At 46.5% G+C, this 57,671-nt stretch carries 47 protein-coding genes and 1 pseudogene; 15 read left to right on the top strand and 33 right to left on the bottom strand.

The genetic code is table 11. The features are described 5' to 3' along the window. The first annotated feature begins 2 nt into the window (after positions 1–2). Positions 3–1,046 carry an alpha/beta hydrolase gene (locus RJ32_RS08635; RefSeq protein WP_034821286.1) on the top strand — a complete coding sequence of 348 codons (1,044 nt, stop codon included), beginning with the start codon at positions 3–5 and terminating at the stop codon, positions 1,044–1,046. Positions 1,047–1,149: 103 nt separating this feature from the next. Here RJ32_RS08635 and RJ32_RS08640 read toward each other — a convergent pair. The 9 genes and pseudogenes from RJ32_RS08640 to sdhC form a co-directional block, all read right to left on the bottom strand. Beyond that, positions 1,150–1,584, bottom strand: a pseudogene (locus RJ32_RS08640) (Dps family protein); the annotation flags it as partial. Between the two features lie 201 nt (positions 1,585–1,785). Further along, positions 1,786–2,658 carry a succinate--CoA ligase subunit alpha gene (sucD, locus tag RJ32_RS08645; protein WP_011234743.1) on the bottom strand — a complete coding sequence of 291 codons (873 nt, stop codon included), beginning with the start codon at positions 2,656–2,658 and terminating at the stop codon, positions 1,786–1,788. After that, positions 2,658–3,824 carry an ADP-forming succinate--CoA ligase subunit beta gene (gene sucC, locus RJ32_RS08650; RefSeq protein ID WP_011234744.1) on the bottom strand — a complete coding sequence of 389 codons (1,167 nt, stop codon included), beginning with the start codon at positions 3,822–3,824 and terminating at the stop codon, positions 2,658–2,660. The genes sucD and sucC overlap by 1 nt, the downstream gene beginning before the upstream one ends. A 136-nt stretch (positions 3,825–3,960) precedes the next feature. Then, the gene (gene odhB, locus RJ32_RS08655; protein WP_011234745.1) at positions 3,961–5,523 is read right to left on the bottom strand and encodes a 2-oxoglutarate dehydrogenase complex dihydrolipoyllysine-residue succinyltransferase; all 1,563 of its coding nucleotides are present in this window, start codon (positions 5,521–5,523) and stop codon (positions 3,961–3,963) included. A gap of 13 nt (positions 5,524–5,536) precedes the next feature. Then, on the bottom strand, positions 5,537–8,344 hold the full coding sequence (locus tag RJ32_RS08660) for a 2-oxoglutarate dehydrogenase E1 component (protein WP_034821290.1): 2,808 nt from the start codon (positions 8,342–8,344) through the stop codon (positions 5,537–5,539). Between the two features lie 111 nt (positions 8,345–8,455). Then, positions 8,456–9,169 (bottom strand): succinate dehydrogenase iron-sulfur subunit, encoded by a 714-nt coding sequence (locus RJ32_RS08665; RefSeq protein WP_034821292.1) that lies wholly within the window; start codon positions 9,167–9,169, stop codon positions 8,456–8,458. Positions 9,170–9,181: 12 nt separating this feature from the next. Then, complete coding sequence (sdhA, locus tag RJ32_RS08670) at positions 9,182–10,948, bottom strand: succinate dehydrogenase flavoprotein subunit (RefSeq protein ID WP_011234748.1); 1,767 nt, start codon at positions 10,946–10,948, stop codon at positions 9,182–9,184. Next, positions 10,949–11,296 carry a succinate dehydrogenase, hydrophobic membrane anchor protein gene (sdhD, locus tag RJ32_RS08675; RefSeq protein ID WP_011234749.1) on the bottom strand — a complete coding sequence of 116 codons (348 nt, stop codon included), beginning with the start codon at positions 11,294–11,296 and terminating at the stop codon, positions 10,949–10,951. Continuing rightward, the gene (gene sdhC / locus RJ32_RS08680) at positions 11,290–11,664 is read right to left on the bottom strand and encodes a succinate dehydrogenase, cytochrome b556 subunit (protein ID WP_011234750.1); all 375 of its coding nucleotides are present in this window, start codon (positions 11,662–11,664) and stop codon (positions 11,290–11,292) included. The genes sdhD and sdhC overlap by 7 nt, the downstream gene beginning before the upstream one ends. Before the next feature lie 326 nt (positions 11,665–11,990). Here sdhC and gltA point away from each other — a divergent pair, with 326 nt between their 5' ends. Both gltA and RJ32_RS08690 read left to right on the top strand, forming a co-directional pair. Continuing rightward, entirely contained in the window at positions 11,991–13,271 is a 1,281-nt protein-coding gene (gene gltA / locus RJ32_RS08685; protein WP_011234751.1) for a citrate synthase, read from the top strand. Positions 13,272–13,487: 216 nt separating this feature from the next. After that, the gene (locus RJ32_RS08690) at positions 13,488–14,834 is read left to right on the top strand and encodes a KamA family radical SAM protein (protein ID WP_011234752.1); all 1,347 of its coding nucleotides are present in this window, start codon (positions 13,488–13,490) and stop codon (positions 14,832–14,834) included. Here RJ32_RS08690 and kdsB read toward each other — a convergent pair. Genes kdsB through RJ32_RS08715 form a run of 5 tightly spaced genes read right to left on the bottom strand, consistent with a single transcriptional unit; the run spans position 14,831 to position 20,843 of the window. Continuing rightward, positions 14,831–15,592, bottom strand: coding sequence for a 3-deoxy-manno-octulosonate cytidylyltransferase (gene kdsB, locus RJ32_RS08695; RefSeq protein WP_034821294.1), 762 nt, complete (start codon positions 15,590–15,592; stop codon positions 14,831–14,833). The two genes, RJ32_RS08690 and kdsB, sit on opposite strands and share 4 nt — an antisense overlap. Next, complete coding sequence (locus RJ32_RS08700) at positions 15,589–15,786, bottom strand: Trm112 family protein (RefSeq protein WP_011234754.1); 198 nt, start codon at positions 15,784–15,786, stop codon at positions 15,589–15,591. The genes kdsB and RJ32_RS08700 overlap by 4 nt, the downstream gene beginning before the upstream one ends. Beyond that, entirely contained in the window at positions 15,773–16,762 is a 990-nt protein-coding gene (lpxK, locus tag RJ32_RS08705) for a tetraacyldisaccharide 4'-kinase (RefSeq protein ID WP_011234755.1), read from the bottom strand. Before lpxK ends, RJ32_RS08700 begins: the two co-directional genes overlap by 14 nt. Continuing rightward, the gene (gene msbA, locus RJ32_RS08710; protein WP_034821296.1) at positions 16,762–18,510 is read right to left on the bottom strand and encodes a lipid A export permease/ATP-binding protein MsbA; all 1,749 of its coding nucleotides are present in this window, start codon (positions 18,508–18,510) and stop codon (positions 16,762–16,764) included. The genes lpxK and msbA overlap by 1 nt, the downstream gene beginning before the upstream one ends. Before the next feature lie 35 nt (positions 18,511–18,545). Further along, on the bottom strand, positions 18,546–20,843 hold the full coding sequence (locus tag RJ32_RS08715) for a DNA internalization-related competence protein ComEC/Rec2 (protein WP_034821298.1): 2,298 nt from the start codon (positions 20,841–20,843) through the stop codon (positions 18,546–18,548). A gap of 50 nt (positions 20,844–20,893) precedes the next feature. Here RJ32_RS08715 and RJ32_RS08720 point away from each other — a divergent pair, with 50 nt between their 5' ends. Beyond that, positions 20,894–21,409: a DUF2062 domain-containing protein gene (locus RJ32_RS08720; protein WP_011234758.1), complete on the top strand. Its 516-nt coding sequence runs from the start codon at positions 20,894–20,896 to the stop codon at positions 21,407–21,409. Here RJ32_RS08720 and RJ32_RS08725 read toward each other — a convergent pair. The 3 genes from RJ32_RS08725 to RJ32_RS08735 are packed head-to-tail and all read right to left on the bottom strand — an operon-like array spanning position 21,406 to position 24,549. Then, positions 21,406–22,641 (bottom strand): lipoprotein-releasing ABC transporter permease subunit, encoded by a 1,236-nt coding sequence (locus tag RJ32_RS08725; RefSeq protein ID WP_034821300.1) that lies wholly within the window; start codon positions 22,639–22,641, stop codon positions 21,406–21,408. The genes RJ32_RS08720 and RJ32_RS08725 overlap by 4 nt on opposite strands. Continuing rightward, the gene (gene lolD, locus RJ32_RS08730) at positions 22,641–23,327 is read right to left on the bottom strand and encodes a lipoprotein-releasing ABC transporter ATP-binding protein LolD (protein ID WP_034821302.1); all 687 of its coding nucleotides are present in this window, start codon (positions 23,325–23,327) and stop codon (positions 22,641–22,643) included. The genes RJ32_RS08725 and lolD overlap by 1 nt, the downstream gene beginning before the upstream one ends. Then, entirely contained in the window at positions 23,320–24,549 is a 1,230-nt protein-coding gene (locus RJ32_RS08735; protein WP_034821305.1) for a lipoprotein-releasing ABC transporter permease subunit, read from the bottom strand. Before RJ32_RS08735 ends, lolD begins: the two co-directional genes overlap by 8 nt. A gap of 106 nt (positions 24,550–24,655) precedes the next feature. Here RJ32_RS08735 and RJ32_RS08740 point away from each other — a divergent pair, with 106 nt between their 5' ends. The 5 genes from RJ32_RS08740 to RJ32_RS08760 are packed head-to-tail and all read left to right on the top strand — an operon-like array spanning position 24,656 to position 32,175. Next, positions 24,656–25,264, top strand: coding sequence for a PilZ domain-containing protein (locus RJ32_RS08740; RefSeq protein ID WP_016341348.1), 609 nt, complete (start codon positions 24,656–24,658; stop codon positions 25,262–25,264). Between the two features lie 47 nt (positions 25,265–25,311). Next, positions 25,312–28,794: a transcription-repair coupling factor gene (mfd, locus tag RJ32_RS08745; RefSeq protein WP_034821309.1), complete on the top strand. Its 3,483-nt coding sequence runs from the start codon at positions 25,312–25,314 to the stop codon at positions 28,792–28,794. A gap of 15 nt (positions 28,795–28,809) precedes the next feature. Continuing rightward, a complete protein-coding gene (locus tag RJ32_RS08750; RefSeq protein WP_034821312.1) occupies positions 28,810–29,907 on the top strand; it encodes a peptidoglycan binding protein CsiV in 1,098 nt (365 codons plus the stop codon). Between the two features lie 17 nt (positions 29,908–29,924). Further along, the gene (locus RJ32_RS08755; RefSeq protein ID WP_011234765.1) at positions 29,925–30,404 is read left to right on the top strand and encodes a MarR family winged helix-turn-helix transcriptional regulator; all 480 of its coding nucleotides are present in this window, start codon (positions 29,925–29,927) and stop codon (positions 30,402–30,404) included. A gap of 1 nt (position 30,405) precedes the next feature. Beyond that, complete coding sequence (locus RJ32_RS08760; RefSeq protein WP_034821314.1) at positions 30,406–32,175, top strand: ExeM/NucH family extracellular endonuclease; 1,770 nt, start codon at positions 30,406–30,408, stop codon at positions 32,173–32,175. On the opposite strand, the gene RJ32_RS14525 is transcribed toward RJ32_RS08760, so the two are convergent. Beyond that, a complete protein-coding gene (locus tag RJ32_RS14525; protein WP_082815452.1) occupies positions 32,079–33,128 on the bottom strand; it encodes a hypothetical protein in 1,050 nt (349 codons plus the stop codon). The two genes, RJ32_RS08760 and RJ32_RS14525, sit on opposite strands and share 97 nt — an antisense overlap. A 99-nt stretch (positions 33,129–33,227) precedes the next feature. On the opposite strand from RJ32_RS14525, the gene msrB reads away from it, so the two are divergent. Next, positions 33,228–34,286 (top strand): peptide-methionine (R)-S-oxide reductase MsrB, encoded by a 1,059-nt coding sequence (msrB, locus tag RJ32_RS08765; protein ID WP_370543301.1) that lies wholly within the window; start codon positions 33,228–33,230, stop codon positions 34,284–34,286. A gap of 14 nt (positions 34,287–34,300) precedes the next feature. Here msrB and asnB read toward each other — a convergent pair whose 3' ends face one another. From asnB to RJ32_RS08785, 5 genes are read right to left on the bottom strand one after another with little or no spacing between them, the layout of a single operon-like run. Then, positions 34,301–36,316 carry an asparagine synthase (glutamine-hydrolyzing) gene (gene asnB, locus RJ32_RS08770; RefSeq protein WP_034821319.1) on the bottom strand — a complete coding sequence of 672 codons (2,016 nt, stop codon included), beginning with the start codon at positions 36,314–36,316 and terminating at the stop codon, positions 34,301–34,303. Positions 36,317–36,334: 18 nt separating this feature from the next. Beyond that, a complete protein-coding gene (locus RJ32_RS08775; protein WP_034821322.1) occupies positions 36,335–37,402 on the bottom strand; it encodes an aspartate carbamoyltransferase in 1,068 nt (355 codons plus the stop codon). 4 nt (positions 37,403–37,406) lie between these two features. Next, positions 37,407–37,529, bottom strand: coding sequence for a hypothetical protein (locus RJ32_RS15360; protein ID WP_255801631.1), 123 nt, complete (start codon positions 37,527–37,529; stop codon positions 37,407–37,409). Continuing rightward, complete coding sequence (locus RJ32_RS08780; RefSeq protein WP_034821324.1) at positions 37,516–38,952, bottom strand: sodium:solute symporter family protein; 1,437 nt, start codon at positions 38,950–38,952, stop codon at positions 37,516–37,518. Before RJ32_RS08780 ends, RJ32_RS15360 begins: the two co-directional genes overlap by 14 nt. After that, positions 38,945–39,433, bottom strand: coding sequence for a hypothetical protein (locus RJ32_RS08785; protein ID WP_011234772.1), 489 nt, complete (start codon positions 39,431–39,433; stop codon positions 38,945–38,947). The genes RJ32_RS08780 and RJ32_RS08785 overlap by 8 nt, the downstream gene beginning before the upstream one ends. Positions 39,434–39,578: 145 nt before the next feature. On the opposite strand from RJ32_RS08785, the gene folK reads away from it, so the two are divergent. Continuing rightward, positions 39,579–39,950: a 2-amino-4-hydroxy-6-hydroxymethyldihydropteridine diphosphokinase gene (gene folK / locus RJ32_RS08790; RefSeq protein ID WP_011234773.1), complete on the top strand. Its 372-nt coding sequence runs from the start codon at positions 39,579–39,581 to the stop codon at positions 39,948–39,950. Continuing rightward, positions 39,947–40,654 (top strand): SDR family NAD(P)-dependent oxidoreductase, encoded by a 708-nt coding sequence (locus RJ32_RS08795; RefSeq protein WP_011234774.1) that lies wholly within the window; start codon positions 39,947–39,949, stop codon positions 40,652–40,654. The genes folK and RJ32_RS08795 overlap by 4 nt, the downstream gene beginning before the upstream one ends. Before the next feature lie 45 nt (positions 40,655–40,699). Here the strand turns inward: RJ32_RS08795 and acnA are convergent, their stop codons facing one another. Next, positions 40,700–43,369, bottom strand: a complete 2,670-nt coding sequence (gene acnA / locus RJ32_RS08800; protein WP_011234775.1) for an aconitate hydratase AcnA — start codon at positions 43,367–43,369, stop codon at positions 40,700–40,702. A gap of 258 nt (positions 43,370–43,627) precedes the next feature. On the opposite strand from acnA, the gene tesB reads away from it, so the two are divergent. After that, complete coding sequence (gene tesB, locus RJ32_RS08805; RefSeq protein WP_011234776.1) at positions 43,628–44,488, top strand: acyl-CoA thioesterase II; 861 nt, start codon at positions 43,628–43,630, stop codon at positions 44,486–44,488. A 38-nt stretch (positions 44,489–44,526) separates the two neighbouring features. Here the strand turns inward: tesB and RJ32_RS08810 are convergent, their stop codons facing one another. Both RJ32_RS08810 and udk read right to left on the bottom strand, forming a co-directional pair. Continuing rightward, the gene (locus tag RJ32_RS08810) at positions 44,527–45,735 is read right to left on the bottom strand and encodes a NupC/NupG family nucleoside CNT transporter (protein ID WP_034821333.1); all 1,209 of its coding nucleotides are present in this window, start codon (positions 45,733–45,735) and stop codon (positions 44,527–44,529) included. 13 nt (positions 45,736–45,748) lie between these two features. Next, the gene (gene udk / locus RJ32_RS08815) at positions 45,749–46,381 is read right to left on the bottom strand and encodes a uridine kinase (protein WP_011234778.1); all 633 of its coding nucleotides are present in this window, start codon (positions 46,379–46,381) and stop codon (positions 45,749–45,751) included. Between the two features lie 215 nt (positions 46,382–46,596). On the opposite strand from udk, the gene RJ32_RS08820 reads away from it, so the two are divergent. Beyond that, complete coding sequence (locus RJ32_RS08820) at positions 46,597–49,371, top strand: pitrilysin family protein (protein ID WP_034821335.1); 2,775 nt, start codon at positions 46,597–46,599, stop codon at positions 49,369–49,371. Positions 49,372–49,415: 44 nt separating this feature from the next. Here the strand turns inward: RJ32_RS08820 and RJ32_RS08825 are convergent, their stop codons facing one another. From RJ32_RS08825 to RJ32_RS08840, 4 genes are all read right to left on the bottom strand, one after another. After that, on the bottom strand, positions 49,416–50,111 hold the full coding sequence (locus tag RJ32_RS08825; protein WP_034821338.1) for a 2OG-Fe(II) oxygenase: 696 nt from the start codon (positions 50,109–50,111) through the stop codon (positions 49,416–49,418). A gap of 54 nt (positions 50,112–50,165) precedes the next feature. Beyond that, positions 50,166–51,755, bottom strand: coding sequence for an EAL domain-containing protein (locus RJ32_RS08830; protein ID WP_034821340.1), 1,590 nt, complete (start codon positions 51,753–51,755; stop codon positions 50,166–50,168). Positions 51,756–51,854: 99 nt separating this feature from the next. Then, the gene (locus RJ32_RS08835) at positions 51,855–52,373 is read right to left on the bottom strand and encodes a porin family protein (protein ID WP_034821342.1); all 519 of its coding nucleotides are present in this window, start codon (positions 52,371–52,373) and stop codon (positions 51,855–51,857) included. Positions 52,374–52,427: 54 nt separating this feature from the next. Next, positions 52,428–53,786 carry an MBL fold metallo-hydrolase RNA specificity domain-containing protein gene (locus RJ32_RS08840; RefSeq protein WP_034821352.1) on the bottom strand — a complete coding sequence of 453 codons (1,359 nt, stop codon included), beginning with the start codon at positions 53,784–53,786 and terminating at the stop codon, positions 52,428–52,430. A 133-nt stretch (positions 53,787–53,919) separates the two neighbouring features. On the opposite strand from RJ32_RS08840, the gene RJ32_RS08845 reads away from it, so the two are divergent. Next, a complete protein-coding gene (locus RJ32_RS08845; RefSeq protein ID WP_034821354.1) occupies positions 53,920–55,599 on the top strand; it encodes an isovaleryl-CoA dehydrogenase in 1,680 nt (559 codons plus the stop codon). Here RJ32_RS08845 and RJ32_RS08850 read toward each other — a convergent pair. From RJ32_RS08850 to RJ32_RS08860, 3 genes are all read right to left on the bottom strand, one after another. After that, positions 55,550–56,056 (bottom strand): DUF2937 family protein, encoded by a 507-nt coding sequence (locus tag RJ32_RS08850; RefSeq protein ID WP_034821356.1) that lies wholly within the window; start codon positions 56,054–56,056, stop codon positions 55,550–55,552. The two genes, RJ32_RS08845 and RJ32_RS08850, sit on opposite strands and share 50 nt — an antisense overlap. A gap of 77 nt (positions 56,057–56,133) precedes the next feature. Further along, on the bottom strand, positions 56,134–57,039 hold the full coding sequence (locus tag RJ32_RS08855) for a sensor domain-containing diguanylate cyclase (protein WP_227016290.1): 906 nt from the start codon (positions 57,037–57,039) through the stop codon (positions 56,134–56,136). Between the two features lie 25 nt (positions 57,040–57,064). Next, positions 57,065–57,607: a DUF6436 domain-containing protein gene (locus RJ32_RS08860; protein WP_034821361.1), complete on the bottom strand. Its 543-nt coding sequence runs from the start codon at positions 57,605–57,607 to the stop codon at positions 57,065–57,067. Positions 57,608–57,671: the final 64 nt, after the last annotated feature.

The raw sequence follows: 57,671 nt of genomic DNA on the forward strand, positions 1-57,671 counted from the left end.
CCATCATCGTAGGACTGCTATTAAGTTTTGCCGTAGGCTGTGCGCACTTCGTCGAACAACAGGTACTCTACCCGGGTGGCGACAACCTTGTTATTGAGGGGGTTAATGAAAGCGAACTATTAAAAATTTATCATTTACAGAAGCGCACATTGTCTAGCAAGCAACACTTACCGTTCTATTTTGGTGATGCCGAAACGCTGACCAGTGATTATGTACCGCCGACACTTGACTTAACCTTTACCTATACCGATGCACCGGAAGGTATAGATCCAGTAAGAAAATATCACCTGGAGCTCGAACCTTCAGTTAATAAAACAATTCGCGCCAAAGGTATCGTAATTCTACTGCACAGCTACAGTACCAATGCTCAGTCGGTTCTCTTTGATAGCATCGCGCTGCAGCTACAAGGCTACCACACAGCTATCGTTGATTTACTTGGGCACGGTACTGCACAGGACCAACCGGTGAGCTTTGGCCAAGCAGATGTTAGGCGTCTGCATCGGTTAGTCACAAAGCTAAAGCGGCAATATCAGCTACCCATAATTTTATATGGCAAATCTTATGGTGCTTCCATCGCTGCGCAGTATATTGAATCGTATGGCAATATCGCTCGATTTATCGCTGTCGCCCCCATGACCGACTTCACTCCGGCCGCACTGCGTATGGCTAAGAGCTCACACTCATTTATCACTTCGTTCGTATCTGACCAATGGCTACAGGACACCTTCGAAGAAGTACTTATCAACCACCAAACCAGTTCGCGTCGGCTATCCACACCACGTGTTTTATTGCGTCAACCAGAGAAGTCGCTGCCTCCGACATTGATTGTAATCGGCTCGCTAGACAAAATCAGTGATTCTGACCAACTCAAACGCCTGGAAAACATTGACAGGATTCAAATAGAAACACTGGATAACCGCGGTCATATTGAAATGATGATTTACGATAATCACATCAACTCTGTTATCGAAGATTGGCTAAAAAACTCAGTCGTCGACAAACAACTTATGACGGCCCCCCAAGAAAAAGATCAACAAGGACGATGAATTTGGACATGATGAAGGCATACCGCAGCAACATTGAGGGTTAGCTTTTGTGTTTGAGTGCGCCCTTTATAGCTTGCTGCAAAGCTTTAATCACTGAATAAAATTAATTTTTCAATTCGCCAGAGGACGATTCAATATGGGCGCGGACAAGCCACTGAAACTGCTCTAACTCACCCAGTTGCCCGGTTAACATGTCTTCAGATACTGGATCGAGCTCAGCCAGTATTTCCATAGCTTCTCGGTGGTCACCGTTGACGCCATTGTAAACTTTGTCCAGAGCAACTAAATGCTCTGCCACTAACCCTTTACCTAAAGAGTAGTCTTCCCATCTGCGACGCTCTGAAATCGCTTTAGGCGTACCTACTGGAACTCCACCTAACATTGCAATTCGCTCTGCGATGGTATCAGTCATTTCTCGCACTGCGTCTACTTGCGGATCTAACATTTCGTACACACCAATGAAGTTCGGCCCTACAACGTTCCAATGCACATGTTTTAGTGTCAATTGCAGGTCAAGCAATGCGACTAGGTGATCATCAAATACCCAGGAAGATCGCTTTGTGGCAGCGCAAGGAAGAAGAGTTCGCTATCACGGAGTGTCGAAGGCCAAGGATGGCCTTCGTCAAGCCCACAAGGATGTGCTCGTAGCGTCTCCGTGATAGCGAACTCTTTTTCCTTAGAAAGCAGCCACAAAAAACCCGGCGCGAAGGCCGGGTTTTGTTTAAGCGTTGGCGGGATATTACCAGCCAGTTTTCTCTGCAACAGCTTTGCCGATGTCGGCTAGGCTGCGTACAGTTTTAACGCCTGCTGCTTCAAGTGCAGCGAATTTCTCGTCAGCAGTACCTTTACCGCCGGCAATGATGGCACCAGCATGGCCCATACGTTTGCCCGGAGGCGCAGTAACACCAGCAATGTAAGAAACAACCGGCTTAGAGACATTATTTTTTATGTACTCTGCCGCTTCTTCTTCCGCTGTACCGCCGATTTCACCGATCATTACGATAGCTTCGGTTTCTGGATCTTTTTCGAACAGTTCCAGAATATCGATGAAGTTAGAACCCGGGATAGGGTCACCACCGATACCAACACAGCTAGACTGACCAAAACCTGCGTCAGTAGTCTGCTTAACCGCTTCGTACGTCAATGTACCTGAACGTGACACGATACCCACTTTACCTTTCTTGTGGATGTGCCCAGGCATGATACCGATTTTGCACTCGTCCGGAGTGATAACACCCGGGCAGTTTGGACCGATCATGCGCACGCCTTTGTGCGTCAGGTATTCTTTAACGTAAAGCATATCCAGCGTAGGGATACCTTCAGTAATACAAACAATCAGTTCGATACCAGCGTCTGCTGCTTCGATGATTGAATCTTTACAGAAAGGAGCTGGTACGTAGATAACTGAAGCAGTTGCGCCAGTTGCTTCTACAGCTTCTCTTACAGTATTGAATACAGGCAGACCTAAGTGCTCTTGACCACCTTTACCAGGTGTAACACCGCCAACCATTTGCGTACCGTAAGCAATAGCTTGTTCAGAGTGGAAAGTACCCTGACCGCCAGTAAAGCCCTGGCAGATAACTTTGGTATTTTTATCGATCAAAATGCTCATTATTGACCTCCTGCCGCAGCAACCACTTTATCGGCAGCATCAGATAAGCTCTCTGCAGCGATAATGTTCAGGCCACTTTCGTTCAATTTCTGGGTACCCAGTTCAGCGTTGTTACCTTCAAGGCGAACAATAACTGGAACTTTAACACCCACTTCTTCAACAGCGCCGATAATACCTTCAGCAATCATATCGCAACGTACGATACCACCGAAGATGTTAACCAATACGGCTTTAACAGAGCTGTCTGACAGGATAATTTTGAACGCTTCAGAAACACGTTCTTTTGTCGCGCCGCCACCAACGTCAAGGAAGTTAGCTGGTTCGCCGCCACTCAGTTTAACGATGTCCATAGTACCCATCGCCAAACCAGCACCGTTAACCATGCAACCAATGTTGCCGTCTAGTGCTACGTAGTTCAGTTCCCATTTAGCCGCTTCTGCTTCACGCGCGTCGTCTTGTGACGGATCGTGCATTTCACGGATTTTAGGCTGACGGTACAATGCGTTGCTGTCGATGCCAACTTTCGCATCCAGACAGTGAACGTTGCCTTCGTCAGTGATAACCAATGGGTTAATTTCTAACAGTGCTAAGTCGTACTGTTCGAACATTTTCGCCAGGCCCATGAAGACCTTAGTGAACTGCTTAACCTGGTCTGGAGTCAGACCCAGTTTAAAGCCTAGTTCGCGACCTTGGTATGGCTGCGCGCCAACCGTAGGGTCAATTTCAGCTTTCAAGATTTTCTCAGGTGTTTCTTCAGCAACGGTTTCAATTTCTACGCCGCCTTCGGTTGATGCCATGAACACGATTTTGCGTGAAGCACGGTCAACAACTGCACCTAAGTAAAGCTCGTCTGCAATGTCAGTGCAGCTTTCAACTAAAATCTTAGCAACCGGCTGACCTTTCTCGTCGGTCTGGAAAGTTACTAAGTTTTTACCTAACCACTGCTCAGCAAATGCGCGAACGTCGTCTAAACTTTTCACTAATTTCACGCCACCCGCTTTACCGCGGCCACCAGCGTGAACCTGACATTTGACAACCCAAATGTCGCCACCAATACGTTTTGCCGCTTCTACCGCTTCATCAGCAGTGTCGCAGGCATAACCTTCAGATACTGGCAAACCAAACTCTTTAAAGAGTTGTTTACCCTGATACTCATGCAAATTCATGATGCTCTTCCGATTCGTTGAAACAACTTAAGCAGCTAAAGTGCTGCCTACCCGAATACCGCGCCGAATTTTAACCTGCTCGGCGCATAATTAACAGCCGCAAGCTAAATTGCATTGCGGCTGGTTCTCAGCGTCTTTAGATATCCAGGATAAGACGTTGAGGATCTTCTAATAGCTCTTTCACGGTAACCAGGAAACCTACCGATTGTTTACCATCAATAATTCGATGGTCATAAGAAAGAGCCAGGTACATCATCGGTAAGATTTCGATCTTACCGTCTACCACCATCGCCCGCTCCTGGATTTTGTGCATACCCAGAATAGCGCTTTGTGGTGGGTTCAGAATTGGCGTTGAAAGCAGTGAACCAAATACACCACCGTTAGTAATGGTGAAATTACCACCCTGCATTTCATCCATAGTTAACTTACCGTCACGGCCTTTGATAGCCAGGTCACGAATACCATTTTCCATATCCGCAATGCTTAAACGGTCAGTGTCGCGCAGAACTGGAGTTACCAGACCACGAGGCGTTGATACCGCAATGCTGATATCGAAGAAATTGTGGTAAACAATATCGTCGCCATCAATGGATGCGTTGACGTCTGGGAAACGTTTCAGTGCTTCAGTTACAGCTTTGACGTAGAAGCCCATGAAACCAAGACGCGTGCCGTGAGTTTCTTCAAACACGTCTTTGTACTTCTTACGCAAGTCCATAATTGGCTTCATGTTGATTTCGTTAAACGTGGTCAACATCGCGGTGTCGTTCTTAGCTTGCAACAGACGCTCAGCGATACGTTTACGCAGACGTGTCATTGGTACACGTTTCTGGTCACGGTCACCTGAAACGGCTGGCTGTGAAGACTGCTGTTTGCTGCTATCCGAAGACTTAGAAGACTGAGCTTTCACGTGTTTTTCCACGTCTTCTTTAGTGACGCGACCGCCCTTACCAGTGCCTTTAACGTCACTTGGCTTAAGGCCGTGTTCACCAAGTAAACGACGAACCGCAGGACCCGCTACTTCGTTGTCACCGTCATCGTCTTTACTTTCTGAAGAAGATTCAGATTTGCTGTCATCGGACTTGCTTGAACTACCGCCAGCAGACCCACCAGCTTCGACAATACCGATAACGTCATCAGCACCGACTGTCGCGCCTTCTTCGTGCTTAATTTCAGCTAAAACGCCATCAGCCGGAGCAACCACTTCCAGAACCACTTTATCGGTTTCAATATCAACCAGGTTCTGGTCACGTTTTACTGCATCGCCAGCTTTAACGTGCCAGGTAGAAACAGTGGCATCAGAGACTGATTCTGGCAGTTGAGGAACTTTAACTTCCATTTTCTCGCCAGAACCTTTTTTGTCAGAGCCTTTGTCTTCTGAAGAATCAGATTCTTTTTTCTCTGACTTCTTGTCGTCGTCTGAGTCTTTATTGTCTGATTTATCGTCAGATGCCGACGCACCGTCACCTTCTTCAATTTTTCCGATAACTTCTTCAGCTGTTACGGTAGTGCCTTCTTCGGCAGTAATTTCGCCCAAAACACCGTCTGCTTCCGCAACCACTTCCAGCACTACCTTGTCGGTTTCGATGTCAACCAGATTCTGGTCGCGAGACACTTTATCGCCAGGTTTTACGTGCCATGTTGCAATTGTTGCATCTGCAACAGACTCGGGTAATTGAGGAACTTTAATATCAATCGCCATGGTTCATCTTCACCTATTTAATGGTTAGCGCTTCGTCAACAAGGTTTTGCTGCTGCTTGTTGTGCTCTGAAATGTATCCGACCGCCGGTGCGGCTGACGCACTACGACCACGATAAGACAACTGAGCTCCTTTCGGAATTGCGGCCCAGAAGTGATGCTGGCTGCTATACCATGCACCCTGGTTCTGAGGCTCTTCCTGACACCAGACAAAATCTTTAACGTGCTGATAATCTTTCATAATTTCTGCCACTTCTTCCGCAGGGAACGGATACAGCTGTTCGATACGAATAATGGCAACATCTTCTTGTTCACGCTCGCGGCGTTCTTTCAGTAAATCGTAGTAGACTTTACCTGAGCAAAATACCACGCGTTTTACTTTTTTCGGATTCAGATCATCGATTTCACCAATCGCGTTCTGGAATCCAAGATCCGCTAAATCATCCATTTCTGAAACCGCTAACGGATGACGTAACAATGACTTAGGCGTCATAACAACTAACGGACGGCGAACCGGACGTAAGTGCTGACGACGGATCATGTGGAAAACCTGTGCAGGCGTTGTCGGTACACAGACTGACCAGTTGTGATCGGCCGATAATTGCAGGAAACGCTCAAGACGGGCTGAACTGTGCTCAGGACCCTGCCCTTCGTAACCGTGCGGCAATAGCAATGTTAAACCACATAAACGTCCCCATTTCTGCTCGCCAGAACTTAAGAACTGGTCAATAACAACCTGGGCGCCGTTAACGAAATCACCAAATTGAGCTTCCCACATAACCAGAGACTGCGGTTCAGCCGTAGCGTAACCGTATTCGAAGGCCACAACTGCAGCTTCTGATAAAACTGAGTCATAAATTTCAATTTGCCCCTGATCTGAACCTAAATTGTTCAGTGGCATATAGGTAGAACCATCTTTTTGGTTATGCAATACCGCGTGGCGGTGGAAGAAGGTACCACGGCCGCTGTCCTGACCGGTCAAACGAATATGAGTGCCGTCGTTAACTAAGGTGGCATAAGCCAAAGTTTCAGCGAAACCCCAGTCCATTGGTTTATCGCCTTTCGCCATTTTCAGACGTTCTTGATACACTTTTTCAACGCGGGAATTCAGCTTGTCTTCTTCCGGATACTGAGTGATTTTTTCGCCCAGATCTTTCAGCTTATCTGCTGAGACTTTGTAGTCGTACTCAACGTCCCAGTCGTTTCCTATGTAGGGAGACCAGTCAACAGAGTGCTGACGCATAGGACGGTGTTCATCAACCACCACTTCGCCTTTATCTAATGCATCACGATAGTCAGACATCCACTGCTTAGCCGTGTCTTCATCAACTATCGATTTCTCTATCAGACGCTTGCCATAAAGCTCGCGGGCAACGGGCTGTTTTTTAACTTTTGCGTACATCAGCGGCTGTGTTGCACTTGGCTCATCGGCTTCGTTATGTCCATGACGACGATAACAAACCAAATCAATAACCACGTCGCGCTGGAATGCATTACGGTAATCAAGCGCTAACTGAGTGACAAAAACAACGGCTTCAGGGTCATCCGCATTAACGTGGAAAATTGGCGCCTGCACCATTTTGGCAATGTCAGTACAATACTGAGTAGAACGCGCATCTTCCTGTTTAGATGTAGTGAAACCAACCTGGTTATTCACCACGATACGGATAGAGCCGCCTACACGGTAAGCACGTGTCTGCGACATATTGAACGTTTCTTGTACCACACCCTGACCAGCAACAGCAGCGTCACCGTGAATGGTAATAGGCAGAACTTTTTTGCCTTTCGGATCTTTCAGACGATCCATGCGTGCACGAACCGAACCCATAACAACCGGGTTTACAATTTCCAGGTGCGACGGGTTAAAGGCCAAAGCAAGATGGACGTCGCCGCCCGGCGTTGCATAGTCAGAAGAGAAGCCCATGTGATACTTAACATCACCCGAGCCCTTTGTGCTGTCATGCTTTCCGGCAAACTCGTCGAATAAGTCCTGTGGTTTTTTACCCAGAACGTTGACTAAAACGTTCAAGCGACCACGGTGAGCCATGCCAATAACCACTTCTTTGGCACCCTGCTCACCAGAGCGTGAAATGAGTTCTTTCAACAACGGAACCAGACTGTCGCCACCTTCTAATGAAAAGCGTTTAGCTCCCGGGAATTTTGACCCAAGATACTTTTCCAGTCCGTCAGCGGCTATCAGTTCTTTTAAAATTTTAGTCTGTTGTTCTTTTTCAAACTTGGGCTTTCCAAGAACACCTTCCAACCGTTGCTGAATCCAGCGTTTTTCCTCGGTTGAAACAATGTGCATGTATTCGGCACCAATAGAGCCACAATAAATATTTTCCAGCGCTTCGTGAATATCACTCAGCTTCATTGTGTCTTTGCCAACAGCTAAAGAGCCGACATTAAACTCGCGTTCTAAGTCGTCTTTGCTTAAATCGTGGAAGTTTAATGAAAGGTCTGGAACGGTTTCCTGCTTCCATAAACCAAGAGGATCAAGGTTGGCGTGCTGATGGCCGCGGAATCGATAAGCATTGATGAGCTGTAAAACTTTAACTTGCTTCTGATCTGCGGCAGTCGTACTGCCTGTTTGAGATTGTTTGAGCTTATTCTTAGCGGCCTGGCGAAACTGCTCCCGGACATCGCTGAGTTTAGTATCAACAATGTGATTATCCTTCGGCAACGCATCGAACATTTGACGCCATTCATCACTGACTGCCGTCGGATCATCCAGATAAGCCTCAAACATTTGTTCAATGTAGGCAACGTTACCACCGGCTAGATGCGATGTTTCTAACCATTCACGCATTACACCATCTTGCATTGCGTTTCCTTCACCTGAATAGATAAACCGTTTTTATAAAAAAATAGCCATCCTTTGTGGGATGGCCATCCACAACATCAACCGTTCAAATTGGCGCGACAATATAACGAGTTAAACAGCGCGACTCAAAAGCATCGATTTGATGTGTCCAATAGCCTTTGTTGGATTCAACCCTTTTGGACATACGTTAACGCAGTTCATGATTCCGTGACAACGGAATACACTAAAGGCATCATCGAGTTCATCCAAACGCTCGTCTGTTGCTGTGTCACGACTATCAATTAAGAAACGATAAGCGTGCAGCAGACCAGCAGGTCCAACAAATTTATCCGGGTTCCACCAGAACGATGGGCATGATGTTGAACAGCATGCACATAAAATGCACTCGTAAAGACCATCAAGCTTAGCACGGTCTTCCGGCGACTGCAGTCGTTCACGCGCTGGTGGCGTTTTGTCATCGTTGATAAGGTACGGTTTGATTTTCTCGTACTGCTGATAGAACTGGCTCATATCAACAATCAAATCACGAATGACCGGCAAGCCTGGTAGCGGACGAATCACAATTTTGTCTGATTTCAAAGAAGACAAGTGAGTGATACAAGCCAAACCATTTTTACCGTTAATATTCATACCATCGGAGCCACAAACACCTTCACGGCACGAGCGGCGAAACGCCAGCGATGGATCTTGTTCTTTCAATTTGATCAGTGCTTCTAGCACCATCAAATCCTGATTATCCTCTACTTCCAACGTGTACTCTTTCATGTGAGGCGCGTTGTCGACATCAGGATTATAACGATAAACTGAAAATGTGTATTTTTTCATATACCCTCCAACTTAGTAGGTACGAGCTTTCGGAGGGAAAGCTTCACGCAGTTTAGGCGCCATATTGACTTCCCGCGTCACCATATCTTCCTTTTCAGGACGATAAACAGTGTGTACTAACCACTTCTCATCATCACGATCCGGGTAGTCTGCACGGCTGTGAGCACCGCGGCTTTCTGTACGGAAGCTGGCAGCAACTGCAGTTGAGTAAGCCGTTTCCATCAAGTTATCTAGCTCAAGGCACTCGACGCGCTGAGTATTAAACTCTTTGGAGGTGTCATCAAGACGGGCGTTTTTCAGGCGTTCGCGAATTTCGCGCAGCTCAGCAAGCCCTTCTTTCATTGAATCGCCTTCGCGGAAAACCGAGAAATTAAGTTGCATGCACTGTTGCAGGTCTTTCTTAATTTGTGCCGGATCTTCGCCTTTCTGAGTATTTTCCCAACGATTATAACGCGCTAGTGCAGCGTCAATGTCGTCGCTGCTTGCTTCTCTGGCTTCTACGTTAGCCGCAAGCGTTTCACCCAGATGCATACCGGTTGAACGACCGAATACCACCAAATCAAGCAGTGAGTTACCACCTAAGCGGTTAGCACCGTGTACAGATACACAAGCAATTTCACCACAAGCAAACAGCCCTTTAACGTGAGATGTCTGACCATCGTCACCAACAGTCAGGACTTGTCCATTAACATCCGTTGGAATACCGCCCATCATGTAGTGACAGGTAGGAATAACCGGAATTGGTTCTTTTACCGGATCAACGTGTGCGAATGTACGTGATAAGTCACAAACACCCGGCAAACGACTTTCCAGGGTTTCTTTACCCAGGTGATCCAGTTTCAGTTTAAGGTGAGTACCCCATGGGCCTTCACAACCACGTCCTTCACGGATTTCAGTCATCATAGCGCGGGAGACAACGTCGCGTGACGCCAAATCTTTCGCGTTTGGCGCATAACGCTCCATAAAGCGTTCGCCGTCTTTGTTCAGCAGGTAACCGCCTTCTCCACGACAACCTTCTGTAACGAGTGAGCCCGCTCCGGCAATACCGGTTGGATGGAACTGCCACATTTCCATATCTTGTACAGGAACGCCAGCACGTAGAGCCATACCAATACCGTCGCCAGTGTTGATATGAGCATTGGTCGTTGAAGAATAAATACGACCAGCACCGCCGGTAGCAAGAACAACGGCTTTAGCTTTAACAAAGTAAACTTCGCCGCTTTCGATATCCATGGTGGTTACACCACAAACTTCGCCGTCTTGGTTCTTAACGATATCCAGCGCGTACCATTCTGAAAATACGGTGGTTTTTTTCTTCACGTTTTGCTGATAAAGCAAATGCAGCAAAGCGTGACCGGTACGGTCAGCTGCAGCGGCAGTACGAGCAGCCTGCTCGCCACCAAAGTTCTTCGACTGACCACCAAATGGACGTTGATAAACTTTGCCGTTTTCAAAACGCGAGAATGGTAAACCTAAGTTTTCCATTTCTAAAATAGCTTCAGGGCCAGCTTTACACATGTATTCGATAGCGTCCTGGTCACCAATATAGTCCGAACCTTTAACGGTATCGAACATGTGCCATTCCCAGTTATCTTCATGCGCATTACCTAATGCTACGGTAATACCACCCTGAGCAGAAACTGTGTGAGAGCGTGTTGGAAACACTTTGGACATCAACGCGCAGCTCAATCCCTCTTGGGAAATTTGCAGTGCTGCTCGCATGCCGGCACCGCCAGCACCAATCACCACTGCATCATATTCTAAAGTTTTAACAGTCACTTAAACACCCCACAGTACGAATAAGCCAGTGAGCCAAACAGCGATCAGACCAACGCTGAAAACCAGTTGGATAAAAGCTCTGAGACCGGACGCTTTCACGTAGTCTGTTGATACTTGCCAAATGCCAATCCAGCCGTGAATTAACACAGAAGATAAGGCCAGCATAGTGAACACTTTCATCCAAATGTTGGCAAACAACCCACTCCACACTTGATAAGTTACATCTGGCGTAGAAAGGAAGAACCCAGCCATGAACAGTGAATATAGAACCATTACAATCGCGCTGGCTCTCAATAAAATAAAGTCATGAGAACCGCTACGACCAAAAGTAGCTGCTGCTGTTACCATAGCCAAACTCCTACTAATACGGAAAAGATCACAGAAAGAGCAATTGAGACAATTGCGCTGATTCTTCCGGAATCGAGTTCTTCCCAGTAGCCCATGTCCATTACTAAGTGACGCAGACCAATGATTAAGTGAAATCCTAGCGCTGTCAAAATACCCCAGCCAATAAATTTAGCGATAAAGCTGGTCATGATACTCTCGATTTGAGCAAAGCCTTCAGGGCCACTAAGTGACACGGCAAAAGCCCAAATTAGAAAAGCCAGAGAGAACAGCATAGCAACACCGGAAATACGATGCAGTATGGATGCTTTGGCAGCGGCAGGAAGCTTGATAGTTGATAAGTCTAAATTAACAGGTCTTTCTTTTTTCACGATAGATTGCCTTTTAATAAAGCACAAAAGAAATGCAATTTTCGTTTGCGCGACACAGAAACATGCCACCAATACGGCGCAAAGTATATCTAGCCAAGCTATTAATTACAACGACAAACTCAGATTTGAACGCTGACTAAAATACGCTTTACTACTAAAGTCTAACCTAACAAGATAATTCTTCAATCTGAGTAATCTTTTCGTCATGTTTATTACGTATATTTCGCTATAATTGGTTCATGTTCCCCGATTAAAATTGACATTTACGGGCATGATCGAGTTAAATTAGCGCACTTTTTCAAAGTAGATAGCGAGGAGAATTCCTTATGGCTGATCGTAAAGCCACTTTACAGATTGACGGCCAATCCATTGAATTGCCGGTACTATCACCAACGGCAGGAAAGGATGTAGTTGACGTCCGAACTCTGGGAAAACATGGTTATTTTACTTTTGACCCAGGGTTTCTGGCTACAGGCTCTTGCGAGTCGGCTATCACCTATATAGATGGTGAAAACGGCGTTTTACTGCACCGCGGTTACCCTATTGGTGAGTTAGCAACTAAAGCAGATTACTTAGAAGTTTGCTACATGTTGTTGCACGGCGAAGCTCCTACCGAAAAGCAATACCATGAATTCAAAAACACCATTACTAAACACACTATGGTGCATCAGGGAATTCACAATTTCTTTAATGGTTTCCGTCGCGATGCTCACCCTATGGCAATGTTATGTGCCGTAACGGGAGCTTTATCATCGTTCTATCATGATGATCTGGAGATTCACGATGAAAACCAACGTTTACGTAGTGCTTACCGTCTGATTGCAAAAATTCCAACAATTGCAGCAATGGCTTATAAATTCAGCATTGGTCAACCTTTCGTTTACCCACGTAACGACTTAGGTTATGCAGAAAACTTCCTGAACATGATGTTCTCGGTTCCTGCGGAAGACTACAAAATAAGCCCTGCGGTAGCTCGCGCTATGGATCGCATCTTTACTTTGCATGCTGACCACGAGCAAAACGCATCAACGTCAACAGTACGCCTTGCCGGTTCTTCTGGTGCTAACCCTTACGCATGTATCGCTGCGGGTGTTGCGTCTTTATGGGGACCAGCCCATGGTGGTGCAAACGAAGCTTGCTTGCGTATGCTGGCTGAAATTGGCTCTGTTGAAAACATTCCAAAATATATTGAGAAAGCAAAAGACAAAGACGATCCTTTCCGTCTAATGGGCTTTGGTCACCGTGTATACAAAAACACCGACCCTCGTGCAACGGTAATGCGTGAATCTTGCCACGAAGTACTGAAAGAATTGGATCGTGATGATCCATTACTTGACGTCGCAATGGAACTGGAGCGTATCGCTCTGGAAGACGACTACTTCATTGAAAAGAAACTCTTCCCTAACGTTGACTTCTACTCAGGTATCGTACTGAAAGCTATTGGTATTCCTACCAATATGTTCACCGTTATCTTTGCGCTGTCACGTACTGTCGGCTGGGTTTCTCACTGGCACGAAATGATGGGCGAAGAAAACCAGAAAATTGGTCGTCCTCGTCAGTTATATACTGGTTATACAAAACGCGAGTTTTCACCAATTAAAAAATAAATTGGTTTGAGTTAAGAAGGCGCTCGGTTGAGCGCCTTTTTTTATGCCCGCTCTTAATTAGTTTGAGTACATTGCTTTTCACACCTTACAGAACGTGCAACGAAGCCTTAAATTCTTTATACTACGTCGCATTTCGTTGGTCGCCAAAGAGAGAGCTGACAGACAAATTCATTTTCAACGTGCTTTAGCAAGTTGCAGATAATTACAGAGAGGCTTATGCAGCAAGTAGTCAATGTACAACAACCCATCATTACACCACGTAAATTCAAGGTATATCAGCATCGCCAGTTAGATAAAATTGAGGCGTTAAAGAAAGTTCCTGATGACATGCGTTTTGAAATGAAAGTCGTCGCTAATGTACTGCCATTCAGAGTTAATGAATATGTATTTAACGAACTGATTGACTGGGAAAATGTACCCAATGACCCGCTGTTTCAGCTAACTTTCCCGCAAAAAGATATGCTGGAGCCTTCTGCGTACCAGCGCATGGCAGACCTAATGTCAGGCAAGCACACCACCAATGAAGTGTTTGATTTGGCGACTCAGCTACGCGATGAAATGAACCCTCACCCTGCCGGACAAATGCAAATGAATGTGCCGCATGTTGACGGTGAGCCTTTGCCGGGCATGCAGCATAAGTACCGCGAAACGGTGCTCTTTTTCCCGGCTCAGGGGCAGTACTGCCATTCTTACTGCACTTTCTGCTTCCGTTGGGCGCAATTTGTCGGTAAAGCTACCCGCTTTAATTCAAATGACGCGGATCAATTGCACCGCTATCTGGCTCAGCACAAAGAAGTTACTGACTTGCTGGTGACCGGCGGCGACCCTATGGTTATGCGCACGCGCAAGCTGGCCCATTACTTAGAGGGTTTACTGCAACCTGAGTTCGAGCACATTAAAACCATACGCATTGGCACTAAATCATTAACCTTCTGGCCATATCGCTTTATCACCGACCCCGACGCGGACGATTTACTGCGTTTATTAGAGCGCTTAGTTGATGGTGGCAAGCATGTGTCGATAATGGCGCATTTAAACCACCCGAATGAATTACGCACTGAAGTATGTCAGGAGGCCATTCGTCGCCTGCGCGCTACAGGTGTTCAAATCCGCTGTCAGGCTCCTTTACTCAAGCACATTAATGACGACCCGGATGTCTGGGCTTCTATGTGGGAGAAGCAGGTACAACTCGGATTAATCCCTTATTATATGTTTGTCGAGCGGGATACCGGAGCAAAACGTTACTTTGAAGTACCGCTGGAGCGTACCTGGGAAATTTTCCAGAAAGCGTACCAGCAGGTTTCAGGTATAGCTCGTACCGTGCGAGGCCCCTCGATGAGTGCCGGCCCGGGGAAAGTAGAAGTTCAGGGTGTTACTGAAATTGCTGGTGAGAAAGTCTTTGCCTTACGCTTTATCCAGGGGCGCAATCCGGACTGGGTACAACGTCCCTTCTTCGCTAAATATGATCCGGATGCCACCTGGCTGCATCACTTAAAACCAGCTTTTGGTGAGGAAAAATTCTTTTTCGAAGATGAGTATTCAAAAATGTCGGCGATGGATTAATCATCGCCTGCCAGTTTTCGTGCCCGCTGCAGGTCCTCTTCAGTATCAATGCCTGTAGCCGGTGCGAGAATGGCTTCAGCGACATGAATACGTTCTCCGTGCCAAAGCACCCGCAATTGTTCTAACGACTCAAGCTGTTCAATAGGGCTTGGCTCCCATTCAATATAACGTCTGACAAAACCCGCCCGATAAGCATAAATACCAATGTGACGATGATAATGCTCAGTAACGACATTTGTCGCCCGGTCGGCAGAAAAGTGCTCTCTGTCCCACGGAATTGCGGCACGGCTAAAGTACAGCGCATAACCCGCAGCATCGGTAACCACTTTTACTGTATTCGGGTTAAAAATATCTTCAGCGTCAGTAATGGGCACGGCCAGTGTCGCCATAGGTGCCTGCCGTTGATTGGCTAAGTTATCGGCAACCTGTCGAATAATTTCAGGCGGAATAAAGGGCTCATCACCCTGAACATTAACCACCACCTCGTTTTCTGCCAGAGCTAATTGTTCGATAACTTCAGCCAAACGTTCCGTACCCGAGGAGTGTTCACTTGAGGTCATCATGACGCGACCACCAAACTTATCAACGCCCTCTTTAATCCGCATATCATCGGTAGCAACTATGACTTCGGCAGCGCCACTAGCCTCAGCTCGCTCAACCACATGCTGAATCATCGGTTTACCGGCAATATCGGCTAAAGGTTTGCCCGGCAAGCGGCTGGAACCGTAGCGAGCTGGAATGACAACGGTAAAACTCATGAAGGAACCTTTTCTAACTCTTCTGATGATAACTCGCGAGCCTTATCCGCTATAAGCACGGGAATATTCTCGTCTATTGGATATGCGAGGCGTTCTCCGCGGCATACTAACTCGTCTTTATCGGCGTAATAGGTCAGTTTCCCTTTACACTTTGGACACGCCAATATTGCTAATGTCGTTTTATCGATGGCCATTTTTCTTCCTTTCCAGCTCTGCCAATAAGTTAGTTTTCATCACTTCGGGCAGCTTCGCTTCAATTGTTTGGTAATACCAGTCAGCTTGCGCAAAAGACTGGCATTTACCAGCATCTTTTTCTGTCATTAATATAGGGTTACTAGCCAGGTTAGAAAAGTCCTGTTGACTAAAAGCGTGATGATCCGCAAAGCTCTGACTGTTCTCCAGTTCAATACCCTGCTCAATTAGCGAGTTAAAAAATCGCTGCGGATAACCAATACCAGCCACGGCATTAAATTTGCTCTCGGTTTTTAACGCAACTTGCTCGTTATTATCAACCCGGTACCAGTTGCCAGGCTCGACATCCACAACATGTCGGGCGAATGCATGACGACCATAGTTAGAAATAACCCAGTCCGCACCTTTGAGACGCCATGGGCCTTCCCGTAATGGGCCCGCAGGCAAAAGCCATCCATTTCCGGTGCCTCGTTCAGCGTCTATCATAATTAATTCAATATCGCGTTTGAGTGCATAATGCTGTAACCCGTCATCACAGATAATAACGTCTACTTTGGGGTGTTGTTCCGCCATAAGCTTTGCAGCCTGAGCTCGTTTGGGCGCAATAACAACAGGGCAGCCAGTGCGACGACGCATGAGCAAAGGTTCATCACCGGCTTTTTCCGGAGAGTCGCTCTCTAAAACCTCATAAGGAAAAGGCCCTTTTGCACCGTAACCACGACTGATAATGCCCGGATTCCAGCCCTCATCTTTGAGCCATTGACTTAAGGCCACAACCATAGGTGTTTTGCCAGTGCCGCCCACGCTAATGTTTCCCACTACTATGACCGGAACATCAGCTTTATAGCGTGGCATTAACCCCAAAGCATAAAAACTGCGACGCAAATTTGTTACCAGCCAAAACACCAGCGACAGTGGTGTCAGCAAAAACAGTAAAGGGTGCAGCCTGGCTTTATACCACTGCTTTTGAAGCCACATTAGGCGCCTCCACTAAACTGTAAGTTATGCAGCTGAAAATATGCGCCTTCCTGATCAAGCAATTGCTGGTGTGTACCGCGTTCAATAATCTCACCATTGTCCATAACTAAAATTTCATCAGCATTTTCAATGGTTGATAAACGGTGTGCAATGACAATAGCTGTACGGTTTTTACGTAAGGTTCCCAGGGCATCCTGAATATGACGCTCGGACTCAGTATCCAACGCCGATGTCGCTTCATCCAGTATCAGAATAGGCGCGTCTTGTAATAGCGCACGGGCTATGGCTATACGCTGACGCTGACCACCGGATAACATCACCCCATTCTCGCCCACCATAGTATCCAGGCCTTTCGGCATGCTGTCGGTGAATTCAGTAACGTATGCTTGTTCAGCGGCTTTAATAATATTTTCACGTGATACATCTTTTGAAGCGCCGTAAGCAATGTTGTTTGCTATGGTGTCGTTAAACAAGGTTACATGCTGAGACACCAGCGCAAACTGACGCCTTAGGCATTTCAGTTTATAATCGTTAATATTGTGGCCATCAAGCAAAATGCTGCCCTGCTCTACATCGTAGAACCGCGTAAGCAAGTTCGATATTGTCGACTTACCACTACCTGAACGGCCCACCAGCGCCACAGTTTTGCCCTGATCAACTTTAAAATTAATGTGCTCTAACGCAGGTTCATCATCTTTTTGATAAGAAAAGGTCACATCATCAAAAACAATATCACCTGCTGCACGATCAACCACTCTCGAACCTTTATCAACTTCAATCGGCTCGTCCAGAATTGCAAACACGCTGGTTGCCGCCGCAATACCGCGCTGGAAATCACTGTTTACGTTAGTCAGCTGCTTTAACGGGCGCAGCAACATGATCATAGCGGTAAGTAACGTAGTAAAAGCACCGGCCGAAAGCTCACCCAGCATTTCTGGAAAACTGGCAATAACCAGAACCATAGAAAGGCTTAACGAAGCTATAAACTGAATAACTGAAGTGCTGATAGCCCGGGTATTCACCAGCTTCATATTCTGGTTACGGGTAATATTATTTATTTCCGAAAAACGTGTCGACTCACCTTTTTGCCCCTGATGCATGATCACAACCTTATGGCCGTTGATCATTTGCTCTGCAGTTGTGGTTACATTACCCATAGCGGTCTGAATACGACTACTTACTTTACGGAAACGACGTGAAACAACCCCGACAACTTTTGCAACCAAGGGGCCTATCACCAAAAATACCAATGATAATTGCCAGCTTTGATAAAACATCAAACCCAATAAACCGGCGACGAACGCGCCTTCTTTCACCAAGACCAAAACGGCCCGGCTACTCGCTTCCGCCACCTGTTGAGTGTCATAAGTTATTTTTGAAATCAAGTCACCGGTTGAATGCTGGTCATGGAAACCCACCGGCAGTTTCATCATATGGTCAAAAAGCTGCTGCCGCATTTTAGTAACGACTTTAAAACCCACCCAATGCAGGAAATAGCTGGAAGCAACATTCAAAGAACCACGAAGGATGAAAATAAAAGGAACAAAGAGGGCACCGTAAAGCAATATATTAGAGTCTTGCTCTGTTAACCCATCATCTATTAACGTTTCAATTTGGGATAAGAACAATGTATCAATGGCAGAGTAACCAATCATACACAGGATAGCAGCGATAAAAGCTGCCTTATAAGGTTTGATATAACCTAATAAGCGTTTAAAGGTCGTCTTCTTTTTAAGCTGAGAATCCATGTAGTCTCAAATAAGTCATTAACACTTTTGCTATTCTACCTGTTTTCAAAGGGTAACTCCAAACTCCATGTGTTGCCGTCACTAACAATAGTCAGTTGCCCGCTGTCCCTGGTTCCAAACCAGGGCTTTTGAGTACGGGAGAGCCTTTCCAGTGTATAGCGGTGAGGAAAGTCATAGCCACTATGCTTACCGTAGCTGATAAGATAGACGTCAGCATTAACCGCCTGTAACAGAGGCCAGCTGGTCGATGTTTTGCTGCCATGGTGTGGAATTAACAGAACATTAGAGTTAGCTTCTGACTGTTTATGTAAAGACTTCAACAATAATTGCTCTGCCGTCATTTCAATGTCACCGGGCAAAAACATACTGAAGTTTTTATAACTGATGCGTAGTACACATGAACGATTATTTTTACTTAACCGATTTGTATTCTGATACGCAGGCGTTGGCCACAAAACCTTCCATTGCATGCTATTCCATTCACCTGTATCACCGGCGCGACAAGGTTTATCACTGGCATCCCCGCGCCACTCTAGCTGAGGATACCTTTGCCTAAGAAAATCTCTGCCGCCGTTATGATCTCTGTCGCCATGGCTGATAAAAACCAGCTCAGGGCGCAAACCATGGTAATTAAGAAAAGGTTCAATAACAGATTCTGCAACACTGAAACCGGAGTTAAACTCAATACCGGTATCAATTAGCATGGCTTTACCGTCTTTCTCTAGCACCACAGCCTGACTTTGGCCCACGTCCAGAACATGAAGACGCAGTTTCCCGTCCCGTTGATTAAAAAATAAAAAAGCAGCAACAGGCAAACACAGTAATAGACCTAACCGATGCCAGCCGCGGCTTACCGGCAACAACAAAGCCGCAGCAAGTGCGAACAAAGCAGCAAACCGCGCTGCACGGGTTATTGGCCATTGGTTCAGTTCCAGCCAATTAGCCGGGTGCCCCGCTACAGCTTCCAATAGTGGGTTCAAATAGCTAACGGGAAATTCAGCCAATTGCCAAAAAAGGACAGCGAAACCAGAATCAAACAACACCAAAACCGTTCCTATTAAAGCCAGCGGCAATAACCAAAAACTGATAACAGGTAACACCAACAAATTGACGACGGGAGCAAAAAGCGAAAAACCACCAAATAATAAAAATGATAAAGGAGACATCACCACCAACAGCAGCCACTGAATTGACCAGAGGCTTTTTACCGCGGAGAAACGACCACGACTTTTGCTCCATCGCCAACTGGCAAGAAAAAGTGCGGCAACGGCAGTAATAGATAACCAAAAACCGGGATCCTGCCAGGCAAAAACATCAACCACTAATACTGCTGCCACCACTCGCAACAATAAACTTAGCGGATTTAATTTGAGATTTAACACAATATGCAGAAGAACCACCAGAAACATGGTTAACGCTCTGACAGTCGATATTGAGAAATCTGCCAGGCCGGCATAACCAGTTACCGCCATTGCCGCGAAGGCTAGCGACCACAGTCGGATGTTTAGCCGCTCTCTGGTTTGTAAGCTGATGGGAAAACAGTAAAAACAAAAACGAAAGAACAAGACAGCGGCTCCGGCGACCATCCCCAAATGTAAACCGGAAATGGCCAGGCTATGAGCTAACCCCGTTTTTTGCCAAATTTCACGAGTGGCAGAGGTCAACAAGCTGCGTTCGCCAATCGTTAATGCAGCCAATATACCCGGTTCAGATAAGTCAGCTTGTTCTATGCCATTGAAAATTTTTTGTCTAAAACTGATTGAACGGGTCAATTTTTCGCCGTCTTTAACTGTTCCTAAGGCATAAATATTATTGCGCAGTAAGTATTGCCGGTATCGAAAACTCCCCTGGTTGCGATAGTCAGTTGCCTGTTTCAACTTCACTTCCAGTTGCCAACGCTCACCAGCTTTCGGCACCTGTTTATGCTGGCTGTTATACCAGTTCAGTTGGACCCGGGGTTGCTGCCAGAATGGCAAAATTTTACCAGACAGAACTTCTACCCGGCCTGTCATACGTATATGAAAAGGGTAACGACGCGATATTTCATCTACAACAAGCGTTAGCTGAGTTTCCCGGTCAATCAACCGGTCAGGTACAGCGCGTAAATTTTGCCAATAAAGGTTGGCATTAGCCCATAAAATACCGCAAAATAACACCATCATTAGTAGTACGATGGTTCGCTGTTTTACTTCCCTCTGTCTAAAATACAAAAAAGCATAAGCTATCGCCAAAAGTAGTAGAGCGATAGTTGAAACAATTAGCCAAAATTTAATGTCAGAGTGTAACGAGGCGGACAATATTCCGCCGATAAAGACCAGTAACCAACGATCCATCGTTGCTCCTTCCCTGGGGCAGTAACCGGATAGGTAATAAACGTCATATTATGGCCAGACGCTTCATTAAACGCTTAATGCCTGATCATCAAAAAGTGCGCGAATCCAAAGCGATTCGCTTATTCGGCAGCCTTCTGCACGACGCAAACTTATGGCACTTAAACCGACGGTCAGCTTCAGGCGCATTTGCAGTCGGTCTATTCTGCGCTTTTATACCGGTTCCTTTTCAAATGTTATTAGCGGCAGCGTCGGCAATTCCTTTTCGCGTTAACCTGCCACTTTCGGTTGGGCTTGTCTGGGTTTCAAACCCTATTACTATGCCGCCAATGTTCTATCTGTGCTATTTAGTCGGCAATGCCCTGCTGGCAGAGCCACCACAACCCTTTGCTTTTGAACTTAGCTGGGAGTGGTTAATGCACAGCATTTCGACCATCGGTCCAGCATTACTGCTTGGATGTTTGATTCTTGGCACGTTATCCAGCTTTATTGGTTATATCGGTATTCGCTTACTTTGGCGCCAGTCTGTGGTCAAAGCCTGGCGCCGTCGCAACCCTGAAGGCAATTAAGTACTTTCGTGCAAGGCTCTGGCGGGTTCCACTTTGACCGCCCGCCAGGCTGGATAAATAGTGGCGAGCAAACTCATTAGCAATGCCACACTGGCCACTAGAATAACGTCACCCCAAGCCCATTCGGAAGGCACCTCACCAACAAAGTAGATATCGTTGGAAAGCACTTTAAAGTGAAACCAGGATTCAAGTGTCAGCATAATATCGGGTAAAAACTGAGCCAGAAGTATTCCACAGGCACAACCAATAACCACCCCATAAAGACCATTCATTAACCCCTGTAACACAAAGGATTGCAGTAAGGACTTGTCTTTCATACCCAGGGTTTTCAACATGGCAATTTGGCTGCGCTTTTTCGCTACCGTCATAATGAGTGTTGAAACAATATTAAAACAGGCTACAGCCATAACCAGAATCAAAACCAGATACACTACCCAGCGCACCAACTCAATATCGCGATATAAATGACCGTGACTTCGGGTCCAGTCATCCAGATAGACCAATTCTGGCAACTGGTTACCTATTTCCCGGGCAACCGCAGGAGCCGAAAAAACATCCTTTAACCGCAAGCGTACCGAGCTGACATCGCTAGCAAAACTCAACTCATTCTTAGCCGTTTGCAGAGAGACGTAGGCATTTTGATAGTCAATTTGTCCGCCAAATTTAAACAACCCAGTGACTTCCAGTCGCACCCGTTCCGGCGAGCGGAAACCTCGCTCAGACTTTTCCGGGGTAAGTAAGGAAACAGAATCGCCAACAGCTAAATTCAATTTATCGGCTAGCCCCGCCCCTAACAGCAAACCACCTTCCTGCTGCCAGCGTTGCCAGTCTTCGCTGCTTACATAATCAGATAAGGCCGATACGTTTTGTTCCTGCTCTGCAGACACTCCCCGAACCTGAATACCATGAAAAGTTGACTGGGTTTGCACCATGACGGTGGAATTAATTCCCGGAGCCGCCGCTATAACTTCCGGATGCTGCCGGGCAATTTCCGCAACCTCCTGCCAGTCTTCCAGTGCGCCCTCGACGGCACTGTACTCGACCTGCGGAACAACCGCCAGTAACCGCTCCTGCAGCACCTGATTAAACCCGTTCATCATCGACAAAGCCGCAATTAAAACCGCGCAACCAAGCGCTATACCAATAGTGGATGAGACCGATATAAACGACAAAAAGCCCTGTTTCGCAGTACCTTTACGAAAGCGTCGGGCTATTAACCAGGCAAGCTGCATTAGCCTTGCTCCTTATACAAAATTCCATTTTTTAAAACTTCTACGCGCTGCAGTTGCTCAGCCAGCTGTAAGTCATGAGTGACCACAATAAAAGCCGTGCCCATTTCCTGGTTCAGCTCCAGCATTAACTGATAAATACTCTCAGCCGCTTCACCATCGAGGTTACCGGTTGGCTCATCAGCCAGCACAACCTGTGGTTTATTCACAAAAGCCCTGGCTATTGCAACCCGTTGACGTTCACCGCCGGAGAGCTGTGCCGGACGATGCGACAACCGATGCTCTAACCCCACGCGTACTAAAAGCTGCTCAGCCTGCTGTTTAGCTTCCGTCGGACTTTTACCAGCTATCAGTTGCGGCATAGCGACATTTTCCAACGCTGAAAACTCCGGTAATAAGTGGTGAAACTGATACACAAAACCAAGGTTCTGGTTACGCCACTGTGCCAACTTGTCAGCTTTCCAGGGCGTCATTTCCTGATCTTTATAAAATAATTGGCCCGATGAGGGTTTATCCAGCCCCCCTAACAAATGCAGCAAGGTGCTTTTACCCGAACCTGACGCTCCGACTACGGCAACCATCTCTCCGGTTTGCAGCGCAAAATCAATGTCTTTTAAAACGGTAACCTGGTCGCCCCCGTCCTGATAGGATTTACTCAATTCTTTGCAACGCAACAGCGCGTCAGTCATAGCGTAATGCCTCCGAGGGTTGAACATGTGCGGCTTGTGATGCGGGATATAAGGTTGCCACCAAAGTTAAGGTAATTGCGGCAACCGCGGTAATAATAACCTGAGACACGTTAATAATAATTGGCAGACCTTCATCTGATCCGGCGAAGATCTGTGCACCGAATAAAGCCAGAATATCATTCAAATACCAGCTCAATACCAGCCCCAGAATAACGCCAATTAATGACCCCAGCACGCCGTTATAAAGTCCCTGCAATAAAAATACCGTGCGTATACGTCCGTTAGATAAACCCAACGTTTGTAATATGGCGATATCGTGTCGTTTGTCATTTATCACCATAATAAGGGCCGATAAAGTATTAAACGCAGCAACCGCAATGATTAGCGCCAGCATTAACCACATCATTCGCTTTTCCATGCCCACAGCTTCAAATAACTGGCCATAATTTTGTCGCCAGTCGCTGGTCGTTAATTGCGTTTTATTGCGCAGACTTTCTGCCACTTGGGGAGCTTTAAAAGCGTCATCTAAAAATAACTGCAGCCCACTCACTTTTCCTTCAGGTAAGCGAATTAAACGAGCCAGGTCCTTTCCATGGGCAAAAACAACCGATTCATCGACCTCTGAGCCCATAGAAAAGAAGCCGGTAACGACAAAGCGGCGCTGCGACGGCACCAGCCCAAAAGGAGTATAAACCCCGCCCTGAGCGGCGATAGTTCGAATGCTATCGCCAACGGTTATTCCTTGTTTTTGCGCCAGTCGCTGACCTATTATCAAGTGGTAACTGCCCGGGGTTAAACTGAGCCAGTCACCAACCACCATTTTATCTTCAAGCGAAAGAGGTACCTCGCCCTCATCCGGGTAAATGCCCTGTATATTGGCTACCGACATCTTTTCTGCAAACTGCAATATACCCTGCGTTTGCACATACGGCATTGACCCTTTAATAGCTTTTAATTCAGGCAGTTGTCCCTGGGTTTTACGCCAGTCTGTCAGTTCCGTCGTGCTGTCAGCATCGGTTAGCGTTACCTGAGGAACCGCGCCCAGAATGCGCTCTTTTAATTGGCCTTCAAAACCGTTCATAACCGACATGACCACCACCAGAGCCATAACCCCAAGGGCAATACCGGCAAAGGCAAAGCGGTTGATAAAGGCGGTAAACGCAGACCCCTGCCTTGCCCGACTATAGCGCAGGCCAATAAACAGCACGACCGGCTGAAACATATACCCTCAATTATTTGATGGTTGCTAATTCATAACGAGCAAGGATAATGAGTTGTATTGAGCCTGACAACTAAAAGCCGACACAATGACGCAATCGCAGACATCAATGACATCACCAATCGGAGATTTCTTCACCGTAAGAGATCGTTTCCCGGTCAATTTAATTGCGCTGGATTCGGCTGACAGTATCCCTGACGAAGACGCGTTTATTGCCGAGATTCCGGAACTATTTACTATTGCGTCCAGCATGGCTGAAAGTGATCAGCAACAACTGCAAAGCATTAAAGTTGAACAGTCGTCAGGCAGTGCTCTGGTCGCTTTTCTCGAGCAGCAACATAAGCGTATGAACATATTGTTGGGCTACATGCTCCGCAACGAAGATGACCCGGCTCACCGCTTTGAAGGCGTTGAATACGGCGGCGGTGGTATTCGCATAATAAATGAGTCGCCACTAACCGAAGGTCAGACATTTCAGGCAAAACTATTTTTTAAAGAGGAAGCTCTGGCAATTTACTGTTATCTGACAGCTGAAAACTCAGAACCAGAAGACGAGGGTGAGACTTATCGTTGCACTCTCAGCTTTGCTCAAATTCGCGAGGAAGATCAGGAGCTATTGATTCGGGCCAGTCTTCATGCCCAGAGTCGCCAGCTTAAAGAACGTTCCAAACAACGCCGCGAAGAAAAACAAAACGACAACCTGTCATCCAAATCCTGATTGATTTCGGTATAATACCGACGTTTTTCCAAACCAGTTGAGTAGTCATGACTAAGGCATCTGTATTAAGACCCCCTTTTCCTCCGGCAGCAAACAAAGACCTTACCTGGCAAGAGTTGCATGGTAGCTCACCAGCAATGGCCATAGCGCGGCTAATTGACGCCACGCCCGGCCGGGTTTTAATTGTCACTGCAGATGCTAACCAGGCACACCGGTTAGAACAGGAAGTGAAATACTTTGCCGGTGAGCACACCGAATACCATGACGACATTACGCTTTTTCCCGACTGGGAAACTTTGCCTTACGACAGCTTTTCACCGCATCAGGACATTATTTCTGACCGACTCAGCGTGCTGGCACGCCTTCCTGATGCAAAGCGCGGCGCACTAATTGTCAGCATTAATACCCTGCTGCACCGAATTGCTCCAACCTCTTTTGTGCAGGGGCAAGCGTTACAAATTGAAAAAGGCCAGCAACTCGACAGCCTGAAGCTGCGACAACAGCTTGAAAATGCCGGTTACCGTCATGTTAATCAGGTAATGGAGCATGGCGAGTTCAGTGCCCGCGGCTCTATCTTAGACTTATACCCTATGGGCAGTCAGACACCTTACCGGCTCGACTTTTTTGACGACGAAGTCGATACCATTCGGCCGTTTGACCCTGAGACTCAGCTATCAAAAGATCCAATAGACGGCATTAACTTGCTGCCCGCACACGAGTTTCCACTGACAAAAACGGCGATTGAACGCTTTCGCGCAAATTACCGTGAGCACTTTGAGGCGAGCACTGAGCGTGAATCGGTGTATCAGCAAGTCAGTAAAGGCCAGTTACCTGGTGGTATAGAGTACTATCTGCCGTTATTTTTTGAAGAAACTGCCAGCTTGTTTGATTACCTTCCCGAAGACACGGTATTGGTTACTTTCGGCAACATTCAGGCGAGCCTGGAACGACTGTGGCAGGATATTAACCACCGCTACGATCAACGTCAGTTTGACCCTTTACGGCCATTACTGCATCCCAATGAGCTGTTTCTTCCGGTCGATAATATTCACGCCGGTTTCAAACAGTACCGACGGGTGCGTGCCAATGTACCTGCAGAAATGGCACAACCCGGTCCCACGCCGTTTTTGACAGAGGCTGTAACGGAAATTGCAGCTGACCATCAGCAAAAACAGCCGTTTGCCAAATTAAAGACGAAACTGGAACAGGCTTTGGCAGAGGGTGAAAAAGTTCTGCTGTCAGCCGAGAGCGCAGGCCGCCGCGAAGCCTTGCGGGAAATTGTCAGCAAGCTTGGCTTTCAGGTAAGACTTTGCTCGGGGCTGGATGAATGCCCAACCCAACAAATTGGGTTAATCATTAGCCCCATTATTAATTCATTTTATTTACCAGACGCCAAACTTTGGTTTATTACCGAAACCGAATTGTTTGGTAACCGCGTGGTACAAAGCCGTCGACGTCAGCAAAAAGCCACTGTCAGCGCCGATACACTGATTCGCAATTTAGCAGAACTGCAAGCCGGTCAGCCGGTTGTTCATCTGGACCACGGTGTTGGTCGTTATCAGGGGCTGACAACCTTAGATGCCGGAAATGTCACCACCGAATTTGTTACCATTGAGTACGCTGGCGGCGCTAAGCTCTACGTTCCGGTCGCCAACCTTAATGTTTTAAGCCGCTACAGTGGCGGTGAAGAAAGCCATGCGCCGTTAAACAAACTGGGGAACGACAGCTGGGACAAGGCCAAAAAACGTGCTGCGGAAAAAGTCCGTGATGTTGCGGCTGAACTGCTCGATATTTACGCTCGCCGTGAAGCGAAACCCGGCTATGCATTTAACATTAACGAAGAAGATTACCAACGTTTTGCCGCCGGCTTTCCGTTTGAAGAAACCATTGACCAACAGACTGCAATTGATGCGGTTAAGCAGGACATGCAACAGCCCCGCGCTATGGACAGACTGGTTTGCGGCGACGTGGGCTTTGGTAAAACTGAAGTGGCCATGCGCGCGGCCTTTATTGCAGTTAATGAAGGTAAACAAGTAATGGTGCTGGTTCCTACCACCCTACTTGCCCAGCAACACTACGAAAACTTCAGTGACCGTTTTGCTGATCAGGCCATTCGGGTTGAAGTGCTGTCGCGCTTTAAAACCGCCAAACAATCAAAAGGCATTCTCGAAGACTTATCCAACGGCAAAGTCGATATTGTTATTGGTACCCACAAGTTACTGCAAGACAATGTTAAGTGTCATGACTTAGGTCTGCTTATTGTCGACGAAGAACACCGCTTTGGTGTAAGACAAAAAGACACAATTAAACGCCTGCGCGCTGACGTAGATATTCTGACTCTTACAGCAACACCTATTCCGCGAACCCTGAATATGGCCATGAACAACATTCGTGACCTTTCAATTATAGCCACGCCACCAGCTAAGCGACTGGCAGTAAAAACCTTTGTCCGCGAATACGACGAGCCAACGGTTCGTGAGGCAATATTGCGTGAGATTCTGCGCGGTGGTCAGGTTTATTTCTTACATAACAATGTCGACACCATTGAAAAAACTGCAGCCGATATTGAAGCTCTGGTTCCGGAAGCGAGGGTTGTGGTTGCTCACGGACAGATGCGTGAACGTGATCTTGAACGCATTATGTCGGATTTTTATCATCAGCGTTTTAATGTGCTGGTCTGTACCACCATTATTGAAACCGGTATCGATATACCCAGTGCCAACACCATTATTATGGATCGCGCCGATCATCTGGGTCTGGCGCAAATGCACCAGTTGCGGGGCCGCGTCGGACGTTCTCATCATCAGGCTTATGCGTACTTATTGACGCCACACCCTAAACGTATGACCAAAGACGCACACAAGCGACTTGAAGCGATTTCTCAGCTGGAAGACCTGGGTGCCGGCTTTATGCTGGCAACTCACGACCTGGAGATTCGTGGTGCCGGCGAGCTGCTGGGCGATGATCAGAGTGGTCAGATTGAAAGCATTGGCTTTACTTTATATATGGACATGCTGGAGCAAGCGGTTAAAGCTTTAAAAGAAGGCAAAGAACCCGCGCTTGCACAGCTGCTGCACGAACGTGCTGAAATTGACTTAAAACTGCCGGCACTTTTACCTGAAGCTTACATACCAGACGTCAATAATCGTTTAAGTTTGTATAAGCGAATAGCCAACTGCGAAACCAGCAAAGAGCTTGATGACCTGCAAGTTGAATTGATTGATCGTTTTGGCCTGTTACCGGACGCCGCAAAAAACCTGATTCGACAGACACAGCTTCGCAATAATGCTGAACAGTTAGGTATACGCAAAATTGATATTGGTAACCAGGGCGGTATTATTGAGTTTGCCGACGACACGAAGATTAACCCCGAGATAATTATTGGGTTAATTCAAAAAGCGCCCAGCTATTATAAGCTGGACGGGCCAAACCGTTTACGTTTGAGTCAACCACTGGAAGATACTCAAAGCCGCTTAAAACTGGTAGAGTCTCTGCTAGACGAGTTTGCAGAGCAATCTCAGGCGGCGTAACACAGGAGTGAATAAATGGCGCTGGTACATCGGGGTGTAAAATCGATACTGGGTTTAGCAACCGCATTAACGGCTTTAGTGTCTGTAAATGCTATGGCCCAGGCAAATAAAGATTATTGGCGCTGGTTTGAAGTTGAAGTTCTGGTCTTCAAACAAACCGCTACCGATCAGTCCGGTGAAAACTTTTCTTTAACCATGCAGCCTATTGCGGTTAATAAAAGCCGGGATTTATTAACCCCTCACTACAGCCGACAAAATCGCTCTCTTCGCAGCGCTCTGCCTGTTTGCGAAGCATTCTCTGAACAAAACTGGCAAATTGATATTGCCTGCCAGTATGACAACGAAGAACAATGGATCCCTATTGCCGGTAACCCATTCGCACCGGAACACAAGTTATCTGAAATGGCCTCTACTGAGGTTGTTATTGATGGCCCCGGTGGCGATATAGAGCAGGCCTCGCAGCCGTTCCTGATGCCTGCAGATGCCCTTGAACTATCTCCAGTCAGAACCGAACTCGAGCGCAAAGGTCAGGCTAAATCGCTGTTGCATCTAGCCTGGAGACAACCAGTTTTTACCCGGAGTGTCGGTCGTAAAATGCGCTTATTTGGCGGCAAAAACTATGGCAAGGACTTCTTCTATAATGGTTTTCCCAAAGAGCAGGAACCACTCGATACACCGCTGTCCAGTGCCGGTCAGGAGCAGCGCATGGATAATATCCAACGCCTGTTCAACCTTATTGAATCCGGCACCGCTCCCTTTATCAGCCCGAAAGATAACACCCCGGTTCGCCCGCCTCTCACGGCAGCCGGGAACCCTCAGCTCGCCTGGGAATTTGATGGCTTAATGCATATTTTTCTGGTCGGTAACTATCTGCATATTGACGGTGAGTTCAACTTACGCGAACAAGATGAAATCAAACGTATTGCCAACAACTTAGAAACTCAGGCGGCGTATGCTCTTAATGGAGCGAGTGAACAAACACCTTATTTACGTAGCTATTATTTTTCTCAGTTACGGCGCGTTATCAGTCACGAAACACATTACTTTGATCACCCCAAACTCGGGGTTGTCGTTCAAATTCGCCGTACTGACTTATCGGCTCCAAGGTACTAATAAGTTACGAGGCAATTATGGAAAAGTACGAAGAACTGCTACTGGCCTTAAGAAAAGTTATTCGCGCCATCGACTTATACTCTAAGCAGCTAAATAAGTATTCCGGATTAACCGCGCCTCAGTTACTAATTTTGCGTGAAATAAATGCTGCAAACGGTATAACCGCCAGTAAGGTTGCACAAAATATCAACCTAAGCCCGGCAACCGTCTCTAATGTCATCGAACGCCTTGAACATCGGCAGTTAATCCACAGACACCGTAGTGAACAAGACAAACGTAGGGTTTCTCTGTACCTCACTGAGCAGGGCCTGACTCTACTGGAAAAAGCGCCACAGCCGTTGCAGGAAGATTTCATCGAAAAGTTTCAGGCACTGGATGAATGGGAGCAGTCGTTGCTGCTCTCGTCAATGCAAAGAATTGCCAATATGATGGATGCGGAACGTCTCGACGCCGCGCCCGTACTTGAAGTTGGAAGCTACCATAAACTGGACCACTAACATGCACAAACGACTACTTAGCTTATTACCCGCTCTGCTTTTATCGGGAGCTGCAATTGCAGAAACCTGTGGAAGTGACAAAGGGATTATTCCTATTTCACAGGTGCAGGGAGACAGTGAACAGTCTCCAAAGGTTGGTAAGCAAGTAACCGTGCGCGGTATTGTTACCGCAGGCTGGCAGCCATCTGAACAGCTTGGCGGCTTTTTTCTTCACAGTTTGCCCGAAGACATGGATGGGAACCCTGCCACTTCAGAGGGGTTATTTATAGCAACCAATAAGCAGCATTCACAAATTAATAACGGTGAATGGGTAAGAGTTACAGGACAAGTTGAAGAGCGTTCGGAATTAACCTCGTTAATAGAGGTATCCAATATAACAACCTGTGGTGAAGCAAAAACACTTCCTGTGACAACTGAGCTGGAGCTTCCGGTTGAATCACTTGACGCGCTTGAAGCCTTAGAAGGTATGCCTGTCATTTTATCCGCTACTAAAGGCGAGAGCCTGACGGTTTCCGGCAATTACAATTACCCTCGCTACGGTTTTTTCGATATTTCCGCAGGGCGCTTATGGACGCCAACTCAAGTCGTTATGCCGGGAAAAGACGCGAAACTTCAGGCACAGGAAAACGAATTGAACCGCTTGCAGGTTGATGACAACAGCAATGTTATCGAGCCACGTCCACTGCCATTTTCAGAGCTTCAACATGGTGAACAAGGTAGTCTACGTTCGGGTGCAACCCTGAAAAGCTTCTCCGGTATTATCAGCCAGTTCAATAACCGTTACCGAATTCAGCCAACCGACGACTTAGAACTAGAAACACCGTCGGTGCAACCGCAACTGGCAGAGAAGTCAGATAAGGCCTTGCGCATCGCCAGTTTTAATGTGCTGAACTTCTTTAATGGAAACGGCGTCGGACAAGGTTTCCCGACTCCCAGAGGAGCTGACACGCCTGAGCAAATGCAACGACAACAGAAAAAAATTGTTGCCGCACTAACAGCTATTGATGCTGATGTTATTGGTTTAATGGAAATTGAGAATGACGGATTTGGTGAGCGCAGCGCAATAATGCAACTGGTCAAGGCACTGGAGAAAGCATCAGGGAAAGATTATGCAATAGCTGAGCCGCGTGCAGAAAAAATCGGAACAGACCAAATTACTGTCGGTATTATTTATCAGCCGCAGCGCGTAAAACCAAATTCTCACGCGATATTTACACGTCAGGGGCCTTTCTCCTGGGGAAGCCGGCCTCCTCTTGCACAAAGCTTTATCGACGCAAACACAGGTAAAGAATTCAGTGTTGTGGTAAACCACTTCAAGTCGAAAGGCAGTTGTCCGGAAGACTCCGAAAGCCCAAATAGTAATCAAAATGATGGGCAGGCGTGCTGGAACGACTTAAGACTTCAATCCTCGCAAGAGTTAATTCAATGGATTCAGAGCGAGTCTTTATCAAACCCGGTATTATTGGGCGATTTTAACGCTTACTATCAGGAAGACCCGGTGCGTTATTTTGCTGACAATGGTTTTTATAACCCTTCAGGCGCAAAAGACTATTCTTACGTTTATGACAGTCAGGCCGGGGCTTTGGATCACGTTTTTGTTACAGACTCACTTAAAGACGCGATTCAGGAGGTGTATCACCTACCCTTTAATGCTGACGAACCCCAGCTATATGATTACCGCGATGAGGCGTACTTTGCAGAAGGCCCATTTCGCTCTTCTGACCATGATCCATTAGTACTGGACTTAGTTTTTTCTGGCTCTGGCATGTAGGCATTATCGGTTCCGAAGTGAACCTCGAACTCAACACCAAGCAACCACTGACCGTTACGCTGTTCTGTCATAAGATTGCGAGGCCAGTGGTACCCAACCCAGGTTTCCACAAAAAACCAGTCCCGTAAGTATCGTTGACGATTAAGAAAGCGCAATCCATAGTCCTGAACAGGCACTTCATGGTCAGTATTGCCCTCTATCCAGGTTTCTGTCGCCCAGGCTTTTTCCTGCCCATACAAATGATATAAACGCGCAGTACTGTTCCAGCGAATACCGTCTGTTTCTTCTGCAAAGGTGCCTTTAGAAGCCCACCTTAATAGCCATGTATCAGTTAATGTGGCTTCATAATCCACTCTCTGTGCAACACCAAAGCCGTCACTGTCGCGCCAGAAAGCTGAAGACTGCATACGAACTTGCTGATTGCCTGAAAAAACAAAACCTGTCATGTAGCGGGCTCTGGCATAGGTATCAAACCGTAAACCACCACGGATACCTATACTGTAGGACACTCGATGCGCTTCGTTAATTTCGGGATCAAAACCTAAACCCACTAGCCACTCTTCGTCTGACTGAGGAGAACGAATAACTGAAGGGCGACCGGTAGAATCATCATCCAGAAACTCATTTTCATCAACCCGGCCAATGAAAGCTGAAACGTTTTCTTTTAGCTTAGGTAAGGTTACCCGGGCTCTAAAACGCGACTTAACTTCAAAGCCATCGTACTGATCCCATTGCGGCGCAACCGAAAGCCGCCCATATGAACGTTCATATTGATTAATGCTTTCATTTCCGAACAAGCCGTCAAACCAACGCGCGGTTACATCTACCGAGGTTCCAAGCCCGCTGCGGAAACTGTCCAGCCACATACCATCTTCTTCATCAGCTTGTTGAGCTTCTGTAGCTGACTGGCAACCAAGACTAAAAATAAAAGCTAACCAAGTAATCTTTTTCATATTGAACGGTCTATAACTAAACACCACCTTTGGTTGGAGAACACTATGTCGTTTCGCCTTATAATTGTTATTGTCGGTTTGTTAGTATCTTGTTTCAGCATGGCACAGAATAGCGAGCCAACAAAGCAAAAAAATGAAAAAGTCGCGACTTTTGCCGGCGGCTGTTTCTGGTGTGTTGAAGAAGCTTTCGAGAAAATGCCCGGAGTCCGGGAAGTCATTTCTGGCTACAGCGGAGGTGACGAAGTCAACCCGACATACGAAGAGGTTTCAGCAGGTAAAACCGGGCATACGGAAGCAGCCCAGATATACTACAACCCGGATGTCGTAAGCTACGCGGCATTACTTCAGAAGTTATGGCGTATCAGTGACCCGACAGACAACGACGGACAGTTTGTTGACCGCGGTAAACAGTATCGCCCCGCTGTTTTTTATCATAATGATGAACAAAAGCGCATAGCTATGGAGTCGCGCGAATGGCTGGATAAAAATGGCCCCTTCCCTGACCCGGTGGTTATTGAAATAACACCCTTTAAGAGCTTCTACAAAGCTGAAGAATACCACCAGGACTATTACGACAAGAACCCCGTTCGCTACCGCATTTATACCTACAACTCGGGGCGTTATGACTTCGTTGAAAAGCATTGGGGCGATACCTCGGACGTTGACTATCAGCAATTTACGAATGACAACCCGACAGGTAAAGCTGAGCAGCAAAGTTTCGTTAAACCTAGTGACAGCGAACTGAAAAAACGCCTAACGGATATTCAGTATGCAGTGACTCAGGAAGACCAAACGGAACCCGCCTTCGATAACCGCTACTGGGACAATGAGCGCAAGGGTATTTATGTAGATGTAGTAAGTGGTGAGCCACTTTTCTCTTCAGCAGATAAATACGAATCGGGTACCGGTTGGCCAAGTTTTACTAAGCCCATAAGCCCAGACGCGGTAGTAGAAAAAGATGACAGCAGCTGGTTCTATACCCGGACTGAAATTCGCAGCCGCAAAGCAGACTCTCATGTAGGCCACGTTTTTAATGATGGTCCACCGCCTACTGGTTTAAGATACTGCATGAATTCAGCGGCACTGCGCTTTATTCCTTTAGAAAAAATGGAGGAAGAAGGGTACGGTGACTACATTCCTGCAGTCACCGATGATTAGTTAAGCGGTAATAATTAGGCTGTCCAGCCCAACTCAGTAGCACGCTGCTGAGCCTGCGCGGGCACATCAGTAGCTACAAAATGATGGTGCAGCACCTGAACACCAAGCATATGGTTGATGACGGCATCAAGCTGCACACGCTCTTCATTCGGAACATTCTCATCCTGATGCCGTTCAAAGGTCCGCACCACTTCGTCGTAGTCAAGCAAACCGGCTGACTTAACTGCCTCAGCATTCAGGAACTGCTCCGCCAGCTTCTCAACAGCTTTCCACTTCTCCGGGTCGGTGTGCGCCGGCGGCGCCATAAAAGCGAACTTTTCCCGTTTATACAGCGTTTCCGGCAACAAGCCTTTCATGGCTTCACGCAACACATATTTTTCTTTATTGCCTTTAATACGCAGGTGCGGTGGCACAGTGAAAGCGTATTCCGCCAAGTGATGATCTAAAAATGCCGGGCGCGCCTCCATTGAATTAGCCATATCCACCCGGTCGCCGCCCCAGGTCAGAATTTGCCCCTCAAGCATGGTTTTAATCCAGACATACTGAGCTCTGTCCAGCGGATGCCGACCATCCAGCATGTCTTTATCAAGCGTGTTGGCAATAGCCAGGCTGGGGTCATAGCCTTCAACCTGTTTTCGCTTGTTCTCCGACATAAGCGGCAGCGCAACCGATGAGCAGGAAAGCCACGGCTGCACACAACTTGGAGTAAAACCCATTTTCTGGTTAAAAGCTTCGCTGACAAACTCTTCGCGAGCCAACATCGCGCCTTTAAAGAGTTTATTGTTTTTCTCCAACAGCTCCTGCCACTCAACCCGCTCTACTTCCGGTAAATGGTCGAGTCCATGCAGGAACATGTCCTTTCTAAAAGCCGGGTAACCGGCAAAGAGTTCATCAGAACCCTCTCCGGTCATCACGACTTTATAGCCGGCTTCATGCACCTCTTTACTCATCAGGTACTTGGCTACGCCCAGCGTGTTATATATGGTTCGTTCTGTATGCCACAAAGTTTTTACGAAATGGTCGTAAAGGTCATCGGCTTTAAGCCGCATAATGTGGTGATCAGCCTTAGTAGCTGCAGCCATTTCTTCTGCAATAGGTGTTTCATCATAGTCAGCAGAATCGAAACCTATGGTAAAAGCTTTTACCGAGGTTTGGGTTGAGGCGGACGCAAGTCCCAGAATGGCACATGAATCAATGCCACCGGACAAATAGCAACCTACAGGTACGTCAGCTGTCATTCGGTGCTGAACGGCTTCCAGTAGCTTAGCGCGGACCCCTTCAATATAAGATTCCTCGTCAACATCCGCTCCCGGATAGCTCTCTTCCGGCGGAAAATCGACATCCCAGTATCTATGTTCCGTTGCAACCACTTTGCCATTTTTACGCTGCAACTTAACCACATAACCCGGCTGAACCTGATTAATCCCTTCAAAAGCCGTAGAGCCCGGCACCATCACTTGAATCAGTTGGTGGTATAAGCCCTCTGCCGAAAACTCCCGTTTAACGTCCGGGTGAGCAAACAACACTTTCAGCTCAGAGCCAAACACCACGCCATGCTCCGTTTCCGTCCAGTATAAAGGCTTAATTCCAAATCTGTCGCGCACCAGGTACAGGCTTTCATCTTTTGCATCGAATAAGCCGAAAGCGAACTCTCCACGAAGCTCCTTTAGGGTGTCCTCCAGTCCGTAACGCTCAAACAGGTGAAGAACAATTTCAGAGTCGCTTTTACTGTTAAAGCGTGCGCCACGAGCGGTTAAATCCGCACGTATGCGTTTGAAATCGTAAAACTCGCCGTTATGAGTCAGCATCAGTCGTTTATCGGCTGATATAAAAGGTTGCCGACCTCGCTTTTCATCTAGGTCGATAATGGATAAACGGGCGTGACTAAATCCTACGCCGTAGTCTTGTTGTACTTCATAACCAAACCCGTCGGGACCACGATGATGCATTATCGCAGCCATATTAACTAAGGTTTGGGGTTCAATCGCTCTTTCCGTTTGATGATGAAAAACGCCAGCAATTCCGCACATTCTTTGCTTTTCCTCGTATCAGACGACATCAATGACGCGTTCAGCTCGCTGTACCATACAGGTCAGCAGCGCCATACGTAAAAACACCGCACCCCTTGCCTGGCTGAAATACCAGTTATGAGGCGTATGGTCGAGATCGGCGGATAATTCTTCACCGCGCGCTAAAGGGTGTAAAATAATCGCGCTGTCTTTTAGCGGAGACTGCGCCGTTAAGTGAAACTCACTGCCATAAGTACTAAAGGTATCACCTTCCCACGAAATCGCGTTGATATAAACCACGTCGAGCTCTGGTAGTACCTGCTCTAAATCCCGGGTCGTACGAATCTTTATTCCGGCTTGCTCAATCTGTTCTCGTTGCTCACTTCCAAACAGCTGAGTCGACGATTCCTCGTCATGAATAATGACAATTTCATCAATTGCTTTTGGAAACTTCACTAAACATTTAATAAAGCTGCGCACGGTACGCATTTTATTTGGCACACCAATAATGCCAACTTTTATCGGCGCTTTATCGGCTTCGTCCGTCACTAAATCGGGACGCCATTTAAACAGTGCGTACATATCCGTAAGCGCCTGAGTCGGGTGTTCATCTGAACCATTACCCGCATTAATAATAGGAATGCGCAGCGAATCGATCATCTCTTCCAGTGAGGTTTCATTATTGTCCCTCAACACCACGCAGTCACCATAGTTATTAAACATTTCAGCCACATCGGCTAAACGTTCACCTTTGGCTATGCCGGTAGTAGAACGGTCAGTAATTGACATAATATCGCCGCCCAGACGGTGCCAGGCGCTTTCAAATGACAGACGAGTACGAGTACTTGGCTCGTAAAACGCGCTGATTAAAATTTTGCCCTGTAATGAGGTACTAAAACGACGAGGGTTAGCCTCGTACTTTGCAGCAAGCCGGAACAGTTGCAGCATCCCCAGCTGCGAAAACTGATCAGCAGATACAACATGCTGATTCGACAAGTTCAGCAAGTAATCACCATCTTCCTGAATTGCTTTTAATAACGCCTTTGGATGAGCATCGCCGCAAACATCGGGGCGCTCTCGTTCAAAGGAGACATCCTTTATAGTCATACAATTACCATATGGTTTTAGAAATAAAATCTTTAATAAAAAGCCCCAGTAACAAAACCGGAGCTAAGCAAGTCATTATTAGCGCCAAAGAAATTAACCACTCAAAAGCCAGTTCACTGATTAGCATTTGACTGCTCCTTCTCATTTAGTGTGTCCCAGTCAAACTTTTCGCTACTGCGAAAAGTGCCTACTAGACATATTAGACCGGAAACTGCACATGACACTAAAGCGGCGACATAGAAGCCGACAACAAAATAACTCAGCATACCAAATGCCGTACCGAACCCCATAGCGCACGCCGCGTATGTTCCCGTCAGCCGACGATGATACAGCCCCAGTACTATTGGCCAGATGGTGCTGGCAACAAAAGCTCCGGCAAAATTCAATAGAGCACCTAAGGTTGCAACGCGCGGCAAGCACAATAACCAGGTAACGACTCCTAAGCCTAGAATACAACTGCGATTAAAGCGCATTAATGTTTTGTCGCTGGCTTTAGGTTTCAGTTTTTTATGGAAAATATCCTGCGTGACTAAATCTGAAGTAGCTGCGAGTAACGAGTCCAGGCTGGACGCCAACGCAGAAAAAATAACAATAAAAACAATAATGGCTCCGGCTTTACCGAGTACAGCAGCGGCAACGGTAGGGCCAATCATATCGGGGCTTGGTGGAAAAATTCCCAGCTGAGGCGCAGCTAACGCAATGAACCCGGTAACAATAGGAATGGGCAGCCATAATAAGCCACCGGTTAAATAAGCCTTGTAAGCCACATTCTTTTTAAAAGACAGCGCCCGTGACCACCAGACATTGGAATGAAAGATTTCCCCAAGGCCGAAGAAAATATTGTTAAACAGAAACATGACGGCAGCCGGAAACAGCATGTCCAAAAGCTGCGGATGCTCACTTGTCAGGTTGCTGTGGATGCTCTCCAGGCCAACATTATCAATTATCCAGTACGCGATAAAACTGACACCGACAATGATGATTAAAGCCTGAATAAAGTCGGTAGCAATAACCGCCCGCATTCCGCCAAAAAGTGTATAGCCGACACAAATTACCAGTATGGTGGTCATGCCAATGTGATAATCGAGCCCACTGAGTGACTCAAGCAAAATACCACCAGCCATACCCAGACTAATTAACCAGCCAAAAGCATAAACCACAGAAATGATGATAAAGACGAGCCAGGCCAGATTGCCATAACGCAAACGCACAAAGTCGCCCGATGTATAACCGTTAGGAAGCAGTTCCTTAATGCGTTTAGCCATAGGTGCAAACAGCACTAAGCCCAGAGCAGCAAAGGAATACCCTACCATGCCCCAAATGCCGAATTGATAGGTTAACTGGGGAGCAACCAGCGTGGTGTTACTGGTAACCCAGGTGGCCATAGCCGTTGCCGCTGCAAACGCAAAACCAACATTCCGCCCTGCCAGAGCAAAGTCCTCGTGGCTGCGGTTCTTCCGCCCCAGCCAATAACCAAAGGCTACCCAGAACACCCCAAACAGGACGATAATCGTGATGCCGGTACTAGTATCCAGTGCGAATTCAGTCATGGCGCTCTTGTCTGGAGTGGATCCATTGCCGATGAAGCAATAATAAGGTTGCTACCAAAGTAATGAAAATAACCAGGCCGACGAAGAATAAAGTCAGAGATTGCCAGAGCGGATAGTGCTCCACCGTTATCTCAATAGTATTGCTGGTATAAATTTGGTTATCAGGACCTTCGGCTCTAGCACGCAAATAATAAGTTCCATTGCTAAAACCGGTAAGTGAAATATCCTGGAAGTCACCTAGTGTAGGAAACTGACGAGTACTCTTGGCAAACTCTGAATTGCTGGCAACTTCAATAGTAACTCTGTTAAGCTCGTCAAAATTCAGAGCGCTAACAGAAACAGTGAAGTAACCTTCTTTTACAACGGAGTCCGGCCCGCTCAGTTTTAACGAGCTCGCATGCGCAGTTGTTGGCAACATTACCAACAAACATAAAGCAAACAAAATATAGCAATAGTTAAAGCCGTTTTTCTGCGTTGTCATTAAAACTTCTGCTCATTAGCATTAGTTGAAATCTCAGGCTAGCAGCAGAATTTTTTAATTTCAACTGTTTAAAATAGTCATCTGTTTACTGTTATTGCTCGTAATCAGTTCAACATATTATTTACGTTTAGTGGTCAGTCATTCAATGCAAAAGTATTTATGCAGTCTCGGTTCAAACCTTGAGCCTGAAACACATTTTCCTCAGGCACAAGTGGCCCTTAAAGCTTTATCCGACGATATACGCTTTTCACGAAACATACCGACTTCACCAGTCGACATGGATACGAATAACGATTTTTTGAACGCCTTATTTATTATTCGCACGCCTATGTCTGCGAATGAATTAAAGCAAAAGTTTAATGCTATCGAAGAGGCTATGGGCCGCGACCGCTCAGACCCACAAAGAAGCTTTAAAGATCGCACCATAGATATTGATATCCTGGGACGGCTTGAAGAGAAACCTCCGGTACCGGAATATTTAACCTCTTTATTACCAGATTTAGGACTCACCTCATGAGAAAAACAGCAGTTATTACAGGCGCCGGACGACGTTTTGGTTTTGAACTGGCCAAAGCCTTGCTGACTGAAGGCTACCAGTTATTTGCTCACTACAATAGCTCGCGTGACGGTATTGACGAGCTGGAAGCACTTGGCGCTCAGGGCGTACAAGCAGATTTCACCAACATAGACAGTATTCAGGCCATGGTGCGTACTATTAGCAGCGCTACGGACTCTGTCGATCTATTGGTTAACAACGCTTCCTGTTTTTTCGACAACGAAACCGTTGATAACGACAACAACGCGTTAGCTGCGGTATTCCAGGTACACGGAATGGCACCCTATCTGCTTATAAGCGGCTTGCAACGGCAATTAAGCCATTCCGGGAATGGACTGGTTATTAATATTACGGACATCTACGCTGACCGCCCGTCTACAGACTATATTGCTTATTGCGCAGCGAAAGCCGGGCTCGCCAACATGACCCAGGCCTTTGCTAAAAGTTTAGCGCCATCAGTAAGAGTCAACGCCATTCAGCCAGGCCCTATTCTATTTTTACCAGAGCACGATAAAGAACATCGTATGCAGGTTCTGGATGAGACACCATTGCGGGTTGAAGGGGGTTTAGAGCCAATGATAGAAACCGTTCGCTTTTTACGCGACAACCCGTTTATTACGGGCGAGTCCATTAAAGTCGACGGCGGTCGCGGCTTAATGATATAAAAAAACCCGGCACGGTGGCCGGGTTTCAGTTCACTATAGCGACTCTTATTTAAGCATTCCGCGCAATACGTAATGTAAGATACCACCACTTTTGTAGTAGCTCATTTCATTACCAGTATCGATACGGCACTTAACCTCAAACTCGACTTCGCTTCCGTCTTTGCGTTTAGCAACAACTTTCAGCATTTGTCCAGGCTTGAGGTTATCATCAAGGCCTAAAATCGATATCTGCTCTTCGCCAGTCAGCTTGTGTTCTTTAACACCTTCACCTTCAACAAATTGCAGCGGCAGAACGCCCATACCCACCAGGTTAGAACGGTGAATACGTTCATAGCTCTCAGCCAGTACGGCCTTAACACCTAACAGCGTTGTACCTTTGGCAGCCCAGTCACGGCTAGAACCGGTACCGTACTCTTTACCAGCTAATACAACCAATGGTGTGTCATTTTCCATATACTTCATGGCGGCATCGTAAATGGCCATTTGCTCGCCAGTTGGAATGTACTTGGTGTAACCACCTTCAACATCATCCAGCATCTGGTTTTTAATACGAATATTGGCAAAAGTACCGCGCATCATGACTTCGTGGTTACCACGACGCGAACCATAAGAGTTAAAGTCTTTAATTTCGACGCCATTTTCCTGCAGATACTTACCTGCTGGCGAATCTGGCTTAATAGAACCTGCCGGTGAAATGTGATCCGTCGTAATTGAGTCCGCAAATACCGCCAACACGTTAGCGTCTTTAATGTCGCTCGGTGCCTGCAGTGGCTTATCAATACCTTCAAAGAACGGTGGGTTCTTAACGTAAGTAGAGTCGTCCTGCCAGTTATAGGTATTGCCTTTGGCAACACTAATTGACTGCCATTCTTCATCACCTTCAAAGACTTCTCCGTATTCTTTGCCGAACATCTCGTTATCAACCATTTTCACAGCTTCAGCAATTTCTGAACTGCTAGGCCAAATGTCTTTCAGGAATACATCATTACCGTCAGAGTCTTTACCTAAAGGATCTTTACTCAAGTCAGTACGCGTTGTACCCGACAGCGCGTAGGCAACCACTAGCGGTGGTGACGCCAGCCAATTCGCTTTAACTTCAGGGTGAACACGGCCTTCAAAGTTACGGTTTCCTGACAACACAGAAGATACCGTCAGGTCACCTTCATTAATGGCTTCCGTTATTTCATCGTCCAGCGGACCAGAGTTACCAATACAGGTAGTACAACCGTAGCCCACTAAGTTAAAGCCAAGTTTATCAAGGTACTCATCTAAACCGGCTTTTGCGAAATAATCAGTAACTACTTTAGAACCCGGAGCCAATGACGATTTCACCCATGGCTTACGAACCAGCCCTTTTTCCACTGCTTTTTTAGCCAGTAAGCCTGCTGCCATCATGACGCTTGGGTTTGACGTATTGGTACAAGAAGTTATAGCAGCGATGACAACATCACCGTGCGATAAGGAATAGTCCTTACCTTTAACTTTTACTTCTTTGTCTTTCTCACCCGATTTACCGTTAGTTTCCAGTATCAGGTCGAAATTACTGCCAAGCTGCTCCATATTCACTCGATCCTGCGGGCGTTTTGGACCGGCAAGCGAGGCTGTTACGGTGCTTAAGTCTAATTCCAGCGTATCGGTGTACTCCGGTTCGTTATCATTGTCGCGCCACAAACCCTGAGCTTTAGAGTACTTCTCAACCAACTCAATGGTTTCTTCATCACGACCTGACAGACGGAAATAGCGCAGGGTTTCATCATCTACCGGGAAGAAACCACAGGTTGCGCCATATTCCGGCGACATGTTTGAAATGGTTGCGCGGTCAGCTAACGGTAAGTTGTCCAGACCAGGACCGTAAAACTCAACAAATTTACCTACTACGCCTTTTTCACGCAGCATTTGAGTAACTGTTAATACCAAGTCTGTCGCGGTTACACCTTCTTTCAGCGCTCCGGTCATACGGAAGCCGACAACTTCCGGTATTAACATAGAAACAGGCTGCCCCAGCATTGCAGCTTCGGCTTCGATACCGCCAACGCCCCAGCCAAGTACGCCAATACCGTTGATCATGGTGGTGTGCGAATCGGTGCCAACCAAAGTGTCAGGATAAGCAAAAGTTTTGCCGTCTTCTTCTTTCGTCCAGACACTCTTGCCTAAATACTCCAGGTTCACCTGGTGGCAAATACCGGTCCCCGGCGGTACTACGCGGAAGTTCTCAAAGGCACCCTGCCCCCATTTCAGGAACTCGTAACGCTCTTTATTACGTTCCATCTCAAAGCGGACGTTTTCTTTAAAGGCCCCTTCAGTTGCGTATTTGTCTACCATTACCGAGTGGTCAATGACCAGGTCGACCGGCGACAACGGGTTAATGACTTCAGGGTCATGCCCGGCTTTCGCCACGGCGTCACGCATTGCCGCTAAATCGACAATACCCGGAACACCGGTGAAGTCCTGCATCAGAACCCGCGCAGGCCGGTACTGAATCTCGCGGTCAATTTTCTTCTTCTTCGACCAGTCGACCATGGCTTGCAAATCGTCTTTCGTGACGGTTTCGCCATCTTCATTACGCAATAGGTTTTCGAGTAAAACCTTCATTGAAGCAGGAAGTTTAGAAATGTCTCCTAAGGCTTCCTCTGCTTTAGGCAGGCTATAATAATGAAAGGTTTTTCCTTTAACATCTAACGAACTTAAGGTTTTCAGACTGTCTTTGCCTGACATAGATTCTCTCCCATTCGCTTCCAAAGCGTCGTTGTGAACTAAACGGTCTCTTAAATATAGACAAACAGAACCGTTTCAGCCATCAAATGTGTGCTTTGATGAAAACATAAATCAAAAGTTTGTGCCAATTAACTGCTGGTTAAGTACTCAGTTAAGCAACTATTTTTATTATAAATTGTGTTTATATTACATAGTCGGTAAAAAGTGTTTAAGATCAATCAGACATCAGTCTTAGTGAATAAAATAAGGATATAATGGATGAGTCAGGTACTCGATGATTTACTCGACCTGCTAACCCTGGAGAGCATTGAGGACGGTCTTTACCGTGGACAAAGTCAGGATCTAGGCTTTGGCGCAGTTTTTGGTGGTCAGGTCATTGGACAGGCGCTGTCGGCGGCTAAAGAAACTTTACCTCAGGAGCGAGTGTGCCATTCGTTTCACAGTTACTTTTTACGCCCGGGTGACGCCAAAAAACCCATTGTTTATGACGTTGAAACCATACGTGACGGCAAAAGTTTTTCCGCACGCAGAGTCAAAGCCATACAATATGGTAAACCCATTTTCTACATGACGGCGTCTTTCCAGCAACAGGAAGAAGGCTTTGAGCATCAGGACACCATGCCTGAAGTGCCGGGTCCTGAAGGCTTAGTTTCAGACTTGGATATTTATCGTGAACACGAAGAGTTAATACCGGCACCATTACGCAAAAAGTTCATTTGCGACAAGCCCATAGAAATGCGCTTTGTTACCCCATATAACCCATTTAAACCTGAAAAAGACGAGCCTCGCCGTTATGTCTGGTTCAGAGCTAACGGCAACATGCCGGACGATCAGCGTGTGCACAAATACTTGCTGGCTTATGCGTCAGACTTTAACTTTTTACCGACAGCACTGCAGCCTCATGGCGTGAGCTTTGCTCAACCCCATATGCAGGTTGCAACCGTTGATCATGCCATGTGGTTCCATCGCGACTTCCGTATGGATGACTGGCTGCTCTACGCAATAGATAGCCCTTCTGCCAGTGGTCAGCGCGGTTTAGTGCGCGGGCAAATATTCACGCGTGATGGTGTGCTAGTAGCATCGACAATTCAAGAAGGAGTGATTCGGGATCGCGGCTAAACGCGACCCCGATATTAGGGCGTATTGACGTTTACTGATTAGGTCAGAGAAACAAAGAAACCGGCAATTGCAGCACTCATCATGTTTGCCAAAGTCGCTGCTAATAAAGCCCGCATACCTAAACGAGCAATGTCATGGCGTCGGCTGGGCGCCATACCGCCTAACCCGCCCAGCAAAATAGCAATAGACGAAAAGTTCGCAAACCCGCAAAGCACAAAGGTAATGATAACCTGCGAGTTTTCACTTAACTGATCTTTGTAATTGACAAAATCGAGGTAGGCGACAAATTCATTAATAACCAGCTTCTGACCAATAAAGCTTCCCGCCAGGTTAGCTTCATCCCAACTGACCCCTAATACATAGGCAACGGGCTGAAATACATAACCAAAAATTTGCTGTAAGGTGATTTCAGAATACCCAAACCAACCGCCAACCCAGCCAAAAATACCGTTAACCAGTGCAATAAGCGCAACGAAGGCTAACAACATAGCACCAACGTTCATGGCTAATTGCAGACCGCTCGACGCGCCCGTAGCCGCGGCATCAATCACGTTTGCAGAATTGTCTTCTACTTCCACTTCTTCTAAATCGTTACGCGGTTTCTCGCACTCGGGAATCATCATCTTCGCCATGAGGAAACCACCGGGAGCTGCCATAAAGCTTGCGGCGATCAGGTATTTCAACTCAACTCCAACACCGGCGTAACCCGCTAAAACTGAACCGGACACCGACGCCATTCCCCCCACCATCACGGCAAAAAGCTCAGAACGGGTCATCGTTCCGATAAATGGCCGCACCATCATAGGTGCTTCGGTCTGTCCGACAAAAATATTAGCAGCGGCGGACATGGACTCCGGGCGACTGGTGCCCAAGAGCTTTTGTAGCCCCCCGCCCAAAATGCGAATAACCCATTTCATAATGCCTAAGTAGTACAAAACGGAAATAAGAGAGGAGAAGAAAACAATGACTGACAAAACTTGAATGGCAAAAACAAAACCAAAATCTTCAGATGCCAGATTACCAAACAAGAAGTCGATGCCCGCCTGCGTGTAACCAATTACAGCGGAAACTCCTTGGGCAAAACCAAACAACAGCTCACGCCCAATAGGAATATAAAGCACAAAGCCTGCAAGAATAACCTGTATAGCAAAGGCTCCAATAACCGTTCGCCAGCGGATAGCTTTACGATTCGTTGAAACTAAATAGGCAACGATAAAGATGACGGCAATGCCGAGAATACTATTCATAGAAGAACCAATTTTATTCCGCCAGCAACTGACGTATTTTTGTTTTTATTATATCAATGGCGATTTCGTTCTGACCACCGCGAGTGACAACGAGATCGGCAAACTGCTTAGACGGGAATATAAAGTCAAAGAATGCGGGACGAACATACTGCTCATATTGCTCAGTAACCGACTGCAGCGTACGTCCACGCTCTTCAATATCGCGCTTGATACGGCGCAGCAGACAAATATCCAAAGGCGTGTCCATAAATACCGAGATATCAAACTGCTCACGTAACTTTTCGTCGGTTAACAACAAAATACCCTCAACCATTACAACTTTTGCCGGAGCAACCCGTATCGATTTTTCCAGACGGGTATGTGTTGTATGGCTGTACTGCGGCATATCGACCGCTTCACCGGCTTTTAACTGCCGCAAATGTTGCATCAGCAAATCGTGTTCAAAAGCAGCAGGCTGATCATAGTTAGTTAACACCCGCTGTTCCATGGTCATATGACTCTGGTCACGGTAGTAAGCGTCTTCGGCCAGAATAGCAATGCCGTCAGTTCCTAATTCAGCCACTAACTCCTGATACACCGTGGAGGCAAACAGGCTTTTTCCTGACGCTGAGGCGCCAGCTATCGCTATAACTGTTATTTTACTCACAAGCTTCCGTTTCTATTTGCTGCAAACCGCGCGCAATTATCCTTGATTGTCTGCGTAATTAAAAGACTTGACTGACACCTTTATTGTCATAACTTTGACCGATAATCCCTCATATGTTTAATTTCGTTACAATTTAGCCTGAACATAAGCATGAATATCAGTGCCCCCTCTCGTATAGTAAGTTCGCTAAATAAAAAAATAATCCAGGAACCACTATGAAAATGATGAAAACTTTAACCGCCGTTGCTGTAGCAACTGTGTTACTAGGCGGTTGTCAGACAACTCAGTCAGCTAATAACGGCCAGGCTGTCAGCCAGTCACAATTCCCCGAAGTAAAGGTCAACTACGAGACATTTACATTGGATAACGGTTTAACGGTTGTTGTTCATGAAGATCGCAAAGCGCCTATCGTTGCGGTTAATGTTTGGTACGCCGTTGGCTCTAAAGACGAAAAAATGGGCCAAACGGGTTTTGCCCACTTATTTGAGCACTTAATGTTTAACGGCACCGAAAACTACGATGACGAATACTTCGGTCCTTTTGAACGTGCTGGCGCTACAGAAATGAACGGCACCACCAACAATGACCGTACCAACTACTTTGAAAACGTTCCTACGCCGGCACTGGACATGGCCTTGTGGATGGAATCTGATCGTATGGGTCACCTGTTAGGAGCTGTAACTCAGGACAAGCTCGACGAACAGCGCGGCGTTGTACAGAACGAAAAACGTCAGGGTGAAGCTCAGCCTTATGGTAAGGCCTGGAGTTATATCGCCGAACAAACCTTCCCCGAAGGACACCCTTACTCATGGTCTGTTATTGGCTCTATGGAAGACTTGAACGCGGCGTCTCTTGACGACGTTCACCAGTGGTTTGAAGATTACTATGGTGCAGCTAACGCAGTTTTGGTTTTAGCCGGTGATATTGATGTTGAAACCGCGAAAGAAAAAGTGACCAAATACTTTGCTGATATTGGCCCTGGTAAACCACTGCAAAAACAGGAAGCCTGGGTTGCTAAACGCGATGAGCAAAAACGCTCGACTATGGAAGATCGTGTTCCGGCCCCACGGATTTATAAGGTATGGAATACCGCACAAATGGGGACTGCCGACTCCGAATACCTTAACCTATTGGCGGACATTCTGGCTAACGGTAAAAACTCACGACTTTATGAACGCTTAGTTTATAACGAACAAATTGCCAGCTCTGTTGGTGCCTTCCAATATGGTCGCAAACTCTCTGGTCAATTCTTTATTACGGCTGATGCCAAACCCGGTGTTGAGCTTGAGCAAATTGAAAAAATTATTGATGAAGAGCTTGAGCGTTTAATTACGGAAGGTCCAACGGCGGCAGAATTGCAACGCACCAAATTCAGCACCACAGCTGACTTTGTTCGTCGCGCTGAAAAAGTTGGCGGCTTTGGTGGTAAATCTGACATTCTGGCTTCGGGAGCGGTTTACCATAATAACCCCGGCTTCTACCAACAAGAGATGGAATGGACAAAACAAGCTTCCGTCAATGACCTACAAAATGCGGCAGAACAATGGTTAAGCTCTGGTGACTTTGTGCTTAATGTTGTACCACAGCCTGACTACGCAGCTCAGGAAACCGACGCTGACCGTTCACAGTTGCCTCATGTCGGCGACTTACCTCAGCTGGAATTACCTGAAGTTAAAACTTTCACCTTATCTAATGGTTTAGAAGTTTATCTGGCTCAACGTAGCGATACGCCAACCATTGAAATGAGTCTGGTCTTTGACAGTGGTTATGCTTCGGATGTTGGCGGCAAACTCGGAACAGCAAGTTACACCATGTCGATGCTAAAAGAAGGCACTGAAAACCTAAGCGCACTGGAATTAAATGAGCGTTTAGAGTCTTTAGGAACCAACTTAAATGCGTCAGCCAGCCTCGATAGTTCACGCATTAGCATGGATACACTTAGTGTAAACTTTGCCGAGAGCTTAGCACTGATGAATGATGTGCTGCAGAATCCGGCTTTTTCTGACGAAGAAATTGAACGCAAGCGTTCAAACTGGATAGAAGGCATTCGCAAGGAAGAAGCTCGCCCTCAAACTCAAGCTTTACGCGTGTTGCCCGGCTTAATGTTTGGAGAAGGACACGCTTACAGCCAGCCATTAACTGGCTCAGGTACTCCTGAATCCATTAAGTCATTAACTCGTGAAGACTTAGTCCAGCACGCTCAAACCTGGTTACGCCCGGACAACGCAAAACTGGTGATTGTGGGTGATACCAACGTTGAACAAGCTCAATCTTTATTAGAAGAGCAGTTTGCCAGCTGGCAGGCTCCGGCTTCTGATAAACCAGAAAAGACTCTTGATACTTCGATGGCGTCTGAAACCAGTCGCGTATTCCTGATTGATAAACCAGGAAACCCTCAGTCAGTGATAATAGCGGGTCAGTTGGCTCCTTCTGGCCAAGTCGACAATGCTGATACTATTGACGTAATGAACACCATTCTTGGCGGCAGTTTCACCAGTCGTCTGAACATGAACTTACGTGAAGACAAAGGCTGGTCTTATGGTGCTCGCTCTATTTGGTTAGATAACGAAGGCCCAGGGTTACTAATTGCACTGGCTCCGGTTCAAACCGATAAAACTAAAGAGTCGATTGAGGAAATTATGAAAGAATTTACTCAATACGAAGGTGACAAACCAGCAACCGCAGACGAGCTGGCAAAAGTTAAAGCCAACAAAACAGCTAAATTACCTGGCGCCTACGAAACCAAAGGCAGCTTGCTTAGCGGTTTAGTCAGCACATTTAATAAAGGCAAAAACGTTGAGTATCTCGAAAACTATGGTCAACGCATAAACGGCATTACGCTTAACGACATTCAGGATAATGCGGACAAGGTTTTAAAACCTGACGCTATGACCTGGGTTATCGTTGGTGACCTGGCTGAAATAGAAGAAAAAGTACGTTCACTGAATTTAGGTGAAGTGACCATTCTAAAAGAAAGCGACGTTAAGTAATATCGTCTCCCCCAGTCTTTCTGACTGGGGGAATTTCTCTCTCATTACTCACCAAATAATTGCTCTGCGCGACTATGAAGGATCCAGCTGGTTAAGATATACTTATCATTTGATACAGGTATTCTGCCTCTATGCGTGTGAGTAAAGTAAGCTGGCGCTATAACCATTTGACCCGCTTTGGGTTTTAGCGACCGTTCCTGATAATAAAAGTCCGTTTCGCCACCTTCGTCTACATCGTTTAAGTAATACATAAACAACATAGCCCGATGCAGTGGTTCAGTCGAACCTTTCTGAGGAAAAGCTTCACAGTGCCAGTAATTATAATTTCCTTCACCTTTGCGATAACGCTGCATTTGTATTGCACCGACACGAAACAGCTTTTGCATAATTGCCATTTCTTTGCCTTTCGCTATCTCATCAAAATTATCATGTGTTAAAGCGGCTGGCTGCTGAGTTTTAGGGTGCTGCAACGTTAGCGCGACTGGCGCTATCAAGGCAAAATGATATTTTTTAAAATACTCCAACGCATATCGGGCTGTGATTTTCTGTATTTCCAGCAGCAGCTTCTGGTACTCCGGGTGAGCGTTCAATGCTAAGTCCGTACTCGACTTTTTACTCACATCAACACCACCTCCGGTACGCCCCTGAAAGGTATGCCGTGACTTTTCGAAAACTGTGATGAGCTGCTGGCACAATTCGGAGGATAAGGCATTATCATAGGTTTCGATAAAATCATTCATAAACATGACTCTTTCTAATTGCTATACGTTTGGCCGAGATAACATGCTAAAAAATTAATTCAATACGCGACTGACTTCCGGCGATGGCTTACCAATGTAATAGCCCTGTAAGTACTCAATTTGCTGGTCACACAAGTAGCTATTTACTTCCTTATTCTCAACAAATTCAGCCACGATAGGAATATGTAACTCCTTACAGATACTGATCAGGCCATTCAGAATACTGGCACTTGTCGGGTCATGTAATACGTTCTGAACTATGCTGCCATCAATCTTCAAATAGTCCGGGCGAAGACTTATCAGGCGCGAGAAGTTTGAATAACCGACACCGAAATCATCTATCGCAATTTGTCCGCCTAACCGTCTGACATCTCTGGCAAAAGCCTGAACCTTGGTAAAATCTTCGGTCGATTCGGTTTCCGTAATTTCAAAAATAAGCTGCGCTTTTTTATGCTCTGACAGCACATAATGAATAAAACTGACTGTCTCTTCATTCAAGATATCTTCAATGGAGACATTCACGGATATTGCGACCTGGTATTGCTCGGACGTTAGTACCGCCTGTTCAATAACGGAGCGGGTAATTTCGCAGTAATAACGTGTTGTCTTTGCTTCATCTAAAAACAGCCCCGGCACTAAATCCTTATTGTTATCTCTTAACCGGACTAGCGCCTCGTAATAGCTGGGCTGATTTTTGTTGGTACTTTGAATAGGCTGGTAGTAATTGACAAAACGATGATCAACCAGCGCTGACTGAATTTTAGGAAGCCAGTTCACTTTATTCTCGTCCAGCAGCTCACGTTCATAAACCACTTCCACTTTGTAGCCAGAGTAAATGGCTTTCGCTTTCGACAAAGCGCTTTCCGCAAGCTGTAACTGCTTTTTACGCCCAACACCCATGCCTATCGCGACATCCAGAGTGACATCACTACTTTCTACTTTGAGTTTGTGTAACGACAACGCCTTATAAAAGCTAAGCAATTGTCTCTCAAATAAACTGGGGATCATTCTGAAATCTGGAATTAACGCAAATTTATCGCCATGCAAACGGTAAATATTGATGTGTTTAGTTCTCAAAAACGCCGAAGCCCAGTCACTAAATTCACGCAGTAATGCATCACCAAATTCTAAACCATAGAAATCGGCGTAACTTCGAAATTTACGGATATCCAGTACGGCAAGACATTGAGCCCCTACCTGCTTAAGGTCTTTGAGCAAGTCAATTCGGGTAGGCAGAGCGGTTACCTGATCAAAGCGCGCTTCCTGTAGCAATTCATCAAGATGAATCTCTCGTGAGATATCCTGAAACAACAATATTTGCTCAGTTAAAAGGCCATCAGTTTCATATAAGGGAATTGCAATACAGCGACACCAGCGCCTGCGGTTGGTACTTATCAGACAAAGTCGGCCATTCCAGACTTCACCATTAGCGGCGGCTTCGTTTATCTCACCAGTCACATCGTTGCTACTGTCAATGTGGAGAAATTCAGAAAATGCGGTTGTGCGTTTTAGATAGTGAACTCCTAACAGTTTATGCAGCGACTCACTCATCCAGCGAATATTACCGTCCGGCGACAAGCGCGCACATATTGCAGCAGACTCTAACGTATTTATATACTGCTTTAATAAAAAAGGGTTACGCATTAATGCCTGCTCAGTCAAGGTCAACAAATTAGATGTTACTTTTTTGTAATGTACCGAATCCGCCTCAATAATGACAGCCTGTTACCACAGATAGTTTGATCAAAATCGATAGGTTACGCCTATATTTAACGCATTAATTGTGTATTCGTCTTTATCAATCAATTTTATCCAGTCAATAAAGTAAGTTGTTCTGGGGTTATGATCATACTGAACTCCGCCGCCGTAACTGATACTGTTAAGTGTTGTGTTTTGACCACCTACCGTAAATTTTCCCCGCGAAAAACCACCGGTAAGATACAAAGCGACGTCGGGTGACAAATACAAACGAGGCTTAGCTAAAATGCTGGCCGTGTAATCGGTTTCAAACTTGGTGCCTTTATCACTGCTGCTGTGTACGCCAAAACCGTAGCGTGCTTCTGCCGAAAGGCTGTTGCTGTAACGATAACCCAGCATCAGGTTCATCGTATGAGGGGTAAATGACGGGGCGCCCTCAAGCTCGGTATCAACATTCAACTGAGCTAAAGATGCTGCGCCGTAGTAACCACTGTCCTGCGCCTGGGCAAACACACTGACAAATAAAAGCGTACTACCACAGAAAACAGCTTTCAAAAACTTCATACGACTTCCTTATTAATCTGGTACACCTAAGTAAGAGTAGTTTACCAGACTCTGTTAGAGGTGATATACCCCTTGGTAATCAGCAACATCGACATTATAAGTGGTGTTCTGCATTAAATAGTCACGGAAAGTTTCCAATGCATCTAACTCACCATGTACCAATTGAATTGGTGTGTTTGGTTTTAAACTGGACTGCTCTAACCAATCAGCAATTTCTTGGTAGTCAGCATGCCCTGACAGCCCTTCTAAAGAACGGATTCGAGCTTTTACCGGTAACCATTGGCCATGCAGTTTTATCGACTCCACTCCCTGCAGCATTTTGGCACCACGAGTCCCCCCTGCCTGATGCCCACTGAATAACACCGTCGCGCGATGATCACTCAACCAGCGTTTAAAGTGATGCAGAATTCGCCCGCCTGTCGCCATACCGCTGCCCGCAATAATAATATGAGGCCCCGACTGAGAAGCAATAGCTTTTGATTCATCGACAGAACGCGTGTACTCGACTCTTGCAAAGGTTCGGGAGCAGTCTGAGTCCGTCAGTTTGTGAAGGCTATGAAAGCGCAGGTAAAGCCCTGAAACGTTAATAGCCATGGGAGAATCCAAATAAATAGGTTGCTTAGGTACCCGCCCCTCATCCATCAATTTTACTAACAGATATTGCAGCAATTGTGCTCTGCCGACTGAAAAGCTCGGAATTAATAACACACCGCCGGATTGAGCCGTCTCATTAACGACTTCTTCCAACTGCTCTTCCGCATTTTCGGTTTTAGCATGAAGTCGATTGCCGTATGTTGACTCAAGCAGTAGCAAGTCCAAATCCGGTAGCGGTTCAGGTGGATACATCATAATATCCTGCGGACGCCCGATATCACCGGAAAAGCCAACACGCTTACCTTCGGCTTCAATAATGATGCTTGAAGCCCCCAGAATATGACCGGCTGGCTGCAAAGTCACTTTAATATCGCCAATTTCAAATTGCTGATGAAACTCAACGCCCTGAAGCAGCCGTATAGCTGACTTTGCCGTTGCCTCATCGTACAAAGGTTCTGGTTTTTCATGACGGCTTAGCTTATGTTTGCCGAGGTATTTCGCGTCTTCTTCCTGAATTCTTCCGCTATCTGCCCACAGAATATCGCACAAACCAGATGTTGCATGATGTGCGAAAACAGGCCCTCGGAAACCTTCTTTATATAGCACAGGAACAAACCCCGAATGATCAAGATGAGCATGGGTTAATACGACACCGTCCACCTGATTAATCCCCATTGGCAAAGGCTGCCAATTACGTCGCCGTAACCACTTGTAGCCCTGAAAAAGGCCGCAGTCTACTAGAATTCGGGTAGATTCTGTTTCAACTAAATATTTGGAACCGGTGACCGTTTCCGCTCCACCTAAAAATACAACTCTCATTGCATGTCCTTATTTAAGCCGACAACAAAGTATCTCACTTCACTGTCGTAGAAAAATAGACGAAAGACAACTATTCGTGCATTGACGATCATAAATAATCTTGCTTCACTCAATTAAGATAAGGAGTAAGAACATGACTCATAAATATCCCCGAGCCGATCAGTTTATGGCCAGCACCCACCAGGTTGAGAATCAGCCACCGGCGCTGGAAAACTATAATCTTTATCTGGCTGATAAAGCACTACGAAAAGCCGTTGAGCGCGAAGGTGCCAGTTGGGCTTATTCCGATCTTATTGCCTTTGGCGAACTGGCTGGCAAGGCTGAAAGCATCGAACAGGGGTTTCAGGCAAACAAGTACCAGCCTGAACTGAGAACCCATGACCGTTACGGACATCGTATCGATCTCATCGATTTTCACCCGAGCTATCACCAGCTTATGTCGACAGCTATCGAACACGGCTTACACGCAAGCCCCTGGAGCGAGCCAAAACTAGGAGCTCATGTTGCACGGGCAGCAAAATACTATCTGCATACTCAGGTCGAAGCGTCTCATGGCTGCCCTATTACCATGACCTTTGCCTCTATCCCCGCACTAAGACACCAACCCGATTTGTTCAAAGAGTGGGGGCCAAAAATTACCGCCAGGCATTACGACCCCAGGAACATCCCCCATACCGAAAAAAGTGCCGTGACCATTGGTATGGCAATGACCGAAAAACAAGGTGGCTCGGATGTGCGTCTGAACAGCACTCGCGCTTACCCAATAGACCAAGAAGGTTCAGGCCAGGCTTACGAACTGGTTGGTCACAAATGGTTTGTGTCAGCACCAATGTGCGATGCTTTTCTGGTGCTTGCTCAGACAGCCAGCGGGTTATCCTGCTTTCTGGTACCACGTTGGCGTCCAGACGGTTCAAAGAACCCAATTCAGATTCAACAGCTGAAACAAAAAATGGGGAACGCGGCCAATGCCTCCAGCGAAACTGAGTTAAGGGGTGCACTGGGCTGGATGGTAGGTCAAGAAGGTAAAGGCGTTCGTACTATTATAGAAATGGTGGCAACTACCCGCTACGACTGCATGATTGGCTCCTCTTCCGGCATGCGGCAAGCCGTGGTTCAGGCCATTCACCACGCCAGCCACCGCGAAGCTTTTGGCACTAAATTAAGTGAACAACCGCTAATGCAAAATTTGCTGGCGGACTTAGCCATTGAAAGCGAAGCCGCCATGACTTACATGATGCGCATAGCACGGGCAATGGATAACCAGGACGACGAGCATGAAAAGCTGTTGTCCCGAATTGCCACACCCATAGGCAAATACTGGATTTGTAAACGCACACCGAATCATGCTTATGAAGCTATGGAAGTGATTGGCGGTAGCGGTGTTATGGAAAACCACATTATGCCGAGATTATTCCGAGAGTCGCCGGTCAACGCCATATGGGAAGGCAGCGGTAATATTCAATGTCTGGATGTTCTCAGAGCAATAGAAAAACAACCAGAAGTTCTCGATGTCTATTTTGCTGAACTGCAACGGGCACAAGGTGCAGATAAACGACTCGACCAGTTTATTATGCGGTTGAAAAGTGAGTTTACGGACAGAAATATGCTTCAGTATCGTGCACGCAGTATAACGGACAACATGGCCGTTGGGTTACAAGCCGCTTTATTAGTTCAACACGCCGGTACGGACGTTGCCGATGCCTTTTGTGCCAGCCGTTTAGCAGCAAGTACCGGACTCAACTATGGCACATTACCCACAGGGCTTAATTGTGCTGCGATTGTCGAAAGAGCCTCGCCAGCAAACGCACAATAAGTTCGCCAAGTACAGACAGCAACAAGCCTGAAACTAAACCAAACAAAATAGCGCCGGGGTTGAGTTTTACAGTATAAGAAAAGCTGCTGCGAACCTCGCGCTGAATGTCCTCAACTGGGGTAAAAAATGCCTGTTGATAAGCACTCCAGGCATTTTTACTGAAACTACGAAAGGCTTTTTCCAGCAGTTGATTACGCTGGTAAATGGCACTGATGCTTTGCCCGCCTTCCTGAAACACTCTGTCGTCACTGGCCTGATAGTGAGCAATAAGTTCCTCAATACTACCGTCGAAAAATTTTTCGGCTTCATCACGAAACTCGTTCAGGCTGCGCTCTGACTCAATCATATGAGCCTGCAAACTTTTACCGTACTGATCAACAAAGCCGGGCAACTGTATTCCGGCGAGTACACCCGAAATCAGCAGAATAATTCGTAGATAGGAAGTGAAGATTGCCATGGTCTCTCCTTAAAAGCCCTGAACCACTTTAGAGCAGACCTTAAGCGACAATCAAACTTAATTACGCTTCATTACACTTAACTTGTCAGCACGACCGCGTTTTTACCTTCGCTCTTTGCCTGATACATAGCTTTGTCTGCCCGGGCCATAATGCCTTCAATGGTGTAATGCTCTGAGGGCTTATCGCATTGACAAAGGCCGATAGACAAGGTGACAGGTAACTCGGCATGCCCTATTCCACTCACTAACTGGCAACGTAAACGGTGCATCATAAGTCTGGCGTCTTCAGCGGAAATCATAGGGTGAATGGTAGCAAACTCGTCACCTCCAATACGGGCAACATAATCGGTATGTCGACTGTGCAAACGAATTAAATCGGCTATCTTTTGCAAAACCAGGTCGCCGAAGTGATGTCCATGTTCATCGTTTATTTCTTTAAAGTCATCCAAATCGATAAAACTCACAGCAAAGGGCGTACCATGGGTTTCCAGTTGGTTTATTTCATCTTGTAACTGTGCGGTAAAGGCACGTCGGTTCATTATTCCGGTTAAGTGGTCGGTAAGAGCCTGACGTTTCTCAAATTCCAGTTCGAGACGGATTTTATCTTCCGATTTTTTCTGCAGAGTGTAATCCCGCACTATTGCTATGCCGTACAACTGCTCTTCGATATCCAGCTGATTCAGCATAATATCGGCATAAAAAGTTGAACCATCCCGACGAATTGCGGGGAAAATCAAGCCATTCCCCATAGAGCGCCTGCCCGGGTACTTAAAAAACTTTTCTAAGTGCTGATCATGCTTTTCACGCATACCTTCAGGTAACAGTTCATTAAGATGCAGTTCAAGCATAGATGACGAGGAATAGCGAAACATTGCCGCGGCAGCCTGGTTAACACCAACAATGAGTCCCTGAGAATTAATAACTATTGCACCGTCCGGTATCACTTCAAGGAACTCAATAAAGGTTTGTTTTACTTCCATCATTATGTGGCTCCACTGTTCTGCCGCATTAAACTTTGCAATAACACCCTTTTGCAACGGTATTAACCCATTTAGGAGCCGCTGATTCCCCCGAAACGGAAGGTATCAGCTCTTCTACAAAGCTACTATCAGTAGTACAAAAAGCACCATCGGCATATGGGCCAATGTAAATCAGCTTTGATGATTTATTGAACATGATAATCGCTGGAGTTGCAGGAACGAAGCGCTTTAAGGTTGGATATTGATCGATATCAACAACCCGGTTTTCTCCTTCAGATTCCGCTACCTTTCTTTTTACGCTGGCCATATGCCCGGATGAGCGCCAGTTACAAGAACAGTCCCCGGAGGTAATATGAAAAACGCTGCCAGCAACGGAATAACCAAGACGCGTGAGCTCAGCCACTAACTGAGGTTCCAGCTTTTCGTTATTGCTGAGCTCCAGTAATTCACCTTTTTCATCAAACCAGACCAGCCGCTGTTCCAGTAAATAACTGATACCCAGAAGCACCAGCCCAAACCAGGCCACAACGGCGATAATAAGCCAACGGGAACGAGCCTTACCTGATTTCATGAATGACAATGAAACGCCCTACTGCGAAATGACATTTTGCGGAAATGATGCGCCCGCTTTTTCA

The sequence above is a fragment of the Idiomarina sp. 28-8 genome (genome assembly GCF_000320945.2).
Lineage (GTDB): Bacteria > Pseudomonadota > Gammaproteobacteria > Enterobacterales > Alteromonadaceae > Idiomarina > Idiomarina loihiensis.

Coding starts and splice junctions, on each gene's coding strand:
- sucD (WP_011234743.1), bottom strand. CDS start 2,658: ATGAGCATTTTGATCGATAAAAATACCAAAGTTATCTGCCAGGGCTTT.
- sucC (WP_011234744.1), bottom strand. CDS start 3,824: ATGAATTTGCATGAGTATCAGGGTAAACAACTCTTTAAAGAGTTTGGT.
- odhB (WP_011234745.1), bottom strand. CDS start 5,523: ATGGCGATTGATATTAAAGTTCCTCAATTACCCGAGTCTGTTGCAGAT.
- RJ32_RS08660 (WP_034821290.1), bottom strand. CDS start 8,344: ATGCAAGATGGTGTAATGCGTGAATGGTTAGAAACATCGCATCTAGCC.
- RJ32_RS08665 (WP_034821292.1), bottom strand. CDS start 9,169: ATGAAAAAATACACATTTTCAGTTTATCGTTATAATCCTGATGTCGAC.
- sdhD (WP_011234749.1), bottom strand. CDS start 11,296: ATGGTAACAGCAGCAGCTACTTTTGGTCGTAGCGGTTCTCATGACTTT.
- gltA (WP_011234751.1), top strand. CDS start 11,991: ATGGCTGATCGTAAAGCCACTTTACAGATTGACGGCCAATCCATTGAA.
- RJ32_RS08690 (WP_011234752.1), top strand. CDS start 13,488: ATGCAGCAAGTAGTCAATGTACAACAACCCATCATTACACCACGTAAA.
- kdsB (WP_034821294.1), bottom strand. CDS start 15,592: ATGAGTTTTACCGTTGTCATTCCAGCTCGCTACGGTTCCAGCCGCTTG.
- RJ32_RS08700 (WP_011234754.1), bottom strand. CDS start 15,786: ATGGCCATCGATAAAACGACATTAGCAATATTGGCGTGTCCAAAGTGT.
- lpxK (WP_011234755.1), bottom strand. CDS start 16,762: ATGTGGCTTCAAAAGCAGTGGTATAAAGCCAGGCTGCACCCTTTACTG.
- msbA (WP_034821296.1), bottom strand. CDS start 18,510: ATGGATTCTCAGCTTAAAAAGAAGACGACCTTTAAACGCTTATTAGGT.
- RJ32_RS08715 (WP_034821298.1), bottom strand. CDS start 20,843: ATGGATCGTTGGTTACTGGTCTTTATCGGCGGAATATTGTCCGCCTCG.
- RJ32_RS08720 (WP_011234758.1), top strand. CDS start 20,894: ATGGCCAGACGCTTCATTAAACGCTTAATGCCTGATCATCAAAAAGTG.
- RJ32_RS08725 (WP_034821300.1), bottom strand. CDS start 22,641: ATGCAGCTTGCCTGGTTAATAGCCCGACGCTTTCGTAAAGGTACTGCG.
- lolD (WP_034821302.1), bottom strand. CDS start 23,327: ATGACTGACGCGCTGTTGCGTTGCAAAGAATTGAGTAAATCCTATCAG.
- RJ32_RS08735 (WP_034821305.1), bottom strand. CDS start 24,549: ATGTTTCAGCCGGTCGTGCTGTTTATTGGCCTGCGCTATAGTCGGGCA.
- RJ32_RS08740 (WP_016341348.1), top strand. CDS start 24,656: ATGACATCACCAATCGGAGATTTCTTCACCGTAAGAGATCGTTTCCCG.
- mfd (WP_034821309.1), top strand. CDS start 25,312: ATGACTAAGGCATCTGTATTAAGACCCCCTTTTCCTCCGGCAGCAAAC.
- RJ32_RS08750 (WP_034821312.1), top strand. CDS start 28,810: ATGGCGCTGGTACATCGGGGTGTAAAATCGATACTGGGTTTAGCAACC.
- RJ32_RS08755 (WP_011234765.1), top strand. CDS start 29,925: ATGGAAAAGTACGAAGAACTGCTACTGGCCTTAAGAAAAGTTATTCGC.
- RJ32_RS08760 (WP_034821314.1), top strand. CDS start 30,406: ATGCACAAACGACTACTTAGCTTATTACCCGCTCTGCTTTTATCGGGA.
- RJ32_RS14525 (WP_082815452.1), bottom strand. CDS start 33,128: ATGAAAAAGATTACTTGGTTAGCTTTTATTTTTAGTCTTGGTTGCCAG.
- msrB (WP_370543301.1), top strand. CDS start 33,228: ATGGCACAGAATAGCGAGCCAACAAAGCAAAAAAATGAAAAAGTCGCG.
- asnB (WP_034821319.1), bottom strand. CDS start 36,316: ATGTGCGGAATTGCTGGCGTTTTTCATCATCAAACGGAAAGAGCGATT.
- RJ32_RS08775 (WP_034821322.1), bottom strand. CDS start 37,402: ATGACTATAAAGGATGTCTCCTTTGAACGAGAGCGCCCCGATGTTTGC.
- RJ32_RS15360 (WP_255801631.1), bottom strand. CDS start 37,529: ATGCTAATCAGTGAACTGGCTTTTGAGTGGTTAATTTCTTTGGCGCTA.
- RJ32_RS08780 (WP_034821324.1), bottom strand. CDS start 38,952: ATGACTGAATTCGCACTGGATACTAGTACCGGCATCACGATTATCGTC.
- RJ32_RS08785 (WP_011234772.1), bottom strand. CDS start 39,433: ATGACAACGCAGAAAAACGGCTTTAACTATTGCTATATTTTGTTTGCT.
- folK (WP_011234773.1), top strand. CDS start 39,579: ATGCAAAAGTATTTATGCAGTCTCGGTTCAAACCTTGAGCCTGAAACA.
- RJ32_RS08795 (WP_011234774.1), top strand. CDS start 39,947: ATGAGAAAAACAGCAGTTATTACAGGCGCCGGACGACGTTTTGGTTTT.
- acnA (WP_011234775.1), bottom strand. CDS start 43,369: ATGTCAGGCAAAGACAGTCTGAAAACCTTAAGTTCGTTAGATGTTAAA.
- tesB (WP_011234776.1), top strand. CDS start 43,628: ATGAGTCAGGTACTCGATGATTTACTCGACCTGCTAACCCTGGAGAGC.
- RJ32_RS08810 (WP_034821333.1), bottom strand. CDS start 45,735: ATGAATAGTATTCTCGGCATTGCCGTCATCTTTATCGTTGCCTATTTA.
- RJ32_RS08820 (WP_034821335.1), top strand. CDS start 46,597: ATGAAAATGATGAAAACTTTAACCGCCGTTGCTGTAGCAACTGTGTTA.
- RJ32_RS08825 (WP_034821338.1), bottom strand. CDS start 50,111: ATGAATGATTTTATCGAAACCTATGATAATGCCTTATCCTCCGAATTG.
- RJ32_RS08830 (WP_034821340.1), bottom strand. CDS start 51,755: ATGCGTAACCCTTTTTTATTAAAGCAGTATATAAATACGTTAGAGTCT.
- RJ32_RS08835 (WP_034821342.1), bottom strand. CDS start 52,373: ATGAAGTTTTTGAAAGCTGTTTTCTGTGGTAGTACGCTTTTATTTGTC.
- RJ32_RS08840 (WP_034821352.1), bottom strand. CDS start 53,786: ATGAGAGTTGTATTTTTAGGTGGAGCGGAAACGGTCACCGGTTCCAAA.
- RJ32_RS08845 (WP_034821354.1), top strand. CDS start 53,920: ATGACTCATAAATATCCCCGAGCCGATCAGTTTATGGCCAGCACCCAC.
- RJ32_RS08850 (WP_034821356.1), bottom strand. CDS start 56,056: ATGGCAATCTTCACTTCCTATCTACGAATTATTCTGCTGATTTCGGGT.
- RJ32_RS08855 (WP_227016290.1), bottom strand. CDS start 57,039: ATGATGGAAGTAAAACAAACCTTTATTGAGTTCCTTGAAGTGATACCG.
- RJ32_RS08860 (WP_034821361.1), bottom strand. CDS start 57,607: ATGAAATCAGGTAAGGCTCGTTCCCGTTGGCTTATTATCGCCGTTGTG.